At 46.1% G+C, this 57,671-nt stretch carries 49 protein-coding genes, 3 tRNA genes and 1 pseudogene; 18 read left to right on the top strand and 35 right to left on the bottom strand.

From position 1 onward, the window contains the following. Positions 1–212 precede the first annotated feature (212 nt). Entirely contained in the window at positions 213–2,201 is a 1,989-nt protein-coding gene (locus H3S82_RS00015) for a M23 family metallopeptidase (protein ID WP_198237069.1), read from the top strand. A 427-nt stretch (positions 2,202–2,628) separates the two neighbouring features. Here H3S82_RS00015 and H3S82_RS00020 read toward each other — a convergent pair whose 3' ends face one another. Together H3S82_RS00020 and H3S82_RS00025 are read right to left on the bottom strand one after the other, a co-directional pair. Continuing rightward, positions 2,629–3,186, bottom strand: a complete 558-nt coding sequence (locus H3S82_RS00020) for an RNA polymerase sigma factor (RefSeq protein ID WP_077972883.1) — start codon at positions 3,184–3,186, stop codon at positions 2,629–2,631. An 18-nt stretch (positions 3,187–3,204) separates the two neighbouring features. Further along, positions 3,205–3,393, bottom strand: coding sequence for a NepR family anti-sigma factor (locus tag H3S82_RS00025; protein ID WP_198225696.1), 189 nt, complete (start codon positions 3,391–3,393; stop codon positions 3,205–3,207). Between the two features lie 183 nt (positions 3,394–3,576). Here H3S82_RS00025 and H3S82_RS00030 point away from each other — a divergent pair, with 183 nt between their 5' ends. The 4 genes from H3S82_RS00030 to H3S82_RS00045 all read left to right on the top strand — a co-directional run bounded on the left by H3S82_RS00030 (position 3,577) and on the right by H3S82_RS00045 (position 6,704). Further along, complete coding sequence (locus H3S82_RS00030) at positions 3,577–4,371, top strand: response regulator (RefSeq protein ID WP_198233548.1); 795 nt, start codon at positions 3,577–3,579, stop codon at positions 4,369–4,371. A 44-nt stretch (positions 4,372–4,415) separates the two neighbouring features. Continuing rightward, complete coding sequence (locus tag H3S82_RS00035; protein ID WP_198237070.1) at positions 4,416–5,429, top strand: PAS domain-containing sensor histidine kinase; 1,014 nt, start codon at positions 4,416–4,418, stop codon at positions 5,427–5,429. A gap of 210 nt (positions 5,430–5,639) precedes the next feature. Continuing rightward, on the top strand, positions 5,640–5,999 hold the full coding sequence (locus tag H3S82_RS00040) for a hypothetical protein (protein ID WP_198233283.1): 360 nt from the start codon (positions 5,640–5,642) through the stop codon (positions 5,997–5,999). Between the two features lie 156 nt (positions 6,000–6,155). Further along, positions 6,156–6,704 (top strand): hypothetical protein, encoded by a 549-nt coding sequence (locus H3S82_RS00045; RefSeq protein ID WP_198233284.1) that lies wholly within the window; start codon positions 6,156–6,158, stop codon positions 6,702–6,704. A gap of 63 nt (positions 6,705–6,767) precedes the next feature. On the opposite strand, the gene clpB is transcribed toward H3S82_RS00045, so the two are convergent. The 11 genes from clpB to H3S82_RS00100 all read right to left on the bottom strand — a co-directional run bounded on the left by clpB (position 6,768) and on the right by H3S82_RS00100 (position 16,040). Beyond that, on the bottom strand, positions 6,768–9,452 hold the full coding sequence (gene clpB / locus H3S82_RS00050; RefSeq protein WP_198233285.1) for an ATP-dependent chaperone ClpB: 2,685 nt from the start codon (positions 9,450–9,452) through the stop codon (positions 6,768–6,770). A gap of 202 nt (positions 9,453–9,654) precedes the next feature. Further along, positions 9,655–10,446, bottom strand: a complete 792-nt coding sequence (locus H3S82_RS00055; protein WP_198233286.1) for a glutamate racemase — start codon at positions 10,444–10,446, stop codon at positions 9,655–9,657. Next, on the bottom strand, positions 10,443–10,655 hold the full coding sequence (gene yacG / locus H3S82_RS00060; protein WP_198233287.1) for a DNA gyrase inhibitor YacG: 213 nt from the start codon (positions 10,653–10,655) through the stop codon (positions 10,443–10,445). Before yacG ends, H3S82_RS00055 begins: the two co-directional genes overlap by 4 nt. A 1-nt stretch (position 10,656) precedes the next feature. Then, positions 10,657–11,316 carry a Maf family nucleotide pyrophosphatase gene (locus H3S82_RS00065; RefSeq protein ID WP_198233288.1) on the bottom strand — a complete coding sequence of 220 codons (660 nt, stop codon included), beginning with the start codon at positions 11,314–11,316 and terminating at the stop codon, positions 10,657–10,659. A 2-nt stretch (positions 11,317–11,318) separates the two neighbouring features. Further along, positions 11,319–11,537: a translation initiation factor IF-1 gene (gene infA / locus H3S82_RS00070; protein WP_075869273.1), complete on the bottom strand. Its 219-nt coding sequence runs from the start codon at positions 11,535–11,537 to the stop codon at positions 11,319–11,321. Positions 11,538–11,716: 179 nt separating this feature from the next. After that, positions 11,717–12,163, bottom strand: a complete 447-nt coding sequence (locus H3S82_RS00075; RefSeq protein ID WP_198225689.1) for a low molecular weight phosphatase family protein — start codon at positions 12,161–12,163, stop codon at positions 11,717–11,719. Between the two features lie 2 nt (positions 12,164–12,165). Next, on the bottom strand, positions 12,166–12,636 hold the full coding sequence (locus tag H3S82_RS00080; RefSeq protein ID WP_077972906.1) for a UPF0262 family protein: 471 nt from the start codon (positions 12,634–12,636) through the stop codon (positions 12,166–12,168). A gap of 19 nt (positions 12,637–12,655) precedes the next feature. After that, positions 12,656–13,948, bottom strand: coding sequence for a histidinol dehydrogenase (gene hisD, locus H3S82_RS00085; RefSeq protein ID WP_077972908.1), 1,293 nt, complete (start codon positions 13,946–13,948; stop codon positions 12,656–12,658). Between the two features lie 20 nt (positions 13,949–13,968). Beyond that, positions 13,969–14,412 carry a DUF2948 family protein gene (locus H3S82_RS00090; RefSeq protein ID WP_198233289.1) on the bottom strand — a complete coding sequence of 148 codons (444 nt, stop codon included), beginning with the start codon at positions 14,410–14,412 and terminating at the stop codon, positions 13,969–13,971. Positions 14,413–14,469: 57 nt separating this feature from the next. Then, positions 14,470–15,759 (bottom strand): UDP-N-acetylglucosamine 1-carboxyvinyltransferase, encoded by a 1,290-nt coding sequence (gene murA, locus H3S82_RS00095; RefSeq protein WP_078040107.1) that lies wholly within the window; start codon positions 15,757–15,759, stop codon positions 14,470–14,472. A 119-nt stretch (positions 15,760–15,878) separates the two neighbouring features. Beyond that, a complete protein-coding gene (locus H3S82_RS00100; protein ID WP_188317732.1) occupies positions 15,879–16,040 on the bottom strand; it encodes a hypothetical protein in 162 nt (53 codons plus the stop codon). A 169-nt stretch (positions 16,041–16,209) separates the two neighbouring features. Between H3S82_RS00100 and H3S82_RS00105 the strand changes: the two genes are divergently transcribed. Together H3S82_RS00105 and H3S82_RS00110 are read left to right on the top strand one after the other, a co-directional pair. Beyond that, positions 16,210–16,284 (top strand) — tRNA-Thr (locus H3S82_RS00105). Between the two features lie 466 nt (positions 16,285–16,750). Beyond that, positions 16,751–18,052: a L,D-transpeptidase gene (locus H3S82_RS00110; RefSeq protein WP_198233290.1), complete on the top strand. Its 1,302-nt coding sequence runs from the start codon at positions 16,751–16,753 to the stop codon at positions 18,050–18,052. Between the two features lie 53 nt (positions 18,053–18,105). Here H3S82_RS00110 and H3S82_RS00115 read toward each other — a convergent pair whose 3' ends face one another. Then, positions 18,106–20,103 (bottom strand): hypothetical protein, encoded by a 1,998-nt coding sequence (locus H3S82_RS00115; RefSeq protein ID WP_198233291.1) that lies wholly within the window; start codon positions 20,101–20,103, stop codon positions 18,106–18,108. An 86-nt stretch (positions 20,104–20,189) separates the two neighbouring features. Between H3S82_RS00115 and H3S82_RS00120 the strand changes: the two genes are divergently transcribed. Further along, positions 20,190–20,915 (top strand): NAD-dependent deacylase, encoded by a 726-nt coding sequence (locus H3S82_RS00120; protein WP_198233292.1) that lies wholly within the window; start codon positions 20,190–20,192, stop codon positions 20,913–20,915. Positions 20,916–21,227: 312 nt separating this feature from the next. Here the strand turns inward: H3S82_RS00120 and arsC are convergent, their stop codons facing one another. Further along, positions 21,228–21,599 carry an arsenate reductase (glutaredoxin) gene (arsC, locus tag H3S82_RS00125; RefSeq protein ID WP_198233293.1) on the bottom strand — a complete coding sequence of 124 codons (372 nt, stop codon included), beginning with the start codon at positions 21,597–21,599 and terminating at the stop codon, positions 21,228–21,230. 431 nt (positions 21,600–22,030) lie between these two features. Then, positions 22,031–22,116, bottom strand: a tRNA-Leu gene (locus tag H3S82_RS00130). 169 nt (positions 22,117–22,285) lie between these two features. Between H3S82_RS00130 and H3S82_RS00135 the strand changes: the two genes are divergently transcribed. From H3S82_RS00135 to H3S82_RS00150, 4 genes are all read left to right on the top strand, one after another. Beyond that, a complete protein-coding gene (locus H3S82_RS00135) occupies positions 22,286–22,873 on the top strand; it encodes a YqaA family protein (protein ID WP_198233294.1) in 588 nt (195 codons plus the stop codon). A 14-nt stretch (positions 22,874–22,887) separates the two neighbouring features. Continuing rightward, entirely contained in the window at positions 22,888–23,427 is a 540-nt protein-coding gene (locus H3S82_RS00140; RefSeq protein ID WP_343211492.1) for a disulfide bond formation protein B, read from the top strand. Then, entirely contained in the window at positions 23,414–24,292 is an 879-nt protein-coding gene (gluQRS, locus tag H3S82_RS00145) for a tRNA glutamyl-Q(34) synthetase GluQRS (RefSeq protein WP_198233304.1), read from the top strand. Before H3S82_RS00140 ends, gluQRS begins: the two co-directional genes overlap by 14 nt. 81 nt (positions 24,293–24,373) lie before the next feature. Next, on the top strand, positions 24,374–24,865 hold the full coding sequence (locus tag H3S82_RS00150; protein WP_077972934.1) for a GNAT family N-acetyltransferase: 492 nt from the start codon (positions 24,374–24,376) through the stop codon (positions 24,863–24,865). 4 nt (positions 24,866–24,869) lie between these two features. Here the strand turns inward: H3S82_RS00150 and H3S82_RS00155 are convergent, their stop codons facing one another. Continuing rightward, on the bottom strand, positions 24,870–25,574 hold the full coding sequence (locus tag H3S82_RS00155) for a GH25 family lysozyme (protein ID WP_198233295.1): 705 nt from the start codon (positions 25,572–25,574) through the stop codon (positions 24,870–24,872). Positions 25,575–26,337: 763 nt separating this feature from the next. Between H3S82_RS00155 and mbfA the strand changes: the two genes are divergently transcribed. Then, complete coding sequence (mbfA, locus tag H3S82_RS00160) at positions 26,338–27,324, top strand: iron exporter MbfA (RefSeq protein WP_077972940.1); 987 nt, start codon at positions 26,338–26,340, stop codon at positions 27,322–27,324. 85 nt (positions 27,325–27,409) lie between these two features. Next, complete coding sequence (gene dut / locus H3S82_RS00165; RefSeq protein ID WP_198233296.1) at positions 27,410–27,880, top strand: dUTP diphosphatase; 471 nt, start codon at positions 27,410–27,412, stop codon at positions 27,878–27,880. A gap of 215 nt (positions 27,881–28,095) precedes the next feature. Here dut and H3S82_RS00170 read toward each other — a convergent pair whose 3' ends face one another. The 4 genes from H3S82_RS00170 to fdnG (H3S82_RS00185) all read right to left on the bottom strand — a co-directional run bounded on the left by H3S82_RS00170 (position 28,096) and on the right by fdnG (H3S82_RS00185) (position 36,497). Continuing rightward, entirely contained in the window at positions 28,096–28,776 is a 681-nt protein-coding gene (locus H3S82_RS00170) for a formate dehydrogenase subunit gamma (protein WP_198233297.1), read from the bottom strand. Further along, positions 28,766–29,710, bottom strand: a complete 945-nt coding sequence (fdxH, locus tag H3S82_RS00175) for a formate dehydrogenase subunit beta (RefSeq protein WP_198233298.1) — start codon at positions 29,708–29,710, stop codon at positions 28,766–28,768. Before fdxH ends, H3S82_RS00170 begins: the two co-directional genes overlap by 11 nt. After that, complete coding sequence (gene fdnG / locus H3S82_RS00180; RefSeq protein ID WP_198233299.1) at positions 29,710–32,805, bottom strand: formate dehydrogenase-N subunit alpha; 3,096 nt, start codon at positions 32,803–32,805, stop codon at positions 29,710–29,712. The genes fdxH and fdnG (H3S82_RS00180) overlap by 1 nt, the downstream gene beginning before the upstream one ends. A 593-nt stretch (positions 32,806–33,398) precedes the next feature. Further along, complete coding sequence (gene fdnG, locus H3S82_RS00185; protein ID WP_198233300.1) at positions 33,399–36,497, bottom strand: formate dehydrogenase-N subunit alpha; 3,099 nt, start codon at positions 36,495–36,497, stop codon at positions 33,399–33,401. Positions 36,498–36,844: 347 nt separating this feature from the next. On the opposite strand from fdnG (H3S82_RS00185), the gene selD reads away from it, so the two are divergent. Beyond that, positions 36,845–37,888, top strand: coding sequence for a selenide, water dikinase SelD (gene selD, locus H3S82_RS00190; protein WP_198233301.1), 1,044 nt, complete (start codon positions 36,845–36,847; stop codon positions 37,886–37,888). A gap of 375 nt (positions 37,889–38,263) precedes the next feature. Continuing rightward, the gene (locus H3S82_RS00195) at positions 38,264–38,932 is read left to right on the top strand and encodes a DUF4167 domain-containing protein (RefSeq protein ID WP_198237071.1); all 669 of its coding nucleotides are present in this window, start codon (positions 38,264–38,266) and stop codon (positions 38,930–38,932) included. A 375-nt stretch (positions 38,933–39,307) separates the two neighbouring features. Here H3S82_RS00195 and H3S82_RS00200 read toward each other — a convergent pair. The 7 genes from H3S82_RS00200 to H3S82_RS00230 form a co-directional block, all read right to left on the bottom strand. Next, positions 39,308–39,403 (bottom strand) — tRNA-Sec (locus H3S82_RS00200). 37 nt (positions 39,404–39,440) lie between these two features. Next, positions 39,441–41,369: a selenocysteine-specific translation elongation factor gene (selB, locus tag H3S82_RS00205; RefSeq protein ID WP_198237072.1), complete on the bottom strand. Its 1,929-nt coding sequence runs from the start codon at positions 41,367–41,369 to the stop codon at positions 39,441–39,443. Next, the gene (gene selA, locus H3S82_RS00210) at positions 41,366–42,748 is read right to left on the bottom strand and encodes an L-seryl-tRNA(Sec) selenium transferase (protein ID WP_198233372.1); all 1,383 of its coding nucleotides are present in this window, start codon (positions 42,746–42,748) and stop codon (positions 41,366–41,368) included. The genes selB and selA overlap by 4 nt, the downstream gene beginning before the upstream one ends. Further along, the gene (gene fdhE, locus H3S82_RS00215) at positions 42,748–43,662 is read right to left on the bottom strand and encodes a formate dehydrogenase accessory protein FdhE (protein ID WP_198233373.1); all 915 of its coding nucleotides are present in this window, start codon (positions 43,660–43,662) and stop codon (positions 42,748–42,750) included. Before fdhE ends, selA begins: the two co-directional genes overlap by 1 nt. Positions 43,663–43,927: 265 nt before the next feature. Beyond that, positions 43,928–44,359 (bottom strand): TonB system transport protein ExbD, encoded by a 432-nt coding sequence (gene exbD / locus H3S82_RS00220; RefSeq protein ID WP_077972960.1) that lies wholly within the window; start codon positions 44,357–44,359, stop codon positions 43,928–43,930. Positions 44,360–44,365: 6 nt separating this feature from the next. Next, positions 44,366–45,400, bottom strand: coding sequence for a tonB-system energizer ExbB (gene exbB, locus H3S82_RS00225; RefSeq protein ID WP_198233374.1), 1,035 nt, complete (start codon positions 45,398–45,400; stop codon positions 44,366–44,368). Between the two features lie 129 nt (positions 45,401–45,529). Next, positions 45,530–46,810 (bottom strand): glycerate kinase, encoded by a 1,281-nt coding sequence (locus H3S82_RS00230; RefSeq protein ID WP_198233375.1) that lies wholly within the window; start codon positions 46,808–46,810, stop codon positions 45,530–45,532. A 179-nt stretch (positions 46,811–46,989) separates the two neighbouring features. Between H3S82_RS00230 and H3S82_RS00235 the strand changes: the two genes are divergently transcribed. Continuing rightward, complete coding sequence (locus tag H3S82_RS00235; protein ID WP_198225670.1) at positions 46,990–47,301, top strand: YqjD family protein; 312 nt, start codon at positions 46,990–46,992, stop codon at positions 47,299–47,301. Between the two features lie 3 nt (positions 47,302–47,304). Beyond that, on the top strand, positions 47,305–47,742 hold the full coding sequence (locus tag H3S82_RS00240; RefSeq protein WP_198233376.1) for a phage holin family protein: 438 nt from the start codon (positions 47,305–47,307) through the stop codon (positions 47,740–47,742). Between the two features lie 79 nt (positions 47,743–47,821). Here the strand turns inward: H3S82_RS00240 and H3S82_RS00245 are convergent, their stop codons facing one another. The 7 genes and pseudogenes from H3S82_RS00245 to tolB all read right to left on the bottom strand — a co-directional run. Continuing rightward, entirely contained in the window at positions 47,822–48,553 is a 732-nt protein-coding gene (locus H3S82_RS00245; RefSeq protein ID WP_198233377.1) for an outer membrane protein, read from the bottom strand. 214 nt (positions 48,554–48,767) lie between these two features. Further along, a complete protein-coding gene (gene glmM / locus H3S82_RS00250) occupies positions 48,768–50,120 on the bottom strand; it encodes a phosphoglucosamine mutase (protein ID WP_198233378.1) in 1,353 nt (450 codons plus the stop codon). A 265-nt stretch (positions 50,121–50,385) separates the two neighbouring features. After that, a complete protein-coding gene (ftsH, locus tag H3S82_RS00255) occupies positions 50,386–52,551 on the bottom strand; it encodes an ATP-dependent zinc metalloprotease FtsH (protein WP_198237073.1) in 2,166 nt (721 codons plus the stop codon). Positions 52,552–52,671: 120 nt separating this feature from the next. After that, a complete protein-coding gene (gene tilS / locus H3S82_RS00260; RefSeq protein ID WP_198233382.1) occupies positions 52,672–54,021 on the bottom strand; it encodes a tRNA lysidine(34) synthetase TilS in 1,350 nt (449 codons plus the stop codon). Beyond that, complete coding sequence (ybgF, locus tag H3S82_RS00265; protein ID WP_198233383.1) at positions 54,012–55,061, bottom strand: tol-pal system protein YbgF; 1,050 nt, start codon at positions 55,059–55,061, stop codon at positions 54,012–54,014. Before ybgF ends, tilS begins: the two co-directional genes overlap by 10 nt. Positions 55,062–55,176: 115 nt before the next feature. Then, entirely contained in the window at positions 55,177–55,668 is a 492-nt protein-coding gene (gene pal, locus H3S82_RS00270; protein ID WP_075869304.1) for a peptidoglycan-associated lipoprotein Pal, read from the bottom strand. A gap of 370 nt (positions 55,669–56,038) precedes the next feature. Continuing rightward, positions 56,039–57,274, bottom strand: a pseudogene (tolB, locus tag H3S82_RS00275) (Tol-Pal system beta propeller repeat protein TolB); the annotation flags it as partial. Positions 57,275–57,671 lie beyond the last annotated feature (397 nt).

Here is a 57,671-nt window from a genome sequence, read left to right on the forward strand (position 1 = left end):
TCACCACCGTTTTTTTATAATGATTATGTTTTTATGATAAACATGGAGATGCATATAATGGTTGAAGCGCATCATCGGCGTACTTTTCTTTTGATGCCCTCTATGGCAGACTCTCGCTCTATGAAAGAATTCGGAACTCATCTCGAAAAATAACAATTCATTCGAAAGGTGGATATTGCCCATTTCGGTCGTGCAAACCATTTGCTAATTTTATGATAGAAGATCGTCGCTTCAATAATGATCCGGGAGAAGAACCTGCGCTTGTCGCTGACGGGCGTCGGCAGCCGGATCGTCGTCAGATTTCTATCCGCTGGCTTGCGGGAACGATTTTGACCGGCGTTACTTCATGTACATTGATGGGTGTCGCTTTATTTGTTGCTCTGGACGGGCGCGAGCAACTGGCAACACCGCCTGAATTGATGACACAGAGTGAACTTCCGACACTTGAAGCAGAAGAATCCGACGAAAGAAAAGTCGATCGAATAGCCCAGATTGTACCGAGAAAAAATTTCGACGATAGGCAGCATTTCGATCTTTCAATCATGCAAAAGCAAGGTGAAAAAGAGGTCATCCGGACTCAACCTTTCGAACTTGTGCGTATGGCTCTTGCCGAAGATCGGCCGAATAATTTGAAATATCCGCCCTTCAACGCATTGACAATTTTTTCTGACCAAACTGTCAAACAAGGCGATAAGCCGGAAAATAACTTACAGATCTACGGTACAAAAGTAGAAACGGAAATTACACTCCATAGCATCGAGTTTGATGTGAACACCGCTACTTTTGATGATTCGGATCAATTGACTGCTGATCAGGCCGAACAGAATATTCGAGCAGCCGGTTTTGTTCTTGGTGATAATATTACGCGCGTTGCCGCACTTCATTATCTTGACCCTGCGCAATTGGGGCATTTCGGTTCGATCAAATTTTCCGAAATGCCGGATGTTAAAATTATTCAGGAGAATGTCAGCATCTCTCCACGCATAGCGCCGAACGACAATTCTGAAGAATATGCCGAAGATATTATTCCATTCAGAAAAACCCAAACCATTATCAATGCTTTGAATGATGCCAATTATGGAGGGGAAGATGCTGATAAGATAGCTGCTGCGCTTTCTCAATTCAACGGATCCGATACGCTCCGCGCCGGCAACGTTTTGCGTATTGGAATAGAAACCAACGCGTCCGGTGATGACCATCTGGTAAGAGCCAGCATTTATCACGGTATGCATCATATCCTTTCAATTTCTCTCAATGACCAGAAGCAATTTGTGAGAAGCAACGAACCGGAGATGACACCGTTACTCAAAACCGCTTTCGAAGGCGGGGTGCCGCTCACACATATCAATGCTTCGAATCTGCCGACAATCTATGATGCAATTTACCGTTCGGTGTTGAGTTACGACATGCCTCTCACCACAGCACGTCAACTCATTCGCGTCATGGCCAACGATGTTGATCTGGAAGATCGCGTTTCACCCAATGATACACTTGAAGTATTTTACGCCGCTCCGGAAAAAAGTTCGGAAGACACATCCGAACCGGAAATCCGTTTCATCAGCGCTACACTGGGTGGCACAACAAGAAAATATTATCGTTTCCGCTCCAATGATGGAACAATTGATTATTATGATTCGGAAGGTCGTAGTTCAAAGCAGTTTCTTTTGCGCAAACCCGTGCCCAATGCCATTTTCCGTTCACCGTTCGGCCCAAGAAGGCATCCGGTTCTGGGCTATGTCAGGATGCATACCGGTGTTGATTGGAGCGCACCGAGAGGATCACCGATTGTTGCGGCAGGAGATGGCGTCGTCACAAAAGCAGGTCCGGTTCGTGGCTATGGGAATCAGACCGAAATTCGACATGCCAACGGTTACGTAACGTCTTATGCACACCAGAACAGTTTTGCCCCTGGCATTAAAGCGGGAGCGAAGGTTCATCAGGGTCAGATTATCGGCTATGTCGGTTCGAGCGGCCTTGCAACGGGTCCGCATTGCCACTTCGAAGTTTCAGTGAACAATACGAAAGTCGATCCGATGCGCATTCGCCTTCCGGATGCAAAATCCTTGCATGGAAAAGATCTTGAAGCGTTCAAACGCGACCGCAACAAACTTGAAGCATTGATCAACGGGCAAGACGATCAAAAACTTGCTGCGACCACGGGCACAGACGAGAAAAATCGGACATCCCGTTCCGATATCTGATGCGATTAATCATTTCGCTGAAAAATTGATTCTATTTAAAAACAGTCTTCATTATCAACATAACAATGTTGCGGTTGACCAAATGGAAAAAGCACATAGCCTTTTGAGAGCCTGACATAAAAAGGCATCTCGCATATAAAGGCCAGATGGACCGGATAGAAAAAGAGCACCGGTCCGATCTGTTTACAGATTTTCTTATGCGGCGCTGAATCGGGAAGCCCCTGCTTCAGGTCTATCAATGCAATAATGATGGTCGCACAACGACCGGAAGAAACTTGATATTGCGATTTGCAATAATTCGAAACCAACCTTCATAAATTGCTGAGTCATGAAGCTGTTAGATAACATGTTACATAATGCTGAATGACCGGATAAAGAGCTAGCATACTTTGGCGGTTGATAAGTTTGAATACCGCATTTGCAAATTTCAGGAATTGGTAAAAGAACGCATTGTCGACGATGCCGAATCAGCATCCGGACCATAGTCGGATTGTCCGTTGACGCCTAAAAGTTCTTGCAAACGGGTTCTGGCGCGACTGACACGACTTTTAATCGTACCAACAGCACAACTACAAATCTCGGCAGTATCTTCATAAGAAAAACCTGATGCTCCGACCAGAATGATAGCTTCCTTCTGGTCTGCGGGAAGTTGGTCGAGCGCTTTTCTGAAATCCTGCAAGTCGAGTGATCCGTATTGGGCAGGATGTACAGCCAGATTTTCGGTGAAAACGCCTTCACTATCCTGCACTTCACGCCCTTTTTTGCGCATCTGGCTAAAAAACTCGTTCCTCAGAATCGTAAACAACCAGGCTTTCATATTTGTGCCGATCTCGAAGCTGTCCTGCTTCGCCCATGCTTTCATGATTGTATCTTGTACAAGATCATCCGCTCTGTCATGTTGCCCGCTCAACGAAACGGCAAAGGCACGCAAAGCCGGCAGGTTTGACAAAAGTTCACGTTTGAAATCTGGGTTATGTGCGTTCATGGGTGTGACTTTCCCATTTCAACTCTGGCTTTCTTGTTCGGCTTTATCGAGCTTTTCAAGAAGATCGAGAAATTTTTCCGGTATTTCTTCTTCCTGAATTGCTGTATAGAATTGCCGTAACTTCACCGCTATTTCACTATTGGATCCAAGCAGATCATCTTCCGGTCCGGAAACCTCGGAACCGTTTTTTTCCTTGCTGTCATCCATCTTAAGTCCCTTAAAAATGACGCCATCCGTTAATTAACAATCGTGTAAATAATTACACTTACCTTTAAGAATATAGAACTGACTAAAAAGTTCCAAGGGGCTGGAACTTTTTTATTATTCATGAATTAATATTTTACATAACCTGTCTAAGGTTACACTTTCAGGGGCAGAAGGAGTTCATATATGACTTTATCAACACGCATTGCACCACATTTACCTTATTTGAGACGATTTGCACGTGCTGTTACCGGTTCTCAGACGTCGGGCGATGCTTATGTTGCAGCTATGCTCGAAGCACTTATTGCCGACACATCAATTTTCCCCGAGGCGACATCCGACCGTATCAGCGTCTATCGGCTGTTTTGCGAATTGTTCGATCAAACAACCCCGAACGTTGCAGAGCCTTTACCTCAATTCGGTGTGGAACAAAAAGCCAATGCAAAACTTTCCTACCTTACTCCGAGGGCCCGTCAGGCATTTCTCCTCATTGCTGTCGAAGGGTTCAGTGACAAAGAAGTTATGGAGATCATGAATGTTGACCAGCAGCAATTCAGAGCATTGCTGAACGAGGCTTCACGTGATATTTCCGAGCAAGTTGCCACACGCATTCTTATTATCGAGGACGAGCCGTTAATTGCGATGGATATCGAGCAGCTTGTCGAATCGCTCGGTCATCAGGTTGTTGGCATCGCACGGACGCGCGACGAAGCTGTTTCATTGTTCAAAAAAGAAAAACCGGGTATGGTTCTTGCCGATATTCAACTTGCTGATAACAGTTCCGGCATAGATGCTGTGAATGATATTCTTGAAACTGATGAGGTTCCGGTCATTTTCATCACCGCATTCCCCGAACGTTTGTTGACAGGTGAACGGCCCGAACCGACATTTCTTGTAACCAAGCCGTTTAATCCGGATATGGTGAAAGCTTTGATTTCCCAAGCGCTTTTCTTTCAGGAAAATGCATCCAGAAAATCTTAACAGGTTTTCGTGAAAGAAATAAATCAGAAGGTTTTTAATTTCTTATGATATCGGCTCCCCATTCTTCACCTGCTGTTGAAAAATTGCATGTGAGTGCCTTGACGCAGGCTATCCATGGAGCCGATATTTTTGTTCTTTATCAGACCCCCGACATGGTTTATCGCTGGGCAGAAAACTTGCCGGAAATTATCGCCGAAAAGTGGTTTGCCGGTTGTCGCGACAGCGATTTTTTATCCGAAAAACTTTCCGAAAATATGAGGGATATCAAATTGCAGGTTTTGGAAACCGGCAAAATGCACACGTTGGAAGCCCGATTTGAAAACAGCAACAATCGTATTTTCTGGTTCAAGTTTTCAATTGATTGCCACCGTGACGAACGGGGAGAAATTGTCGGTTTGGTAACAACCGGCGTCAATGTAACCGAATTGCGTCGGCGTGAACAGGTCCTTAAGGCTTTACTCAGGGAAGTAAGTCATCGTTCAAAAAATCTTCTTGCCATTATTCAAAGCGTGGCCGGTCAAACCGCTCGTTATACCGATTCCTTGCAAACTTTTTTAAGGAAATTTCAGGGACGCATACAATCATTATCCCATTCACAAGATCTTGTGACTGATTCCGATTGGCGTGGGGCCCATTTTCGTGAATTGTTTTTAAGCCAGACATCAAATTATCTGGAAAAAGAACATCGGCGTTTTACGATTGATGGTGATGACCCCTATCTTTTTCCTGGTGCGGCATTGCATATCGGTTTGGCATTTCATGAGCTCATCATCAATTCCCTCTCTTATGGAGCGCTTTCCAAACCGGATGGTGTGATCCATGTAACAAGCCGGATTGAAAAAGATGAGGGCAAGCCATCACAATTGTGCATTTCCTGGTATGAAGTTTTTTCGCCCGGACACACACTCGACAATGATCGGAGAGCCTGCTTTGGCAGTGCAGTCCTTGAAAAGATTGTTCCGGTTTCTGTGAACGGCACGGCAAGTCTCGAATTTACCAATGACGGCGTGGTTTATCACCTTACACTCCCCGATACCTATTTCGATTTTTACGCCTGAACTTTTTCTTTTTGCGATAAGCGTTCGGGTTTTTTAGCTTTGAGTAAAACTTATCGCGATCAGGAATGAAGTAAAAAACAAATCCTTTATTCAGCTATTTTTTGTGGCATATGTTTTATTCCGGAACAAAAAACCGGCGATCTCGTTATCAAAGTATAAAAGAAATAAATTCATCCGCTCAATATTAAAATGTTCCTGAAGGGGTCAATCATGAATTCCGTCATCGCTGTGATGTTGCTTGTTTCCTGCACAGATGGTTTTTCTGCATGCAATGCCGCTGATGATATGGTCAAGGTTTATCCCACCCATGAAGCCTGCGAGGCAGCCTTGATACCGGCAGTCAATCGCATCGGACAGTCCAACGAAGTGGTGTTCGGTCAATGTATCAAAGCAGATCCCGACTTCATTAACGGGGATTTGAGCATTTATTGGCGGGTTGACCAGAATGGCGATTTCATTGTCGAACTTACCAATGAAGATAGCGAAGAAGAAGAATTGACTGTACCGCTACAGAAGATTGAAAAGCCGGTTGCCGGTGCAACACAAATCAATACAAAACCCGCAGCATAAAGTTATTTTCTTTACATTATTCTTGGCCATTAATCTTGGCACTTGTCGGGATTTTCTGATTAAAAGATTATTCACCAAAGCTTAAAATATTTATTTTCCATTGAAACATTGCTGTGAAACTCGTAAATGCGGGGCACTATTAATGGAGAATGTTCGATGCGCGACGATTATCAATCCGGTTATGAAGATATGGATTATCAGGATCCCTATAATCAGCAACCCATGCAGCCACAAGCGCCGCTGGATCCCGCAGTTGAAAAAGTAAGACGGAAGCTGATGAGGCTGATGATCGTTTCTATTGGAATAACAATCGTTCTCATTCTGATTATTCTGGCCGCCGTTATCTATAAGGTTACATCTTCGCCGTCCGATAAAGCACCGGCAAGCACTACGAAAACCGAAACAAGCCCGGTACCCGGTGATAGCGCCGATCTATCAAATCAAGCGGTTAATGCAAAAACACCGGCTCCTGCTGTTCCGGAATTTATCAAACGTTCCATTGCTCTTCCTCAAGGAACACGCATTCTCTCACAGAGCCTCTCGAACGACATGATTGCGCTTGAAACATTGACGCCGGAAGGCAATACAGAGCTTGTTATTTACGATTATCGCCAAGGCCATCTTGTTGCCGGTATTACAGTTGATACCTCACCGGTTGCAAAACAGCCTGTTGAAGAACCGGCTAACGCATCGCCCGCCCAATAAGCTTAATTAAAAAATTGCAATAAAAAGGCCGCTTGAAAGCGGCCTTTTCATGAGCTTGAAATATTATTTTTTGGATTTATTCGGCTTTGTATCCGACTTTTTTTCATCTGCCTTTTCCTCGGCAGTTTCGGTACCCTTTTCCTCGACTTTCGATTCATCGACAGGATGAGTAGGCGTCGGTGTAAAGATCAAGCGATCGGAACCGCGTGAAATATTGACTGTCGAACCATCAAGAATATCGCCAATGAGCAGCCTTTCAGCGAGCGGATCCTGAACTTCTCTCTGGATAACCCGTTTAAGAGGCCGTGCACCATATGCAGGGTCATACCCCTTATCGGCAAGAAATTCGCGAGCACTATCATCAATAACAAGTTTGATCTTCCGGTCTGACAACAATGATTGCAAACGTTGCAACTGGATGTCGACAATGGCGCCCATCTCTTTCCGGTGCAACCTGTGGAACAGGATGATTTCATCAACACGGTTGAGAAATTCCGGTCTGAATGCAGCTTTAACCACTGCCATAACATCATCACGGGCTTTCTCGGCTTCATCATTATCGTCAAGAGCTGTCAAATATTCGGCACCGAGATTCGATGTCATGATAATAAGCGTATTGCGGAAGTCGACAGTGCGCCCCTGACCATCGGTCAAGCGTCCGTCATCAAGAACCTGCAAAAGAACATTGAAAACATCCGGATGGGCTTTTTCAATTTCATCAAACAAGATGACCTGATATGGCCGACGACGAACCGCTTCTGTCAAAGCACCGCCTTCTTCATAACCGACATATCCCGGAGGAGCGCCGATCAAACGGGCAACCGAATGCTTTTCCATATATTCCGACATGTCGATACGAACCATTGCGGTCTCGTCCTGAAACAGGAACTTTGCCAGAGCCTTGGTGAGCTCGGTTTTACCAACACCTGTTGGCCCTAGGAAAATGAACGAACCGATCGGCCTGTTCGGGTCTTGTAAGCCCGCACGTGCACGACGTACCGCGCGGGAAACAGCCTGAATTGCTTCGCCTTGTCCGACAACACGTTTGGCAAGCTCGTCTTCCATTCTCAGAAGTTTCTCACGTTCGCCTTCCAGCATGCTATCAACCGGAATACCGGTCCAGCGCGATACCACTTGCGCAATGTGATCAGGTGTGACGGTTTCTTCCAGAATCGAACCGTGGTTTTCCTGACTTTCAGCCTCTTCCAATTGTTTAGCCAATTGCGGAATGATGCTGTAGGAAAGTTCACCAGCTTTCTGATATTCACCGTTACGTTGAGCAATAGCCAAATTATTGCGTGCTGCTTCCAATTGTTTCTTCAACTCGGCAGCATGACCCAATTTCTGTTTTTCAGATTGCCATTTTGCAGTGATTTCATGCGATTGTTCTTCAAGCTCGACCAATTCGTCTTCGAGTTTTTCCAAACGATCTTTCGAAGCAGGATCGGTTTCGGCTTTCAAAGCTTCACGCTCGATCTTCAACTGCATGACACGACGATCAATTTCGTCAAGTTCTTCCGGCTTGGAATCAACCTGCATACGCAACCGTGAAGCTGCTTCATCAATAAGGTCAATTGCTTTATCGGGCAAAAACCGGTCAGTAATATAACGATTCGACAAAGTTGCAGCCGCAACAAGGGCCGAATCGGAAATCCGGACTTTATGGTGTTGCTCGTATTTTTCCTTAATACCACGCAGAATCGAAATGGTATCTTCGACACTGGGTTCATCAACAAAAACCGGTTGGAAACGACGGGCAAGAGCCGCATCCTTTTCAACATATTTGCGATATTCTTCAAGCGTTGTTGCACCGACACAGTGAAGTTCACCACGGGCAAGAGCCGGTTTCAACAAATTGGACGCATCCATTGCGCCATCCGATTTACCGGCACCAACCAAAGTGTGCATTTCATCAATAAACAGGATGATCTCGCCGTTTGCTGCCTGAACTTCTGTCAAAACAGCTTTCAAACGCTCTTCAAACTCGCCACGATATTTTGCACCGGCAATCAATGCTCCCATATCAAGGGCAAGAAGCGATTTGTCACGCAAAGTTTCAGGAACATCGCCGTTCACAATACGCAATGCCAGCCCTTCAACAATAGCCGTTTTACCAACGCCCGGTTCACCGATCAGAACCGGATTATTTTTGGTGCGCCGCGACAATACCTGAATTGTCCGGCGGATTTCTTCATCACGGCCGATAACAGGATCAAGTTTCCCCTCGCGCGCATCTTTCGTCAAATCACGCGCATATTTCTTCAATGCGTCATACTGTGCTTCGGCATTGGCCGAATCAGCTGTGCGTCCTTTTCTCATTTCATTGATCGCCTTGTTTAACGCTGTTGGCGTAACCCCGCTTTTGGAAAGAATTTCTGCTGTTTTGGCTTTCGGTTCCATCAACAAAGCTTGCAAAAGGCGCTCGACAGTCACAAAGCTGTCTCCTGCTTTTTCGGCCAATTCTTCTGCTTTGGTAAAAACCTTGGCCATAGCTTCCGACATATAAAGCTGGCCATTGCCACCACTTACTTTTGGCAATGCCGAAAGTGCCGTTGCCAACGCCTCTTTTGCCGCTTTTACGTTGCCGCCAGCCTTCTCTATCAATGAAGAGCAAAGGCCCTCATTGTCATCCAATAGCACTTTTAACAAATGCTCGGGAACGAACTGCTGATTGTCCGATGACAAGGCAAAGTTTTGTGCAGACTGTAAGAACCCCTGCACGCGCTCGGTATATTTTTCTAAATTCATTCTCGTCTCCTTTTCCCATAATCCATAAATGGCATTATGGGCTTGAAGTGACAGGCTCCCGTTAAGGCAAGCCGTACTCGATACCTGATATGGTATTGACGATGAAATTCCACAAGATCAAAAATAATCAAGGCATTAAACAAAATCCATTGTTTAAAAAAACAATAAAATTAAGCCTTGGAAATCAACAAAGACAGGATTTCTATTCGTCTGCAATCACGTCGAGTGGAATTGTAATATCGAGTTTACGCAGCATTTTTTTGAAGTCTTGTAACCTGTATTCGGCACTTTCGGTTACCAGACCTTGAATAAGGCCGCTTCCTGAATATTTTTTTTCAAGTTTTCCGATAATGCTTTCGGCGGGATCAAGAAAACAGCATTGTGGCGCTGCTTTTTCAAAGAAGTTTTTAAGCCAAGGCAGATGGGTACTTGAAAGCGTACATGTGTCAACCGAAGGATGTTCTGTAAGCAAATCTTCCATGAAACGGTTGACTTCGGCTTGCGTTTTTTCCGGATCAAACAAGAAAGTCCCGCTTTCGACCAGTTCAACCATCGGCGAGGCATTGACGAGAGCGACATTTTCCGGCTTTTTGCTGTGATTTTTGACGAATGCCTTCCCCATCTCGCTTTTCACCATTGAGGCTACCCCCATAATTGCCACGTGACCACTCCGACTTTTTCTTTCCGCTTCTTCAAGCGGCGGAAATACGCCATAAAGCGGCACGGGCGAACTGTCTTTGACGCGGTCAAACACCATAATGGACGGAGCGTTGGAGGCGATAATGATGGCCGAGGGGTCATAGCGCATCAATCGTTTGAATGTCAGTTTGATGATATCGGTAAGCTCGTCAGCCGTTTTTTTCCCATATGGGAAATGGGCCCGATCGGCAAAATAGATAATATCGCGTTGCGGCTGTTTTCTATGTAACAGGTCCACAATAGCATAAGAGCCGATACCGGCGTCGAAAATGGCAACGGGCTTTACGAGTTTCATTCTTGCTCATCCGCATTGTTAAAGGGTTTACCTGGCAAGATATATGAACCTTTTAGCCAACGATTGAGATCAATTGCACGACAACGGTCGGAGCAAAATGGATAAGCTTCGCGGGTTGAAGGCTTGCCACATTCAGGGCATGGCCTTGGTGAACGCAACGGATATACTTTAGCGGTTGATCGGGATTGGTCTTTAACTGATGTTGCCATTTCAGACCTCATCTTTCTGCCAATGTTCAAATACGGGATAATTCTGTGTCGTCAACAATTCCACAGTTTCAGCGAGCGGCAAGCCTACAATCCCGCTATAGGAACCGCTAATTTGCAAGGCAAAACAACCGGCCCGTCCCTGAATGGCGTAACCTCCTGCTTTTCCCTGCCATTCGCCCGACAAGAGATATGCTTCGATAACCTCGCGCCCCAATCGTTCAAAACGTACACGGCTTTCAACAAGCTTATGATGACTCTTTCCCTTGGCGTTAATGAGACAGACACCGGTATAAACTTTATGCGTCCGGCCAGACAAAAGTCGCAAACATTCACGTGCTTCATCTTCATCGGCGGGTTTGGGCAGAATTTTACGCCCGACGGCAACGACAGTATCGGCTGCAAGAACAAGCGCATGCTCGAATTCCGGCATAACACAAACGAGTTCTGCACCTCTTTGGGCTTTTTCCTTTGCCAAACGTCTTGCGAGAAAACGCGGATGTTCGAGACGCCTTGGCGTTTCATCAATATCGGCAGGATGCAAATGATCGGGATAAACACCAATCTGCCGGAGCAATGCCAAGCGTCTTGGCGAAGCTGAAGCAAGAACAAGCTTGGTTTTCACCAATGGGTCTTCTTCCGGCGTAACAGAATTTGTCGTCATAATTATTTATAACGGTAGGTGATCCTACCCTTGGTCAGGTCATAGGGTGTCATTTCCACCATAACCTTGTCTCCAGCGAGAACTCTGATGCGGTTTTTACGCATACGCCCTGCTGTATGAGCGATAATTTCGTGATCATTGTCGAGCTTTACGCGAAACATCGCATTGGGTAAAAGCTCCGTAATCACGCCGGAAAATTCCAATACTTCTTCTTTGGCCATAAATTACCTGTTTCTAGACTGTTTATTTTGATCAAAATTTGACAAACGGCAGGTGCCGCCCGTCCAGTTGGGGGGAACCTACCCTATTCTCGGCCATTTGTGAACATCTGAATCAAAAGAGCGCAATAGTTTATGCGGTTTTTAAGCGAAACTTTATGCTGTTTTTAAGCGAATGGGCATCATTTATTAGCAAAGCGCGCCATTATCCGCTTTTTCAGGTTTTCCCTGATATCCCGATAGGCATCAAGAATTTGTTCGCGCGAACCCGTTGCAAGTGCCGGATCGGGCGTTGGCCAATATTCGACATCGACCGAAAACCCGCGCATCTGTTCGAGCACTGCATGATGAGCTTGCGGCGTAAGGGTGATGGCAAGATCGAAATACCCATCCGACAATTCTTCCAGCCCGCGCGGATTGTGCCCTTCCATGGAAAGCCCGTCTTCGGCAATAACCGCGGCTGCAAAGGGGTCACGATTGCCTTTGACGACACCGGCGGATGCAACATAAATATCCGGAAACATTTTGCGTGTCAGCGCCTCGGCTATTGGCGAGCGTATCGAATTTTGCCCGCAAACAAAAAGCACTGATGAAGGGCGTCTTGATGTTGATTTATGATTTTCAGCCATCTTCACCCTTTCCAGTATAGAACACAAAGAAGAGTGAAAAGCCGCCGCGCCGTTTTGAAATCCATATCTATTTTTCCGCGTAAGCGATCTTGCAGAGTGGTCGAACCTTCATTGTGCAGACCGCGACGGCCCATATCGATGGCTTCGATTTTTGTAGGCGTTGCAGACCGGATAGCCTCGTAATAACTGTCACAAATCAGATAATAATCTTTAACAATGCGCCGAAACGGCCCAAGCGAAAGTATATGGGTGGTTACCCATTCGCCATTTTCACGGGAAATATCGAAGACCAGACGCCTGTCAACAAGTGACAATTTCAGTTTATAGGGACCGGTTCCGGTGTCTCCCACGGGCATAAAACTATTTTCCTCTATGAGATCGAAAATAGCAACTGCACGCTCATGCTCGACCTCGGGCGTCGAGCGCCCGATGGTTTCATCAAGTTCGACATCAATGAGCCGCGCCTTCTCCACACTCCCCCTCCCTTTTAAACTAGAGATTCAATCTTATGGCAACAGACCTTCCATGGGCTTCCAGTCCTTCCGCATTGGCAAGTTCTATCGCCGATGGTCCAAGCTTGCGCAATTCGTCTGCACCAAGTTTTAAAATCGAGCTGCGTTTCATATAATCAAGTACCGAAAGACCGGATGAAAATCTTGCCGAACGGGCAGTTGGCAAAACGTGGTTGGAACCACCAACATAATCACCAATCACTTCCGGTGTATAACGCCCGACAAATATGGCTCCGGCATTGCGTATCAAGGGTAAAAAGCGTTCAGGGTCTTCCACCGCCAGTTCGAGGTGTTCCGGCGCAACACGATTGGCAAGTGGAAAGGCTTGTTCGAGATCATTGACAAGAATGACCGCGCCAAAGTCCTGCCAGCTCGAAGAAGCAGTTTTACCGCGTTTCAATGTTGTCAATTGTGTTTGAACCGCCTTCATAACCTCGTTTGCAAAAGCTTCGTCATCTGTCATGAGAATGGATTGGGCGGCTGTATCATGTTCGGCTTGAGCGAGAAGATCAGCGGCAATCCAGTCAGCATCATTAAGCTTATCGGCAATGACCAGAACTTCCGACGGTCCGGCAATCATATCAATGCCGACTTTGCCGAAAACCTGCCTTTTGGCTGCCGCAACAAAAGCATTACCGGGGCCGACAATTTTTGCCACCGGCTTTATGGTTTTTGTACCATAGGCAAGGGCTGCCACCGCTTGCGCCCCGCCAACGCGATAAATCTCGCTCACACCGCCAAGTTTGGCTGCCGCAAGAACCAGCGGATTGAGATGTCCATCCGGTGTCGGAACCACCATAACAATACGCTCGACGCCCGCAACTTTGGCCGGAACAGCATTCATCAGCACCGAGCTCGGGTAACTTGCCGTACCACCCGGTACATAAAGCCCGACCGATTGGACAGCCGTCCAGCGCCAACCGAGTTCGACACCCAGCGGATCGACAAAGCGCTCATCCTTTGGCAGTTGTTTCTGGTGGTAGACAACAATACGATCATGGGCAAGCTTCAAAGCATCAAGCGTTTTTGGCGAAACGTGCTTCATCGCTTCATCAATTTCACTCTCGCTAATTTTCAAACCTTTTTCTTTAAGGTCCACACGATCGAATTTTGCCGATAAGTCGATCAAAGCCTGATCACCCTCATCGCGAACCGTTTTGATAATGTCGCGCACAGTGTCATCAACACTCTGGGAAACTTCACGCTTTGAATCGAGAAATTTACGAAACTCGTTTTCGAAATTTGCCGATGATTGACGAAGAATTTGAACCATTCTTTTTCCTGTCGAAAAAATTATCTGTGATGCGGGTTGGCCTTGGCCTGCCAGACAGGACCAAGGTCGGTCAATTGCGCTTCAATACATTCCACTTCAAGGCGGATAGCCGCTTCACCGGAAAAAATCAGCGTCACAATACCGGCGGGAGGAACTGTCGGCTGGAATTGCATCGTCAAAAGAGACAAGACATTGTCTTTTTTTTCACGATCAAAACCACGTGTTTTAACACTTAGAACCCGATCGAAGCGGAGAGCCGTACGATGCCGTTCACCGGTTTTTGCACGCGAAAACAATCCCCCCTTCATCTGTTCTTCCCAAGCAAAACGGTTAAGTGCCGCTATAAAACGCTTCTCACCACAGCGCCAGTCGAGATCGGCAACTTTAACGACAGCATCTTGTAAATGCGCCGACAAGATCTCCAGATCCTCGTCATCCATGGCTATCAATTTCAAAAGCGGCATCTTACCACTCCATTCTCTTTCAATAATATCCTGTTTGCGACAGGAAAGATATTGTCATTATCCGCTTATACGTTCAATCTGTGCACCACAATTTGAAAGCTTCTCTTCAAGCCGCTCGAAACCGCGGTCGAGGTGATAAACACGATTGACAGTTGTTTCTCCTTCTGCCGCAAGCCCCGCTATAACGAGAGAAACCGAGGCACGCAAATCGGTTGCCATAACCTGTGCGCCCAATAGCCGCTCGACACCTTCAACTGTAGCCGTTTGGCCAACTAGCGAAATATGGGCACCAAGGCGGGCAAGTTCCTGAACATGCATGAAACGGTTTTCAAAAATTGTTTCGGTGATGTGCGAAACACCTTTTGCCCTTGTCATCAGCCCCATAAATTGCGCCTGCAAATCTGTCGGAAAACCCGGAAATGGTTGTGTTTCAATATCGGTCGGAACAATATCGAGACCGTTTCTTGCAACCCGGATCCCCTCTTCACTTTCTTTTATTTCCAATCCGGTTTTGGAAAGTGTATCGAGAACAGAACGCAAGTAATCGGGGCGTGCGTCTTTCAGCAGGACATCACCCCCTGTCATGGCAACCGCCATGGCATAGGTGCCTGCTTCAATACGATCGGAAATAACCTTGACGCGTGCGCCCGAAAGCCCCTCGACGCCCTCAATATAAATTGTGGGTGTACCGGCACCCTTTATTTTTGCCCCCATGGCATTGAGACATTCGGCAAGATTGACAACTTCCGGCTCGCAAGCAGCATTGTGTAAAACAGTATCACCTCTTGCCAGACATGCTGCCATTAACATGGTGTGCGTACCACCGACCGTCACTTTCGGAAAAGTAAATTCGGCGCCTCGCAGCCCTTTTGGAGCTTTGGCATGGACATAACCATTTTCGATATTGATTTCTGTGCCCAATGCCTCAAGCCCTTGAAGAATAAAATCAACAGGACGGGTGCCGATTGCACAGCCACCGGGAAGTGAAACGCAAGCTTCTCCCATGCGGGCAACTAAGGGTGCGATAACCCAGAAACTCGCCCGCATTTTTGACACAAGCTCATAGGGTGCACGTGTTGTAACAATTTGGCGGGCTGTAAAATGCACCGTTCGGGAATAGGCGCCATCCTGATGTTGGCGGCGGCCATTCACCGAATAGTCGACACCGTGATTGCCGAGAATCCTGATAAGTTGTTCGACATCGGCCAAGTGGGGTACATTATCAAGTGTTAATGTATCATCGGTAAGCAAAGAGGCAATCATCAACGGTAATGCTGCATTTTTTGCACCTGAAATAGGAATAACCCCGTTCAAACGATTCCCGCCAATAATTTTTATACGATCCATCCGTTAAGACCTTTCTTTGTTTTGCGATTGGTAGCAATCGTCCGGTTTATCCATTCGCCCTGTAAGGACAAAAGGTGGCACAAACAGGACTTAAAATTAAAAAATTAAGAAAAACCGGATTATTTTGCCGGTACACCTTGCGGATGTTCTGCCTCGTCGTGGCCTGTCTTTTCGCGCATTTCTTCGCGCTCACGCGCTTGTTGTTTGCGCCGGACAAGATTGGCGCGCAATTGTTGCGCCAAACGTTTTTGGCGACGTTCCTCAGCGATTGAATCTGCCATCCTTCAAACCTGTTGAATATTCTAAAAAAACGGTTCTGGTCATAACACCATGTTAAAAAAATTGCCAGCCAAAGAATATTGCCTTGATTTTTCTTATGAGAAACGTGAATGTCCGCTTGCCTATTTCTTTACAATGTGGCAGAACGCCGCCCGAAAACTATTTTTCTTAGCTGCGGTAGCTCAGTGGTAGAGCACTCCCTTGGTAAGGGAGAGGTCGAGAGTTCAATCCTCTCTCGCAGCACCAGAATCCATTTCCACTCGCAATCCGTGATATTCACTGCCAAAACCAGCCAAATAAACGGTAGGCCGATTGCATCAGTACTTTCAAAAATCAATACGGCAACCGGAACTTACGCGAAAACCGGCTCGTTCTGTTGTTCTCTATTCTCGTTCTGTTGTTCCCCATTCATTGCCAATAATCGCCACAATTAATGATCATAAAAGACAATAAAGATGAAGAAGACAAGCAATGGAACCTCGAAGCGGGGTCACTCTCCAATTCTGACGAATTGCAAGACATTTGTGATTTTATAAGTTTTTGATCACCTGATTATCGCCCAAAAGCTTGGTCTTGTCAGAAACGGCTTTTGTTGAAATAATTTAACGGAAGAGAGAATGGAACATGCCTTTTTCCTGCCGTCAAATTGGTCTAGAGATGGCACTTTCTCTATTCAACCGAATTTTGCCAATATAAGTTCGTACGGTTCGTAATGTTTCATATTTCTTCAGTTTCCAATTTGACAATTGCCCTTGTTATGGCATCGCTCCCTTCTGTTTATGCAAACGGAACGAGCACAACACAAAGTGACGAACCAATCGAACTGGCACAACTTTATGACCCCTCCGATTTGCCGCGTCATCGCCAGCAATTGCGCGTTTATCGCGATCAATATGGTCGGCGCATCTATGTCGATGAAAATGGACAGGTTGTTCGTGTGGAAGAGCCGGAAAACTATCCCCAAGGTGTGACGCCGCCACCCTATGGAACGAACAATCAGGGGCCGATAGAAGGTGGCGTGCCTTATGATCAGGATGTACCTGAAGCACCCGATGCCAAGCCTTATCGTGGTGGTGGCGAGGCTAATCAACCTTCTTATAGAAAAACCACTCCCCGTTATCAGGCTGGCGAAATGCCGAGCGAACATACCCCCGCGATCAATGTTCCGAAAGGTCGTGAAACAGTTGCTGCTGTTCAGATTTTGATGGACCGACTGGGCTCCTCACCAGGAGCAATAGATGGTTTGGCCGGTAGCAATTTCGATAAAGCTGCCGCTGCCGCAAGTGAAATCAGTGGCCGTTTTATTGATCCCAATGACAAACAACGTCTGGATTCGGCTCTACAATCAACCGGCGGTCCTGCCTTTACGCAATATACTATTACCGAAAGCGATTTGAACCGCCAATATGTCTCTTCTATTCCTGCCGATTATGCTATGAAAGCACAGATGCCTGCCATGGCCTATACATCGGTTAGAGAAATGTTGGCAGAGCGTTTTCATATTGATGAGACATTCTTGCAGGAACTCAATCCGCAAGCCCATTTCTCCCGTGCCGGCGAAACAATCAAGGTTCCCAATCTGGTTTTGCCCAAACGCGAAAGTGTCGACCGGATTGTTGCCGACAAGGCCCGCAAACAGGTGCGCGGCTATAATGCGGAAGGCAGGCTTGTTGTTGCTTATCCGGCAACAATCGGCTCGTCTGACAACCCGTCTCCATCGGGCACGGTACAAGTCGAGCGCATCGCATTTAATCCGAACTATACTTATAACCCGAAGGTCAATTTCAAACAGGGAAGCAATAATGAAATATTGACTATTCCCCCCGGCCCCAACGGACCTGTCGGAACGGTCTGGATAGCTCTTTCAAAACCGACCTATGGTATTCACGGCACACCCGATCCTTCACGAATCGGAAAAACGTCAAGCCATGGTTGTATCCGTCTGACAAATTGGGATGCCGAAGAATTGGCAAAATTGGTAAAGCCCGGTGTGGTTGTCCACTTTACCGATTAATGTTTTGATCATTGATCAGTTGATCGGAAATTTGAAAAAAATAAAGAGCGGTTTTATATCCGGTTAAACGGCCAGAAATTGAAAAACCGCTTTTTTGCCAAAGCATGAATTCCTGATTGAATATCTGCCAAAGCATCATCGCATCGTTTAAGTGCTTTTTTATCATCATCGGCAAGCGCCACGACACGGAGTTCGTTGACCAGTCCGGCTGCTTTTTCCAGTAATGGTTTTGCCGCCTTTTTTGGCACTTTTTGTGCCCAGTCTTTGAGCATCAACGCATAGCTGCGCTTGATATTCGAGAGCTTGTTCGGCTTGTTTTTCAACGCTGGCGAGAGGAGCAGCTTTTCATAAATTGCTCGTGATTTGGCAAAAGCTTCAACCACATTGCCGAATGACCCCAAACGCCACAAAACAAGTGCGTGATGGGAATGGGCTTCCAATTGTTCATCCACATTATCGAAAGGTTCATTCCCTATGCTGATAAATGCTGTTTCAATGGCGCTATTGGCCGCTTTGAGCAAATCGACAGGAGTTGTCGAATCTTTGCGCCTTGCCATGGAATAGAGAACATGAGCCAAATTGCTATAAAGCCGAAAAAGCTCGTTTTTATCCCTATCGGGATCAAGCTTGGCAATTGCCAAGCGGAAGTCCAGTTCGGACTGTTTGAGCCATATCAAACCTTGATGACCTTTTTCGTCTTCACCAAGACGGGCACGGGCAAGAGCACGCCATTGCAAAATCCGGTTAAAGAGTTTGGCGTTTTGCTGGCCTTTTATCGTTTCCAGAACTTCATTATAAAGTTTTACAGCTTCCCGTAACAGTTCACCGCGCCTTTCCGGTACTTCTATATTGGACGCCGCCTGAAGGGCCGCGCCCAATTCGATAAAATAGGAAAGCCAATCTAGCGGACGAGCCAATTTTATTTCTTTGCCAATAGCGTTACGCAAGGCAGCAATTGCTTCATATCTTTTTTCTAGTTCCTGAGAGGGAACGGATGCAAAATTGGCAAGCTGGGTCAGATCTTTTCCCAAATTGCCATAGGTCATTGCCAGTCCCAGCGTTTCACTCTTATCTTTGAGAAGATCAATATTGGAACGATAAAGTGCGACCGATTTTTCGAGAAGTTCAATAGCACTGTCCCGATCTTTCTGCTGGGCGAAAAGCGCAAGAGCCAATGCCGTCTCGTTTTGAAGACGACTCAATGCGTGTACACTCCCGTCGTCTTTAAATGTCGCACTGGAATTTTCGAAAGCTTTCAATGCTTTTTCCATAAGCCCGAGATTGGCTGGCGTGTCCATTGTTGCCCTTTGCATCAAGGCACGACCCATCTCGAAATAAACATAGGAAATATCTTGCGGTTGGTCATCCTCATCAAAGTAGTTCAGCGCCGTTTCAAAACGTTCAATAGCAAGGTCGAGATCATCCCTTGCTTTTTCGACCGGTTCGATTTGTGCCAATTGGGCGGCAACCAGCGCACTCGCCGAAACGGCTAGCGACCAATAATGGAAATTTTCTTTTGCGCGTAAAATAGCAATGGCTTCATCAAATGCTTGCAATGCCAATTTCAGTCGTTCTTCACGCGGTCTTGAAAAATCAATATCCGAAAGTGCGCGGTAGACATGGCCTTTCTCCGTTAAGATAAGCGCCCGATCAAACGCACCCTTCTTTTTTGGCAGCGCTCTACAGACTTCATCAAGTAAAGAAAGTCCGCGTTTAAGCCGTAAAATAGCAATTTCCCCCTCTTCGCGCAGCGCATAATTGCGTAAACACCGCACATAAGAAACAATAATCCCGCCCCAACGACTAAAATTACGTTTGCGGGTGAAAACCTGTAAAGCTTTTTCGAAGCCCGATGCTGCCTCGTTATAGTGGGAAAGCGCATCATCATCACTGTCTTCGGCATCTGCAAGTGCCAACAAGGCTTCGGAAAGTTCTATATGCGCTTCTGCCCATGCGGTATTGTTATCGGCACGCTTTTTAAGAGACAATGCCAAATCTGCATCCTCAACCTTCTGGCGAAGTGTTTTTTTGCTGTCACTATCCAAGGCCAAGTGAACGATTCCTTTTATAAATTTAATCTTTGTAACATACGCGTTTCTGGTAAAAGAGAAATAACCTTGTCACGAGTGAGTAACAAATGAATATAACTCCAAATATTGTCATTTTAACAGGTGCAGGCATATCGGCTGAATCGGGGCTCGAAACCTTTCGTGGTAGCGATGGTACATGGAATAAATATAAAGTTGAAGACGTAGCAACACCCGAAGGTTTTGCACGCTCGCCGGATCTCGTCAATAATTTCTATAACAAGCGCCGTCATGATGCTGCAAATGCACGCCCCAACAAGGCTCACCTTGCTCTTGCAAAACTGGAAAAGAATTTTCCGCACTCTTTTCTCCTCGTGACACAGAATGTCGACGATTTACATGAACGGGCGGGATCAAAAAATGTTCTACATATGCATGGCACTCTCAACCATGTTCTATGTCTTTCTTGTCATGAAAGAGCCGAATGGAAAGGCGATGTAACGGCGGAAAGCATCTGTCCGCATTGTCATGCGAAAGCGAGTCTCAGACCCGATATCGTCTGGTTCGGTGAAATTCCTTTTTATATGGAAAAAATCGAAAAGGCATTGTCTCAAGCCGATATTTTTGCGGCTATCGGCACATCCGGCCTCGTCTATCCGGCAGCCGGTTTTGTTGGCCTTGCACGACAAGCCGGTGCAGAATGTTTCGAAATTAACCTTGCTACCAATCCGGCCACTTATGAATTATTCGACGAGGTTATTTCCGGACCTGCAACAAAAACAGTTCCGGATTTTGTAGACAATCTCATCGCGAAATACAGTCAAGTGACAGATTGAAGAAAGCTGAATTAGCTGAAACATGCCCGCTCTTCTCTGAGATCCGGATGTTTTGTTCAAAAGAAATGTCTTCAATTCGACAGTTTTCCAATCTGTCATCCTGTTTGCATGAAACACGCAAAATCTGTTTTTCAATCCAAGCCTACCCGATCGGTAAAGTCCAGAATTGAATAACTTTAACCTCATGGAAGGAAATTCATCACCTGATTTCAATCCAATCCCGTTTGAAAGGACAATATTACATCACGAAAAACAAAAGCCTCCGCTCACGGCTTTCTTGTCCGCAACACAAAGATGAAAAGACCGAAAACTTCATCCTTCCGGTAAAATCAGCAGATTTGTCACTGTTTCAGCAGGCCTACAAAGTTGAACACCTTTCGGGCAAACAACAATCGGCCGATTGATGAGTTCCGGATGATCATGCATTTTTTTGGCGATGACATCGTCGGGCAATGATTCATCATCCAGGCCTAACTTTTTATAGGCCGGTTCTTTTGTCCGCAAAAAATCCCGTATGGAAACATTGGCACGGTTGGCTAGCCAAAGAAGCATTTCCGGTGTCGGTGGTGTTTTCAGATATTCGATAATATGGGGTTCATAACCCATAGCCCGCACAAGACCGACCACGCTTCGCGAAGTTGCACAACGCGGGTTATGATAAATAATAACATCGGTATTTTGCATGAATTGGCCCTTTATTGCCGTAATTGTCGGGAAAAACTTGGTTGGTGCGAGAGGACGAGAGTGGTTAAGAATATTCTATCTGCCCTCTTTCCAATAAACTGTTTTGAATTCCCGTTTTGTTGTTTTTGACGTTCGCAATAAACTTTGTCGAACAGTTTTATAGTCCTTGTCAATAGAACGCGTGACTGATGATTTTCACACACTATCAAAATAAATTCGCCAAAAGCGCTCCACCATTGCCGCCAATTAAAAATGTTTCCGCAACATTCACGCACATTTTCCGTCCGGAGTTACTTTATGAAGGAAGGGGCAAACAAAATAATTTCGTTGTTGCAATGGGCTCACCGAATAAAAACAATTGACCGACACAAGCGACAGGAAACAAAAATACAAAGCTCGAAACAAAAATAGAAAGAAAGGTTGAGCTTGATTGGTGCGGGTGGTCGGAATCGAACCGACACTCCTTTTGGGAACCAGATTTTGAGTCTGGCGCGTCTACCAGTTCCACCACACCCGCATCGATGAAGTGAGGACACAAACCATGTGTCACGGATTTGTTGGTTATATTAAGAACCGAGGTCTCGTCAACTGCCTTACACACAATTATCTTAAAAAATTTTGTTCAAGCTACTGGATTAACGCTTTAACCATCTTTAGAGATAGCTTGATTGACGAGGAATAACGAAATGCTCAAAAAGCTCGGAGAGTGGACTTTATCTCTGGCAGGCCGCAGATCAGCCGAATACTGGCTGGCCTTTATCGCTTTTGTAGAGAGTTCTGTTTTCCTTATTCCGGCAGATGTCCTGTTCATCCCGATGTCACTTATCAATAAAGAAAAAACCTATCGCTATGCATTTATTGCATCACTTTTTTCTGTTCTCGGCGGAATATTGGGATGGCTTATCGGCCATTTTGCATATGAAGCGATAGCAAAACCGGTATTGGAATTTTACGGAAAATTCGAGACTTTCGAGGCGTTGCGCAGCAATACCAGTATGGAAATCATCCTGTTATTGCTGATCACATCAGGCATATCCCATCTTCCGCCCATCAAGGTTGTTACGATTCTTGCCGGTGTTGTCGGTATGAACATCTGGGTTTTCATAATTTCAGCAATCGTCGCACGCGGCGCACGATTCTATTTTCTGGCCTGGCTCATTAAAAAATATGGTGCAACCATGCTGGACTATATCTTGCCAAGATTAAAATGGATTATCACCATTGCTTGCACCGTTCTGATAATTGGCTATATTTTATATAAAATACTGGTCTAAGGGGATTTGTTTTGATTGGTTTTGCTTCGCCCATTTATCTGTCCGGACGGCTTCAAACAATTCTTTCCTGTTTGATACTGGCCTTGATGGTGATTGCTATTGGAACCGCACTCGGTTTCGAACATATAGGCGGCTATATGCCTTGTAAACTTTGCCTTGAAGAACGTATTCCCTATTATACCGGTATACCTTTAATGATCATAACTTTGGCTTTGTCGCTCACAGGAAAACCGGGATTTCTTATCCGTTTGCTGTTTTTGATTACCGCTTTTCTTATGATTTATAATCTCGGTCTATCAATCTATCATGCCGGTGCGGAATATAAATTCTGGCCAGGTCCAACAGATTGTTCGGCGGCCGCTACAGCCATTACTTCCGATGCAAATGATCTACTGGCAAATCTGAACAAAAAACGACCACCTTCCTGTGATACTGCGGCCGGTTATTTTCTAGGGCTTTCATTTGCCGGTTGGAATGCTGTATCGAGCCTTTTTCTAGCCTTTCTTGCTCTTGTCGGCACTTTTTGTGCATACAAAAAAAATGGTGAACACTAAGCCCGTCCGGTTACGTTTCGCACCTAGCCCTAACGGCTATCTCCATCTCGGGCACGCCTATTCGGCGCTGGTCAACAAACATATCGCTCGAATATTAAAGGGCGAACTTGTTTTGCGCATGGAAAACATCGATAGAACACGCTGCAAAACTTACTATGAAAATGCGATTGTGGAAGACCTATCATGGCTAGGGGTCGATTTCCGAAAACCTTTCCGGCGACAATCGGAACATTTTTCAGACTATCAAAAAGCACTTGATGAACTTGAAAAACTCGGTCTTGTCTATCCCGCATTTTTGACCCGTGGAGAGGTAAAAGAAATCATTGCCGAAGCCGAGCGAAAGGGCAAAAATTGGCCGCGTGACCCCGATGGCACACCGCTTTATCCGACGGATGAACGTTCGCTTTCAAAGTCAAAAGCACGCGAAATGATTGCCGAAGGTGTGCCTTATTCATGGCGGCTTAACATGGATCTTGCATTGCGTTTTTCAGGTAACGATCTCTACTGGTACGAATTTCATGGCAATCAGACAAAGAAAATAATTGCTCACCCCGAACTTTGGGGCGATGTCATTATCGCACGTAAAGACATGCCGACAAGCTATCATCTATCGGTCGTTGTTGATGATGCTCTTCAGCACATCACCCATGTTGTCAGAGGCAATGATCTGTTCCAGGCCACTTCGGTTCACCGGCTCTTGCAGACGATTCTCGGTTATGAACCACCGCTTTATTACCACCATCCGCTCGTTCTCGGTCATGATGGACACAAATTGTCAAAATCCAACAAGGACACAAGTTTGCGGTCGCTCAGAGAGAAAGGATTGACGGCGAACGATATTTTTGCCCTTTTGCCGAAAATTTGACCATTGCTATCATGCGCCCTCTTTCCACGCTTTTAAAAAGCGACTAGGGTTTCCAATCATAATATTCGATGGGTTTTTAAAATGATTACCATTAGACCGGCTGAAGAACGTGATCTTAAAGCCATCACTGATATTTATAACGATGCGGTAGAGAATACGCTCGCTATCTGGAATGAAAAAACCGTCGATATTGATAATCGTCGGGAATGGTTGAAAACACGAAATGCTGCCGGATATCCGGTATTGGTTGCTGTGGATGATGGCAAAACAGTAGGCTATGCAAGCTACGGACCGTTCAGACCTTTCGAAGGCTACCGCTATTCGGCTGAAATATCCATTTATATTGAAAAGACCGAACGCGGAAAAGGAATTGGCAAAAAACTTCTGGCGGCTTTAATCACACATGCCGAACAAAACCATATCCATGTTCTTATTGCCGGTATTGAAGCGGGTAACAAAGCTTCTATCGCCATCCATAAAGCATTCGGCTTCACAATAACCGGACACATGCCGGAAGTTGGTACAAAAGCCGGACAGTGGCTCAACCTTGTATTGATGCAACGGATTCTTTGACACGTTACCAGCCGGTCTGGAACGTTTCAAACAAATCTCTTGTACCATTGAAGATATCAAGATCGATAAAAAATTCTTGGCCCCTATACCCTTGAAGACGACCCACGGGATTATATTGCCAGAAGGCCCATTGGTGTTTGTCCGGCAAATCCGGTCGGCTAAAAATCGAACGGTACCACAACAGATAACCGGAAAACCGGCCGGCGATATAATTTTTATAGTTTTCTTCATCTGTATAAATAATTGGCTTTGAACCATAATAGCTTTCGACATGTTGAAGAAGATTGCCAAGTCTCTCTAAAATGACTTGTCGGTCAGGGCTTTTCGTTTGATCGATTTCGACATCTATTGCCGGAGGTAACATGTTTTTATATTCGGGCACCGAACTGATAAAGTTTTCTGCCTGCAACACACCGTCTGTTTCAGGCCTGAAAAAATGATAAGCACCAACTCTCAAACCGGCCTCTAATGCATGGTCCCAATTTTTCTTGAATTGAGGATCCTTGAAATCACCACCTTCTGTCGCTTTGATATAGGCAAAACTGATATTCTGGCTTTTTATTTTATGCCAATCGATTTCGCCTTGATGATGCGATACATCAATCCCGCGAACCGGATAGTTATCAAGTGATAACCGCGCCAAGAAAAAGTAGAAAACCGCAATCAATGCAAAGACAAAAAGCAAAAAAACAAGAATGCGCTTGCCCATGTGATTTTTCCTGAAGAGCAAATATCCGACGCTGTCAAACACCAATTTTAATATGGTTAAATTATAGTTTTTATCTGCTTTTGACAAAAACGATTTTCATATAAATTTTATAGCTCTTTCGCGTCGTCTATCGATTGTGGCAATTGGTAAAACCGTTCGGGGTAATTTGTTTCCAGTGGTGAAAAATCACAAAAATAAGAAGCTGATAAATCAATATCACCATGTTCAATTCAATCTGTTCAATAAAGCCTGTTTTGTTCAGGCAAACATAAAAGCCGATCGCCAATTTAAAAAACATATTTCAACATGATTGTTTGGAAAATGCATTTTCCCGATGACCGTTCTTTCCAAAAAACACGGTGCGAAATTTCTGGTCACACCGGAAAAACAGAAATTTAATTTTTCTTTTTTCAAAAATCAAAGGATGACATTCATCGCTATTTTTGTAACAACCGAACGGGGGAAATTTTGGGTCGAAAAATCGGAAATCAATGAATGGAAACAGCGTTTAGCTTACTATGCCGGTGACACATAAAAAATACGGCATCCGCAATCAACGGGAGCTTATACATAGCCGGTTGTCGCGAATAACCGGTTTGTTCAGGCTTTACCTGATCTCATTGTCGTAAATTTTCGTTGCAACCGAGCTGAGAAGTCACATTTACGGAAATTAACCATTCACAATCGAGTGCATGCAATATTTTCCGGTTGAATTTCCGTCCAACTCAACTAATTTAGAATAATTCTAATTTATAGGTCTCCAATGTTTTCAAAACTCTTTGCATCATCCTATCGGAAACCGTTTTCTTCGCTTAGCGAAAAGGAAATTCTCGCTCTTGCCATTTCTTCGGAAGAAGATGACGAGCGCATTTATCTTAACTATGCTGATGGTTTACGTGACGAGTTTCCGGCAACTGCCAAAATTTTTGAAAAAATGGCAGATGAGGAACATAGCCACCGCGACAGGCTGATAAAGATTTTTGAAAAACGCTTTGGCAAAATGATTCCGCTTATCCGGCGCGAACATGTGAGCGGCTTTTATGATCGGAAACCGGATTGGTTAGTTCGCCCGCTCGGCATTGATAAAGTGCGTGATTCGGTTGCACAAATGGAAGACCAATCGGCGCGCTTTTATGAACAAGCTGCCGACCATGCCAAGGATGCGGAAATCCGCAAACTCTTGGGCGATCTTGCTCTTGAAGAAAAACACCATGAAGATGTGGCAATCGAGCTTGAAAAAAAATACGCGCCGAAATCTGTTGCCGATGAAGAGCGCGCAAAAGAACGCAAGCAAACGCTTCTCACATGGATACAACCGGGTCTTGCCGGTTTGATGGATGGTTCCGTTTCAACTTTGGCGCCGATTTTTGCGGCTGCCTTTGCAACTGGTGACACAAGACAGACTTTTCTGGTCGGTTTATCGGCGTCACTCGGCGCCGGTATATCAATGGGCTTTACCGAAGCCGCCCATGATGACGGAAAGCTATCCGGCCGCGGCTCGCCAATCAAACGCGGCATTGCCAATGGTGTTATGACCTCTCTCGGCGGTCTCGGCCACGCGCTTCCGTTTCTCATACCCGATTTCCATATTGCGATTGCCATTGCATTTGCTGTTGTGTTCGTTGAATTATGGGCAATTGCATGGATCCAGAACAAGTTCATGGAAACGCCGTTCTGGCGTGCTGCATTACAGGTTGTCGTTGGCGGAGCGCTGGTTTTTGCCACCGGTATTCTTATCGGTAGCGCTTGAAAACGATGGCTCTAAGGTAACTTGTAACTTCTCGTCATCCCCTTTAAAAGGATTGGCAGTGATTATATCGTCCTGAAGGCTTTTCATGTCGCAAAGAGATGCTTCCGTTAAACTTGCTATCCGTCGTCTCCCTCATTCGGAAGGACTGAAATTGCCTGCTTATGAAACTGCCGGATCAGCGGGAATGGACTTGAGAGCGGCATTGGAAGAGGGAAAAGAACTCATCCTTTCCCCCGGTGAACGTGTCCTCGTCCCTACCGGTTTGATATTCGAATTACCGGAAGGTTACGAAGCGCAAATTCGTCCGCGTTCCGGTCTGGCCTTCAAAAATGGCGTTACATGCCTGAATACGCCTGGCACAATCGACAGTGATTATCGCGGAGAAATAAAAGTTTTACTCATCAATCTCGGTCAAGAACCATTCACAATTACGCGCGGCATGAGAATTGCGCAAACTGTCATTTCTCCGGCGCCTCAAATCGCCATCGTGGAAACCACAACAACTTCGGATACAATTCGTGGAACCAAAGGGTTCGGTTCAACCGGACACAACTAGACAATCAACACCCAAAGAAATTTTTTAAGATAATAATTGTGAAGAAAGGTGCAATCGGCTGATTCGCTTTAGCTCATGAGCTCCTTTTGATCACACTTTTGCCATTGCTGATATTGCGTTTGCATCATCAACGGATAAACGACACATTAAAATAAAACCGCAATGTTTTTCCCCAAAACATTGCGGTTAAATTTATTGAAGCCTTAAAATAAAGCTTAGCGGTCTTTAATGCGGTTTGCACGCAAAAGCGCAATATACCATTTGCGATGGTGAGCCCATGCAAAGCCACCAGAAATCTTTCCCTTGATCATTGCACCGATTGAACCGGCAACCCAATAACCGGCATAGACGTGGAAAATCCATACCGCGATAATGCAGGCGGCAACCAGTGAATGGGTGAGTAGTGCATAACGCTGCCATTCGATAGGAACAAAAGGCGCGAAATAGGCTTGCCAAACCATAAAGCCTGTCACAATCAATATGATAAGACCAATCGACATTGACCAGAAAATACATTTTTGACCAAAATTATATTTTCCGATCATAGGCAGTCTTTCTTCATCGCCTTCCAGAACATCCTTGATATCGACAATCCATTTCAAATCCGAATTTTCCCAGATATTGAGGCGCCAGAAGCGGAAGAAAAGTCCGGCAAAACTGATAACCATAACAACACCGATATAAGGGTGAATGGTACGCACAACTTGCCCGCCACCAATAAGGTTTGAAAGCGGGAAAAGTGGTGGCCAATACATCATCAGACCGGTCAATGCCAGAAGAATCATCGAAATAGCGCCAATCCAGTGATTGATGCGTGCGCCTTTTGTATAGCGGTCGACCATAACCGGATGACCTTCATGGACATAATCGTATTTTTCATAAAGCTTATGCGTCATGTTCGACATCCTTCAAGGTTTTCTCGGCACGTTCTTCATCGTGCTTGGTTACTCTTGTACGTCCGATAAAGATACCATGTGCAGCCGCCCCAAGGATAGCTGCAGCAATAGCACCAAGTCCGAAATATTTGGAAATACCCTTCCACGTTTTCACAATCGGTGAAATATGCGGGTCTTCCGGCAGGTTTGCATAAATGCTTGGTTGATCGGCATGGTGAAGAACATACATGACGTGCGTTCCGCCAACGCCTTGTGGGTCATAGAGACCGGCGTTCTTGTAACCACGGGATTTAAGATCGGCAATGCGTTCCTTGGCGTGTTCTTTAAGCTCGGCTTTTGTCCCGAACATAATCGCTTCGGTCGGGCAGGTTTTCGCACAAGCAGGCTTTTGCCCGACAGCAACACGGTCAGAGCACAAAGTGCATTTATAGGCTTTGTGTGTTACTTGCGAAACCCGAGGAATATTGAACGGACAGCCTTTTATGCAATAACCGCAACCGATGCATTTATCGTGAATAAAATCCACAATACCGTTTGAATATTGCACAATAGCGCCCGGTGACGGACAAGCAGCAAGACATCCCGGTTCCGAACAATGCATACAACCATCCTTGCGGATGAGCCATTCCAGTGCATCGGTTTCCGGATTAACCCATTCCGTAAACCGCATAATTGTAAAAGCGTCCGGAGAAAGATCCCTCGGATTATCATAAACACCAACATTGTCACCAATTTCGGGATTTAACTCATTCCATTCAGAGCAGGCCGACTGGCACGCTTTGCAACCGATGCAGCGTGAAACATCAATCAGCTTGGCTATTTCTTCCAATTTTCGCTTCGGTTTCGGCATTGGTGAAGCAGAAATCCGGATATAGTCCTCCGGACCAATCTGCGGTTCTATTTTATCCTGTGTTGGAGGATTGATATTTATCATTATGCCGCCTTTCCATCTGCATCAACTGGTGCTTTCGATTTTTCCATATTCACCAGAAATGCCTTATATTCAGGTGTCTCAGAATTGGCGTCGCCAACAACAGGCGTGAGCGTATTAGGCCCAAACCCCTTTTTGGTAGCACCGACAAAGCCCCAATGAACCGGTATACCGATAACGTTAACCGGCTTACCATCACAGATAAGAGGATGGAGACGTTTTGTCACCACTGCTTTTGCAAAAATTTGTCCGCGTTTGTTCCAGACTCTGACCCAATCACCTTTTACAACGCCTTTTTCAGCAGCCAGTTCTTCCGAAATCTCGACAAAGAATTGCGGCTGCAAAGCAGCGTTGATCCGGTTATTCTTTGTCCAGTATCCGAAATGTTCGGTCAAACGATAAGACGTTGCCGCATAGGGAAACTCGTCACTTGTTCCCAATTGTGCAAAATCACCATCAAAAATACGAGCCGCCGGATTGCCGCGAATATCAGGAGCAATCGGGTTAACGATCGGCGATTCGAATGGTTCATAGTGAACCGGGAACGGACCATCACGAAGTCCGGCAAGCGTAAAGAGCCGGCCAGTACCTTCCGCATTCATGATAAATGGACCGACATCGTGTGGTTTAGCCGCTAGCGGAATATCCGGAACATCAAATCCCGTCCATTTCTCGCCATTCCATTCGATAACCTTGCGTTCCGGATCCCAAGCCTTACCGTCAAAATCGGCTGATGCACGATTATAGAGAATGCGGCGATTTGCAGGCCAAGCGAATGTCCACTTCGGATAAAGTCCGGCACCATCATAGTCGGTGTTATCACGCCGTGCCATCATGTTTCCGTCTTCGGTAAAGCTGCCCGAATATACCCAACAGGCGGCGGCCGTTGTACCATCTGCTCTCAAAGAAGCAAAACCTGGAACCTGTTTTCCTTTTTCAAGGATCTTTCTGGTCGGGTCTTTCGGATCATAAAGATCTTCGACAGTATAACCATTCAATTCTTTGGTCAGTTCTTCAGGTTCTGGTTCATTTTCATCCTTATACGGCCAATGGAGATTGACGATAGGATCAGGATACACACCACCTTCTTTTTCATAAAGCTTCTTCAGCCTTAACCAAAGTTGTGCCATGATCCATGTGTCGTGCTTTGCGTCACCCGGCGGATTTTGCCCTGCCCAGTGCCATTGCAACCAGCGACCGGAATTGACAATTGCGCCTTCATCTTCGGCAAAGCAGCTTGTCGGAAGCTGGAATACCTCGGTTTCAATCTTACTTGGATCAACATCATTGAAATCACCATGGTTTTCCCAGAAACGTGCCGTCTCTGTTTCCAATGGATCCATCACAACAAGATATTTCAATTTGCCGAGGCCACGTGTGATTTTATTTCGGTTAGGTAATGATAGCACAAGATTGAACCCTTGGCAGAAATAGCCGGTCATCTTGTTGTGATCCATCATGTCGACAGCTTTAAGAATATCGTAATTGGCGATATCAAGCTTCGGCAGATAATCATAGGCGAAGTCGTTTTCTTTTGTTGCGGCTTTGCCCCACATTGCCTTCATGAACGAAATGAAGAACTTGTCATAATTCTGCCAGTAGCTGACCTGATTCGGCCGCGTTGGTGTGAACTTGCGTTTCGCGAGATAGGTCTTGAGATCTGTCTCGTTTTCCATCGGAATATTCATATAGCCCGGAATGAGGTTGGACATCAGTCCGACATCTGTAAGGCCTTGAATATTGGAGTGGCCACGAAGGGCATTCACACCGCCACCACGTACACCGATATCACCAAGAATAAGCTGCAACATGCACATTGTGCGAATGTTTTGTGCACCTTTCGAATGCTCTGTCCAGCCAAGAGCATACATGGATGTCATCGCCTTTTTCGGGCTTGAACATGCGGCAATCATCTCGCAGATTTTGAGGAACTTATCCTTTGGAGTGCCGCAAATTCTTTCAACCATTTCAGGTGTGTAAACCGAAACATGTTTTTTAAGAAGCTGCCAGACCGAACGCGGATGGGTAAGTGTTTCATCGAATTTTGCATAACCATCCTCACCCATTTCGTAAGTCCATGTCGAATGGTCATAGTCACGTTTGGCTTCATCATATCCGCTAAACAGACCATCTTTGAAACCAAAACCTTCATTGACGATCAAACCGGCATTGGTGAAATGTTTGACATATTCATACTGAACTTTGTCATGTGTTATGCAGTAGTTGATGACACCGGACAAAAAGGCAATATCGGTTCCCTGACGGATAGGCGCATAAAAATCCGCTACAGAGGCAGTTCGGGTAAAGCGCGGATCAACGACGATCAGCTTTGCACCGCGATGCTCTTTAGCATAAGTAACCCATTTGAAGCCACAAGGATGTGCTTCGGCCGCATTACCACCCATAACAATGATAAGATCGGTTGCACGAATATCAGTCCATAGATTGGTCATTGCCCCCCGACCAAATGTCGGGGCAAGGCTTGCCACAGTAGAGCCGTGGCAAACACGCGCCTGATTGTCGAAAACCAGCATGCCGCTGGAGCGTACCACCTTATAGGTAGCCAAAGCGCTTTCATTGGTTGTGGCAGAAGCTGCAAGAAACCCTGTTGTTAACCAGCGATTGACTGTCTGGCCTTTTTCGTTTTTCTGGACAAAATTGGCGTCACGATCATCTTTCATGTAGCGGGCAATTTTATCAAGTGCCTCGTCCCATGTGATTTCTTCAAAGTGATCGGAACCGGGGCGACGAACTTTCGGTTTTGTCAAACGGTTTTTTGAATGGATTGTATCAAGAAGGGCTGCACCTTTCGGGCACAGAGTACCACGATTGGTCGGGTGATCAACATCGCCTTCAACATGGATTATTTTTGCAGTGCCATCCTTCATTGATCCTTTCGAATAAAGGATAATGCCACAAGCAACCGAACAATAAGTACAGGTCTGTCGCGTTTGAAAGGTTGAAGCAAGCTTGAAAGGTCTAATTTCGGCAATAACAACCGCTTCTGCAACACCGAACCCTAGTGCATTTAATGCGGTTGCGCCTAAACCTGCACTTGCACCCTTTAAGAAAGCACGTCGTGTAACCTCGATATTCATAGAGCTGTCCTCTAATTTTTTACGGCCATACCGATATAAAATTGACTGTAAGTCAACGTCCGTTTGAAAGCAACCAACCATGCTTTTTGGAAATTTCCAGTACACACCTCATGGTAGCAAAAAACGAAACCCGCCGACGTAATGTTAATTAATTTCAATCGTTTGGTGATATGTATCCGCCAAAAAAATTATGCAATCCTATAAGAACAGATGCAAAGAGGTTTTCGATCACAAGTATATGATCGACACACAAATTCGATATATGATAAATTTATTGTTTAAGAGAGATTGATTGATCCGAGATGGGCTTAAACGCCCTGTTCATTCCGGTTTATTATTTATCAGTCGCAGCATTCTCCAATTATTTTTGTAACTATCGTCTCTGCAAACTGACCGTTTTAGTTCTCCTCGAAAAGCAACTGCAACTTGGTCGACATCGCGGGAATATTTAATAAATTTCTCCCTCGGTGATAAAGCGCCGATACATACAACATTTTTTGTCTTCTATTGAAAAATTTTCAAGAGATCCGGATAGTCTATCCGGGTCTCTTCAGTTTTAAAATTGGCAATTTGAAGCCTGAAACATGCGTCAATCAAACTTCCGGTTTTCCATTCTCATCGACTGGCGCTTTCGATTTTTCCATATTCACCAGAAATGCCTTGAATTCAGGCGTCTGGGAGTTGGCATCACCAACAAATGGTGTGAGCGAATTTGGACCGAAGCCTTTCTTCGCCTCACCGATAAAGCCCCAATGCAGTGGAATGCCGATAACATGAACCGGCTTGCCGTCACAAATGATCGGACGGATACGTTTGGTAACCAGCGCTTTGGCAAAAACCTGCCCGCGTTTGTTCCAAACTCTTACCCAATCACCTTTCACAACACCTTTCTCTGCTGCCAGTTCTTCCGAAATTTCAACAAAGAATTGCGGCTGCAAAGCAGCGTTAATCCGGTTGTTTTTCGTCCAGTAGTGGAAGTGCTCGGTCAAACGATAAGAGGTTGCCGCATATGGGAATTCATCACTTGTTCCCAATTGTGCAAGATCTTCATCAAAGATACGAGCGGCCGGATTACCACGGACATTCGGAGCAATCGGGTTGACGATCGGCGATTCGAACGGTTCGTAGTGAACCGGGAACGGTCCATCACGAAGTCCGGCAAGTGTAAAGAGCCGGCCAGTGCCTTCCGCATTCATGATAAACGGACCAACAGCGTGCGGATCGGATGCGGGCGGAATATCCGGAACATCAAATCCCGTCCATTTCTCGCCATTCCATTCGATAACTTTACGCTCCGGATCCCAAGCCTTACCGTCAAAATCGGCAGATGCACGATTATAAAGAATACGACGGTTTGCAGGCCATGCGAATGTCCACTTCGGATAAAGTCCGGCACCATCATAGTCGGTGTTATCACGCCGTGCCATCATGTTTCCGTCCTCGGTAAAGCTGCCCGAATAAATCCAGCAGCCCGAAGCGGTACTTCCATCGGCCTTCAACGAAGCAAAGCCTGGAACCTGTTTGCCTTTTTCAAGGATCTTCTTGGTCGGGTCTTTCGGATCATAAAGATCTTCAACAGCATAACCGTTCATTTCCTTGGCAAGTTCTGCCGGTTGAGGTTCGCTTGCGTCCTTATATGGCCAATGCAAATTGACGATAGGATCGGGGAACACACCGCCTTCTTTTTCATAAAGCTTTTTCAGCCTTAACCAAAGTTGTGCCATGATCCAAGTATCGTGCTTTGCGTCACCAGGCGGATTTTGCCCCGCCCAGTGCCACTGCAACCAGCGACCGGAATTGACAACAGCTCCTTCATCTTCGGCAAAGCAGCTTGTCGGCAATTGGAAAACTTCCGTTTTGATTTCGGATGTATTGACATCATTGAAATCACCATGGTTTTCCCAGAAACGTGCCGTCTCTGTTTCCAACGGATCCATCACGACAAGGAATTTCAATTTGCTCAAGCCGCGCTCGACCTTTTTACGGTTCGGGAAAGCAAGAACAGGATTGAACCCTTGGCAGAAATAGCCGTTCATCTGATTATGATCCATCATGTCGACAGCTTTAAGAATATCATAATTGGCGATATCAAGCTTCGGCAGATAATCATAGGCGAAGTCGTTTTCTTTTGTTGCGGCCTTGCCCCACATTGCCTTCATGAACGAGATGAAGAACTTGTCATAGTTCTGCCAGTAGCTAACCTGATTCGGCCGCGTTGGTGTGAACTTGCGTTTTGAGAGATAGGTCTTGAGATCTGTCTCGTTTTCCATCGGAATATTCATATAGCCCGGAATGAGGTTGGACATCAGTCCGACATCTGTAAGGCCTTGAATATTGGAGTGGCCACGAAGGGCATTCACACCGCCACCACGTACACCGATATCACCAAGAATAAGCTGCAACATGCACATTGTGCGAATGTTCTGCGCACCCTTGGAGTGTTGTGTCCAACCGAGAGCATACATGGATGTCATCGCCTTTGTCGGGCTTGAACATTCTGCAATCATCTCGCAGATTTTGAGGAACTTATCCTTCGGTGTTCCGCAAATTCTTTCAACCATTTCAGGCGTGTAAACCGAAACATGTTTTTTAAGAAGCTGCCAGACCGAACGCGGATGCGTCAAAGTCTCGTCATTCTTGGCATAACCGTTCTCGTCCATTTCATAGGACCAGGTCGAGCGGTCATAATCACGTTTGGCTTCATCATATCCGGTAAACAGACCATCTTTGAAACCGAAACCTTTATTGACGATCAAACCGGCATTGGTGAAATGTTTGACATATTCATACTGAACTTTGTCATGTGTTATGCAGTAGTTGATGACACCGGACAAAAAGGCAATATCGGTTCCCTGACGGATCGGTGCATAAAAATCGGCAACCGAAGCCGAACGGGTAAAGCGTGGATCAACAACGATCAGCTTTGCACCGCGATGCTCTTTTGCATAAGTAACCCACTTGAAGCCACAAGGATGTGCTTCGGCAGCGTTACCACCCATAATGATGACGAGATCCGTCGACCGGATATCCGTCCATGGATTTGTCATCGCGCCACGACCAAATGTTGGGCCCAGACTGGACACCGTGGGGCCGTGTCAAACGCGTGCTTGGTTATCGAATGCCAGCATACCGCATGAACGTACGACCTTATAAGTCGCAAATGCGGTTTCGTTTGTGGCTGCAGAAGCAGCAAGAAATCCTGTTGTTAACCACCGATTGACTGTCTGGCCTTTCTCATTTTTCTGAACAAAATTGGCGTCGCGATCATCTTTCATGTAGCGGGCGATTTTATCAAGTGCCTCGTCCCATGTGATTTCTTCAAAATGATCGGAACCGGGGCGACGAACCTTCGGTTTTGTCAAACGGTTCTTTGAATGGATTGTATCAAGAAGGGCTGCACCTTTCGGGCACAGAGTACCATGATTGGTCGGGTGATCAACATCACCCTCGACGTGGACAACTTTCGCTGTGCCATCTTTCATTGATCCTTTTGAATAAAGGATAATACCACAAGCAACCGAACAATAAGTACAGGTCTGTCGGGTCTGGGTTGTTGAAGCTAACCTGAAAGGCTTTATCGCTGAAACAACTGTTGCTTCAGCCTCATTAAAACCAAGCGCACCCAATGCTGTTGCACCGACACCCGCACCAGCACCCTTTAAAAAGGCGCGACGCGAAATCTCTATATTCATACGGGCATTCCTCTTGTATTTTTTGATCATCCCACAAGCTCACAATTGTAAATCAACAATTGTTTCAAAGCAACCAATCAAGCTTCAAACAAGTCTGCTTGATGCCCTGTTGTTACAAAAGCGGATTCTATTGATCGGGGAAGATCATTCGCAGCTTTTTCATATGGATCCTGAAAGACAATAATGCAATCGCTTTCCCGATGGCGTTGACGTTTTTGTGAACACAGGCGATTGATCGTGATGAAGATGAGCTACATTGCACGCATGTTTGACAAATGCTAATATTGTCAAACTGTCGGATATCTTTGATACCCACACAAAATTGAATATTTAAAAAGGAAACTTCGATGACACCCTTCCGTTTGACAAGTCTTGCTCACGGTGGGGGTTGCGGTTGTAAACTGGCACCCTCCGTTTTGCAGAAAATGCTGAAAAACCAGCCGGAATATGGACCATTTGAACATCTATTGGTGGGAACCGAAACAAGTGATGACGCTGCCATTTACGAACTTGACGATGGCACTTGTGTCATCGCTACGACAGACTTTTTCATGCCGATGGTGGATGACCCTGTCACATTTGGCCAAATTGCTGCGACAAATGCTATTTCCGACGTTTATGCTATGGGCGGAAAGCCGATTATGTCGCTGGCAATTCTCGGAATGCCGGTTGACAAAATTGATCCGGCAATTGTCGGAGAGATTTTAAAAGGTGGACGGCAAAAAGCCGCAGAAGCCGGCATTGCTGTCGCCGGTGGTCATTCGATCGACAATCCCGAACCGGTCTATGGTTTGGCCGTTATCGGCATTTGCAAAAAAGACGAGATCAAATTGAATGCCCGTGCCCATGTAGGCGACAAACTGGTACTCATGAAAGGTATCGGCGTTGGCGTTTATTCGCATGCATTCAAAACCGGAAAACTTTCCGATGAGGCCTATCAGGAAATGATAGCGTCAATGACGCTTCTCAATAAAATTGGCACCGAACTTGGAAGGAATCCCGATGTTCACGCCTTAACCGATGTGACCGGTTTTGGAATTTTGGGACACAGTCTCGAAATGGCACAAGGTTCCAATGTCGAGATTGCTATAAATTATTCGAAAATTCCATTTCTCAAGCAAGCCGAAGCACTTGCCAAAGATGGATGCTTTACCGGTGCTTCGCGCCGTAATTGGGACAGCTATGGCGAACATATTGTATTGCCGCAAAATTATCCCGATTATAAACGCTTTCTGTTGACCGATCCGCAAACATCCGGCGGGTTGTTCGCTTCCGTCTCACCTGAAAAAGCCGACTCTGTCGTCGCTTATGCGAAAAGCCAGGGTTATCCGCTTTCGACTATTGTCGGTGAAGTACGTTCTGGTACTCCACAAGTTGTTATTGAAGAGTGATTCGAACAATTTTTAGTTGTTTCGGGTGGGCAAGAAATCAAATCTTACCTGCCCGAATAAACACGTACATAACCATATAGCCAATTTTTACGAGATATTATGGCTTTTCGTTCCAATAAGATGTCGAATTTTGAAAAAAGTGCTTGGCAATTGGGATGAACAACGCTAGTTTCCACTATATCAGATAAATCGTCATGGAACATAGCTGTTGGAGTCGTTTCCATAGGCTTTTTGAGATTTTCAAAAAATTGATTTGAGCTTGATGGCTTGTCAACAAGCATAATCAAAAACGGGTATTGGCGCTAAAGCCATTATATTCTTGTCTGAAAATCGACTGAATACAAATAGATAAAACATATTCTTAAAGAGATCATTATGAGGCCACAACAAAATAGGCGCATCCGTGGACGCAACAATAATAATAACAACAGACGCGGTCCAAATCCTCTTTCACGCAATTATGAAAGCAACGGTCCGGATGTAAAAATTCGTGGTAATGCACAACATATAGCAGATAAATACACAGCTTTGGCACGGGATGCCCAGGCTGCCGGTGACAGGGTGATGGCAGAAAACTACCTCCAACATGCCGAACACTATGTCCGTATCATTCTGGCAGCACAAGCACAAATGCCGCAACCGATCCAGCGTGAAGAACTGATTGATGACGATGAAGAGGATGAGAACACACCGGTCGTTTCTTTGGAATTGAATGAAGAGCATGAAGCGGCTGGAAGCGGCCCGCAACCGGAAATTCAAGGGGTACCGGCCGAAGTCGCTCTTGCCGAGGATACGGGCGAAGTCGGAAAAGTTGTTGAACTCAAGAAACCCCGTCGTGCACCACGTCGTCGGAGCACTCCGGTAGGCCGTTCCGATGCCGGTGAAAGGGAAGCCGAAGAGCAAGCTAAAGAAAAAGCGGAAGCCCCTGAAGAAGCCGTTGAAAAGGCAGAAAAGCCTGCTGAAACTGAAGAGATTGTTGAAAAGAAGCCGCGTCGCAGACGCACAACAAAACCGAAAGTGGTCAAGGCTGAAGAAGAAGCCTGATTTTCTGCTTGATAGTCATCAAAAAAGACGGGTTATGACCCGTCTTTTTTTGTTTTCCCGCCTCTTTGTTTATTGCGTACTTTTGTGGTTGTTATCTGTTTTTGTTCATTGATAGCGAAGCAATTTTCCCGATTAAAAGTTTCCGGAACTTCCAAGACGCATATCTTTCCGATTTCAAAAAACTATCGTGATGCATTCTTCCTTGCAGAAGACAAACTTGGCTGAACGCGCCTCTAAAGCTCGTTGCTTTTCTTTTTTCCGACACACAATGGCTTATGTCTTCCCGACACGTGATGGTCACGGCAATAAAAACAACTCGGAAACAGTAATGATAAGCAATGTGCTTCAACCGAACATAATTCAATTGAAAATAATTGGCGGAAGAGCATGGGAGTCGAACCCATAAAAGACCGTCTCACGGCCCCTTACGGCTTTGAAGGCCGCATCCATCACCGGATGAAAAGCCCTTCCGAATGTCTTATGCGGCTTTTAGGCAAAAACTGCAAGTCTAACTATCGGCAAACAGGTCAAGCCGATGCGGATTTAGTCTCCTGATATCGCCTTTTCTGATTGTCACGCCATGGCGGTCAAAAAATTCCAGCAGAAAAATTGAAACCTTGCGACCATTATTCAACCGGTCACGCAAATCGGCCGCGACAAATTCGTGCTTTTCTTTTTTTTCAGCAATGTCCCGCATAATCATAATAATTTCTGCCAGCACTTCACGCGGGAAAAAATAGTCTTGTGCCACTTCATAGACACGCCCCATTCGTGCGCATGATTTGAGGATTTGCCGCATATGATTTTCGTCAATTCCAAGTTCTTGCGCAAAATCACGCGTGCGTGGGGGGCGGAAACGTTCTTCCCCCTTCAAAACTTTGTAGACACGTTGCCAGATTGCTTCATCTTCAGGCGATAATTTGGCTTCATGACCGGCAAGGCCAACCCAGGCGCCGCGAATCTTCAACCGGCCTTTATCAATTTCGTTTTGTAACAGATCACGAAAATAAGGAGCACGAATTTCGCGGGCAACGTCACGACGCAGCTTTTCAAGCCCGACACCAAAAAGATCAGGCTCGTTTTTATGAAATTCGACAAGATAATCGACAATTGCCTTTTGCAAGCGCTGTTCTTGTTGTTGTTCCATAACAAACCGGTCTTGCCCATGTTCAAGAACAACAAAATTTCCGCTCGAAAGAAGTTTGGCCGCCTCGACTTCCGACAGATTACGCGCACGACAAAAATAAAGCCAGTCAATGCCATAAGGTGGTAATGCCAGAATTGCCGACAAAGCCTGAAGGTTATCTTCTTTTTCCATAGCGGCAAGAAATTTGAACCGCTCCGGCGCGCGGCGGTGCCTTTCCGGTGCTAGCGGATCAAGAATAATGCCGCCACCAATTGTACGGCTTGCCGATGTATCACGAATGACAAAGCGGTCGCCGCTTGCGGCAATAATAGCTTTATCGGAAATAATCTGAACATAAGCGGTTTCACCGGCTTTCATGGTGTCTTGCGACAAAAATACAAGACGGGCATTGGTTTCCAAAGAGCCATGGTGCAAGTGAACAGGAAACCATTGTTTCAAAGGCTTTGGTTCGGAGGTGAGAATTGTGAGACGAACATCGAACCTTTGACTTGGCTTATCAAGAAACGGGTCAATGACCATCATGCCCCGTTTGACGGTTTCCTTGTTGATTGCGTCACCAACAATATTGAGTGCCGCTCTGTCGCCCGTTCTTGCTTTATTCGAAACCTCATCCTGTACATGGATAGACCGTAACCGAGCTTGCAGGTGATCGGGCGCAATCACCATAAGATCATTGGTCGATGCTTCACCGGAAAGCACGGTTCCGGTCACCACTGTGCCGGCTCCGGAAAGCACAAAACAGCGGTCGATTGCATGGCGGAACCGCCCATGGGAAACACGTTTTTTCAAATGCAGGGCAGCGTTTTCTATCTCTTCCCGAAGGGCTTCTATTCCCTCACCCGTCAATGACGACACAGGAAAAATCGGCGCATTTTCCAGAAATGAACCTTTCAGAAATTGGTGTAATTCCGCTTGCAATGCATCAACACGCTCTTTATCGACAAGGTCGATGCGGGTGATGACAACAACCCCGTGCTTTAACCCCATAAGCTTCAATATTTCGAAATGTTCGCGCGTTTGCGGCATAATGCCGTCATCGGCTGCCACGACCAGCATGACATAGTCAATGCTACCGGCCCCTGTCAGCATGGTATGGATGAGTTTTTCGTGTCCCGGAACATCCACAAAACCGATACGCTCGCCATTTTTTAAAGTCTGATAGGCAAAACCCAGCTCAATCGTGATACCACGTTGTTTTTCCTGCGGCAGACGATCTGTATCAATGCCTGTCAGTGCTCTGACGAGAGCCGTTTTTCCATGGTCAATATGACCGGCAGTACCAATAATCATGATAGTTTTTCGAGATTGTTAACAAAACCGTTTGTATCATCCAGACAACGCAAATCAAAAACCAGCCGGTTGGCATGCATGCGTCCGATAACGGGCTTTGGCAATTGGCGCAAACGATAAGCCAATTCTGTCAATGAAACGGCCGGATCAACGGGGCTTATCGATATGCCATAGCTTGGCAAAGTTTCCATCGGCATTGCGCCCGAGCCGACCTGACTATTACAGGCACAAATTTCAACATGAAAAGCCGGTTGAAAAAAGTCGCTTATTTTTGCGCATAAATCGGCTGCCTGATGGGCAATATCACTTTGGTTGCGCGAAAGATAACGCAAGGTCGGAATTGTTGCGTTCCTCTTTTCTTCATTCCGATAGGCGCGCAAAACCGCTTCCAGAGCGGCAAGGCGTACCTTGTCGACACGAAGCGAACGTTTCATGGGGTTTTTATTGACCCGCGCAATCAATTCCTGCTTGCCGATAATAAAACCGGCTTGGACACCGCCCAATAATTTATCGCCGGAAAAAGTGACAATATCCGCTCCCGCTTTGATGACATCCTGAACAGTCGGCTCATAAGGAAGCCCGAAAGTCACGAGATTGACGAGCGTTCCCGAACCAAGATCTTCCATAAAAGGTACTCTTTTCGTTGCAGCCAATGCCGCGAGTTCTTTTGTTGTGACTGACGAAGAAAATCCTTCAATACGATAGTTCGATGTGTGCACTTTCAATAAAAGTGCGGTCTCTTCATTGATTGCTTTTTCATAATCGGCAAGATGGGTGCGATTGGTTGTTCCGACTTCCACCAGTTTGCAACCGGCACTTTCCATAATATCGGGCATACGGAAAGCACCGCCGATTTCGATAAGTTCGCCACGCGAAATAATGCTTTCACCCTGTTTTCCCGCAAGCGTATTCAACACCAGAAGAACGGCTGCCGCATTATTGTTGACAAGGGTTGCATCTTCCGCACCGGTAAGCTCGCAAATCAATTCGCGTAAATGGTCGTCGCGCTCTCCTCGCTCGCCACTTTCAAGATCATATTCCAGCGAAACCGCGTTGCGCATAGCATTAACGGCATTCTCAATTGCAACTTCCGGCAGTTGTGCACGTCCGAAATTGGTGTGCAATATCGTGCCGGTGAGGTTGAACACGGCACGCATGGTCGATTGGGAATCCACCTCCAGTCGTTCGAGCGCCATCATTGCCAACACATCACTCGTTCGCGGGGTGCGTCCGGCTTTGATGAGAATGCGCTCGTCGGCAAGGGCTGCCCTGATAGCATCAACCGTTGCACTATGCCCGAATTTGGCCGCCGCTTCTTTTGCCGCTTGTTCGGCAAGAATTGCGTTGACCGGAGGTAGGAGAGAAAAATCTGAGACCATCAATAACCCGCCAGAAATGGATTGAATGCACCTCTTTTAAATGTACCATCCTCTTTCATCAAAAGATCAAGTGCCAGTGAGCCTATATCATCGGCAAACACATCAAAATGGCTATCTTTTTGATGATTCATCTGTTTGCAATAGCGTTTGCAAGTATCACATGTCTCTGCAAGAATGGTTCCCGGCCCCCCGTCGATCTCGCGGAAACTGATTCCCTTGGTCTCTTCGCAAAATGTACATTTGATGCGGACATAACGCCACAGAGACCCACAATAAAGGCATGAACAGAACCGGATACCTTCCGAAGATGGCCAACCGACAATCATCGAAGCCGAATGGGTGCCACCGCAACAGGGGCAAAGATTGCCTTCGATAGGCTGCAATTTTTTGGGGTCAAGTTTTGCAGCAGCCAGTGTCAATGCAATTTGCAAGGCGCCTGTTACATAAATATGCTGAGCCAGATTTTCCTGCGGCAATTTATGAGCAATAATATCGGAAGCCCAGTTTTGCCATTTTGCCTTGTTGGCTCTTGTATCCTCCAGAGCAACAAGACTTGAACTCTTCAGCTTTCTGTTGCCGAGAACCTTGAAAAAACTATTGGCAATTTCTTCAAAAACAGGGGCGGATATAATAGCCTGCCGGTCGATCGGCGGCATTGTAAATTTTTGCGCCTGATCCTGATCGGCTATCGGAATATCGCTTGCCGCAAATTCGTTACAGACGAATTGCTGGGCTCCGGTAAATTCTACCAAGAAATCTATATAGTCTTTAACCGGACTTGTGGGAGCAAGTTCTTCAAAACGTTTGCTCCGTTCCTCGAATAACGTATTGATATCGGGAAGCCGGACGAAAGGAGGCGTGCGCATATGACCAACTTCGGTCATATCCCCTTCGAATTTTTTATTACGCGGCATATTTGATTGAACTCCATTTTAAACTCGGTCAATTTTATAACCGGAAAAGGGAACTTGTCCAACCAACTCTGCTTAAAAGTCGCTCCACGTATTTAAAAAATCTTTCTATTGGGCGTTTTATTTCTCTGTAGTTTTTCTTCTATTTTGATGGATGCTATTTTATGGAGACGCACTTGTTGAATGAGCCCAAGCTTTTTGACTGCTTAAACAACCAAATCATTTTTTAATTACGTCAAGCAGTCACACTATCTGGCCAGCAATGACACTATTTGGCAGCCGGAGCTTTTTCCAAACCGACAAGGCCTATTTTTGTGTAGCCTGCCGCGCGCAATTCATTAAGTAGCGCAATAATGCCGCTATATTCCACGCCTGCATCACCACGAATAAAGATTTTTTCTTCATGATTGTTTGACGTGAGCCGATCAAGAGTTGTCTTGAGATCTTCCAGTGACGCTTTCTCTTCTCCCACATAAAGTGATTTATCCTGCTGTAATGTTACATAGACAGGTTTATCGGGCTTTGGTTGCGCGGGTGTCGAAGATGTCGGCAGTTGTACTGGAATATCGCTCGTTGCCAAAGGTGCGGCAACCATAAAAATGATGAGCAAAACCAGAATAACATCAATGAACGGTGTTACATTGATTTCATGGCTGACATCAAGTTCTTCATTGTCAAGATCTGCAAGCTTGGTAGCCATTCTGTCCTACTCCGCTGCGATCGACAAATTAGGCCGCTTTGCTGCTTCGACCTTGACTTTACGAAAATCGAGATCACGACTGACAAGACGTTCGATTCCGGCAGAGACATCGATGAGTTGTTGACGATAGCCGGTAATCAAACGGGCAAAGACATTGTAGATGATGACGGCCGGTACGGCTGCAACAAGTCCGATAGCTGTTGCAAGAAGTGCTTCTGCAATACCCGGAGCAACAACGGCAAGATTGGTTGTTTGCGCTTGAGAAATACCGATGAACGAGTTCATAATGCCCCATACAGTTCCAAAAAGCCCGACAAATGGACCAATGGCACCAATTGTTGCCAGAATACCCGTTCCGAACGCCACATGACGACCGGAAGCAGAAATAAGGCGTGAAAGGACAGAGCTCAATCTTTCTTTCAAGCCTTCTGTGCCGACACTGTCAACGACTGCAATGGAAGCTTGTACTTCATCTTGTGCAGCCTGAACCAGAACAGGACAAACACCCTTTTGTTTTTTTACAGTCAAAGCAAGTTCGGAAAGATTCTGGGCACGGTAAACTTCGAGCAGCGTTGCTTTCGCACGACGTTTTACAATAGAAACTTCCGTGAGCTTCACAATAAAGATAACCCATGTCAAAACCGATGCAAGCGCAAGGCCGACCATAACAACTTTGACCACCCAGTCCGCGTTCAGGAACATTCCTATCGGCGATAAGTCATGCGGGATAGAGGCCATAAACTGGTCAGCAGCCTGATTAGCCGTGTCGGCAGCAGCTTTGGCTGTGTTTGCAGTCTCCGAGGCGGCCGATTCCAAAGCCTGTTTGCCTGCTTTCAAAGTATTTTCACCAGCCTGAACAGCGTTTTCACCAGCCTGAACAGCGTTTTCGCCGGTTTGTAAGGCTTTCTCGCCAGCTTGTTCGCCAGCTTGCAACACCTCATTCCCGATCGGTTGCGGTGTCTCGGTCTGTGCCGATGCATAGCCGCCAGCCAAGCATAGAAATGCTGTAGCAGCTACAAGCCTTGTCAAATATCTCATCATCGCTCTCGTTCCTGAACTTCAATTCGATGGCGATTAATTAACAAAATTTAATATGATAAATCAAGTCATGTTTAAACAAATATTGAACTTATTTTCCGGGAGTAAAGAAATTCTACCGCCAACGCTGTTTTAACGGATAAGGATAGCGCGGAAATCATTGACATTGGTTCCCGTCGGGCCGGTTACAAGCAGGTCATCAAGTATATCGAATGCAGTCCATGCATCGTGGCGGACAAGAAAAGTCGCGGGGTCGAGGCCCTGCTGTTTGAGACGCGAACAACTATTTCCGTCACAAAATGCACCGGCATTATCTTCGCTACCGTCGCGACCATCCGTATCCGCCGCAAGTGCAGTAATAGAGCTCTCCCCCTCGATGGCTATTGAAAATGACAGCAGAAATTCACTGTTTCTTCCGCCCTTTCCGTGTTCTCCTCCAATCGTCACACTTGTTTCACCGCCCGAAAGCAGGACAACAGGTTTTTCAAAGGGACGGTTTTTCAAGGCAATTTCGCGAGCTATAGCAGCATGCATCAAGGCGATATCTCTGGCTTCGCCCTCAATTGAATCCGAAAGGATGACAGCGTTCCATCCCCGTTTCCGGGCATGAGCAGAGGCGGCTTCCAGAGATGTCGCCGCCGATGCAACAATATAGGCGGCATTTTTTTCAAAAGCGGTATTATCAGGAGTCGGAGCCTTGGCAAGCTCGCTATTTAAAACTTCAACGGCTTTTTGAGGTAAAGCAATATGGTATTGGCTTACAAATTTTAACGCATCCTCTCGTGTTGACCAATCGGCAATTGTAGGGCCCGACGCAACTTGCGAGGCAATGTCTCCGGGAATATCCGACACAATGAAACTGACGACGCGGGCGGGCGCTGCATAATAGGCAAGCCGCCCCCCTTTGATTTGTGACAAATGCTTTCTGATCGTATTCATCGCACCGATGGGTGCACCGCTTTTTAACAATGCTTCATTGATCGCGATTTCGTCTTCAAGTGACAAAGGCTCAAGCGGCAAAGGTAACAAGGCCGAGCCGCCACCACAGATAAGAGCAATGACAAGATCGTCGGGGGATAATCCTTGAACAAGTTTGACAAGCTTTTTTGCAGCCTTCAGCCCGTTTTCATCCGGCAAAGGGTGGGAAGCTTCCAGAACTTCAATCGAACGAAGCTCCACACGACAACCGTAGCAGGTCACAACCGCACCTTCGAGCTTGCCATAACCGGCCTTGGCCCATAGTTTTTCAAGTGCCAAAGCCATTTGCGCCGAGCCTTTTCCGGCTCCCACAACAATTGTCCTGCCCTTCGGCTTTTTCGGCAAAAACTGTTCCATCAAATGTTCCGGATTGGCAGCCATAACCGCACAATCAAAGAGTTCTTTTAAAAAATTGCGATCCGTGGATTTTATCAATCGTTCTCCTCCCGAAAAACTATCGTTCGTTTTGTTGCTTCGGATTTTTGATTATAGTTTATTACTAAAAGAGTTTTTAGAAAAAAGTGGAAAAACTGAACGCAATGACTATGTAATTAAAGTACATCGACGAAAATTATTCGTACGATCATTCATTCGCAAAAGCAGGAGAGACCGTTATGCCAAAAGAAAATGCAACGCCAACCGAAAAAAATCTTCAGGAACAATTCGAACAGTTGAAGAAAGAAGTGTCCAATATCCATTCAACACTCAATGATTTGGGTTCCGAAAAACTGACGGCTGCAAAAGGCAAAGCAGAAAAACTTTATGCTTCTGCCAAAGAAAATGGTGAAGAGGCCATTTCCCAGGCAAAAGAAAAAATTGATGATGTGCAAAGCCAGTTATGCAATTGCATTCGCGAGAAGCCGGTTGCAAGCCTGGTTGCGGCAGCAGGTGTCGGCTTTGTTCTTGCCCTGTTGATGCGGCGTTAAGATATGTGGCGGCTTATCGCGCCGCTCATGAGCGGTTTGGCAAATGGCAGCGTAAAGACGGCAGTCAAATCAACGCGCAATCAGGCAATTTGTTATTTTCTGATTGGTTTATCGCTGTTTTTCGCAGTGATATTCTTATGCGTTATAGCATTTATTGCGCTGAGCTGGATTGTCTCGCCCATCTTATCGGCAACAATTATTTTTGCCTTTTGGCTTGTTGTCGCGCTCGTGGTTCTTTTTATCGGCCGCATCATTTCGGCAAAGAGACGTAAAATCTATCAGCAACAGATGGACGATGAACGTTTCAATCTGGTCGCTGCTTCTCTGGTTGCCGCTGTTCCGGCCATTTTGAAAAATAAAAAAACGCTTGCGCTTGCGGTTCCTCTCATCGGACTTGCGGCTTTGATGTTCTGGAACAAAGACAAGAACTCCAGGTCCTGAGGGGCATGAAGGAATGATCTCATCAAAAAAACCGGTTGCAAAACAGCCGGTTTTTTTATTTCATTATTTTTAGCAAATTCTATTTAAACGCGTATCTTATTCCGACTTTGACATCATGCGATGTCAAATGATCTAGCTTGAGCGTAGCTTCTTTTGAAAAATCACCGGTTTTTGCGTCTCCCAGATCACTGTAACTATATCCGATATCAAGAATAACATTTCGCGATAGTTTAACACCAACGCCCGCATGAATGGCCCAAGCAATATCCCAATTCGTTTTTGACGAGGCCTCATAGTGATCGCTACCAGCATCAACTTCAAAATCGTTCATGCGATTGGCACTCGCGCCAATTCCTGCACCGATATAGGGCGTGACATTGTGATAGGTTACAAGGTCCGCATAAGCATTGGCCATCAGCACAATTGACGAGGCATTGCCTTCATATTTTCGTATGTTTGAAAAATTTTGATCACGTGCGCTCATTTTATTTTTTGCACGATATTCGACTGTTCCATCAAGACGGACAATATCATTCATACGATAGCCCAAACCCACTCCGCCAAGAAAAGCGTCATCCATGTCACTTTTATTTTTCCAGTGATAATCGCTATCCAAACCAAAAGTCGGAAATTTATCGAGGTGATCAGCATCTGCCATACTGACCCCGACATAGCCTTTCAGATAAAAAGGAACTGTTTCGGACGCAATAGCAACTTCCGGCACCTTGTCCAGATCAATATCCCCGGCGAATGCAGGGATTGAACCAAGAACCGATATCGCCCCTCCAATAAGTGCAACGCAAAATTTCATGTAAAGCCTCTAAACAAGGCATTGAAGCCTCTCTCATCTTAAGAAGCTTTTTAAACATGATTGGTTAAGACGTTCTTAACCATAAATTTTAACTATCTATTTTCCATAACCAAAAAGCTATTCAAAACCGGAACAGGCATAAAAAAAAGCAGTCCGACAAAGACTGCTTTTAAAAAAACTCATAAATTTAATATGGGAAAGCAAAAACTTCCGGTCAAACAGCGTCTCTTACTTTTTTAAGCGCATCGACGATCTCGTCAACCAGTTTGCCAATAAGATGTTCATCATCCCCTTCCGCCATAACGCGGATAAGTGGTTCGGTTCCCGACGGGCGAATGACCAGTCGACCGTTTTTCCCCAAACGTTTTTCGGCATTTTTGATAACATCTTTGACGTGCGCATCTTCAAGCGGTTTGCCTTCGGAAAAGCGAACGTTCTTCAAGACTTGTGGTACCGGCTCGAAGCGATGACACAATTCGCTCATCGGTTTTTGTGATTCTTTTGCACAACCCAATATTTGCAGCGATGTCACCAGACCATCACCGGTCGTCCCGTAATCGGATAGCACAATGTGACCCGATTGTTCACCACCGACATTGAAACCATGCTGGCGCATATATTCGACAACATACCGGTCACCAACCTTGGTTCTTGCCATGGTCAGTCCTTTTTGGGCGAGAAACCGTTCAAGCCCGAGATTGGACATGACTGTCGCAACAATACCGCCACCCCGTAAAAGACCATTTTCCAGCCAACGTTCGGCGACAACCGCCATCAACTGGTCACCATCGATAATGGCACCTGTCTCATCAACCATCACCACGCGGTCGCCATCGCCATCAAGTGCAATTCCCGCATCTGCCCTCACCTCATGAACCTTCCGCATCAAAGCAATCGGGTGGGTCGAACCGCATTCTTCATTGATATTTGTGCCTGTCGGCTTGTCGCTTAGTGTCACAACTTCCGCACCAAGTTCCCACAGAGCAAGTGGCGCTGCTTTATAAGCCGCACCATTGGCACAATCGACAACAATCCGCATACCGTCGAGCCGGACATCGCGCGGCAATGTACGTTTGGCAAATTCGATATAACGATAAATATCACCTTCAACACGCTTTGCCCGACCGATTTGCGATTGGCCGGCAAGCTCGTTAGTCATATCGGTTTCAATGAGCTTTTCGATTTTCAACTCGATTTCGTCGGAAAGTTTGAAACCGTCCGGACCGAACAATTTTATACCATTATCGAAAAAAGGATTATGTGATGCCGAAATCATAACGCCGACATCAGCACGCAGCGAACGACAAAGCATTGCGACGGCAGGTGTCGGAATTGGCCCTAACAGAAACACTTCCATGCCACTTGCCGTAAAGCCTGCAACCATTGCATTTTCCAGCATATAACCTGACAGGCGTGTATCTTTACCGATAACAACGCGCCCCGGCCGACCTTGGCTGCGAAAAAGAATCCCCACCGCCATACCGACTTTCATAGCCACTTCTGCGGTCATCGGAAATGTATTGGCTTTTCCTCTTATTCCATCGGTACCGAAATATTTAAACGCCATTATATTTTCCTTTTTCGACAAAATTCCGGGTTCAATAAAATTCAAATTTCGTTAAATTCAAATTTCGTTAAAATTCTGGCGGCCATTCATACTACGATTTTCAATGTTCCAACTAACAATTTTTAACCAAAAAACCAACCATTGCCTCGATCAACAAAGGTCATAAAGGCCGGAATAATCAAGACACGGTTAACATAGCGGCACTTGAATAAAATAAAAGCGACTTGAGTTTATCAAGCCGCTTTGACGTTTTTTAAAATAAAGTTCAGGCCTTTTTATTATCCGGATTATCAGTGCCGGTTTCTGTTTCTGCCGATTTTTTTGTCGGCTTTTCAACTTTTTTTACCGGTTTTTCGGACTTTTCCGACTTTGACGTTTTTGTTGTCCCCGTTGTCTTTGTCGTCTTTGTCGTCTTTCTGATCCTTGCCGGCTTTTTCTCAACCGTAGCTTTTGCTGTTTCGGACTTGTCGGAAGATTCCTGCTTTTCATCGACTTTATCGGTCGAATGAGAAACCGCTTTTGCCCTTACGACAACCGACTTCGCATGATCGGCTTTGGATTTTTCAGGCGTTTTTCCGGCTTTCGGAACACTTGAAACATGCGGGGTCGGCGAATCCTTGCCCATATCGCGTGATGGCGGTTTGCCGTTGATGACTTCCTGAATTTCGGCTCCCGTAAGAGTCTCGTATTCAAGCAAACCTTCGGCAAGAGCAACCCATTGTTTCTTCTTCGACGTCAAGGTTTGTTTTGCTGTCTGATAGGCTTCGTCGATAAGACGACGAATTTCGGCATCAATAACCCTTGCTGTCTCTTCCGAAACCTGCTGGTTACGCCCGCCTCCCTGATACATATCTTCCTGACTTTCGCCATAAGTAACCTTGCCGAGTTCGTCGGAAAAGCCCCAGCGTGTGACCATCGCACGGGCAAGTTTTGTTGCCTGTTCGATGTCGGAGGAAGCACCGGAAGTGATGTTATCCCTGCCGAACTTCAATTCTTCGGCAACACGGCCACCCATCATGATTGCCAGCCGCGAAATCATGTAGCGGTAACTCATCGAATATTTGTCACCTTCCGGCAATTGCATAACCATACCGAGTGCACGACCACGCGGGACAATTGTTGCTTTGTGCACCGGATCGGCTGCCGGCATATTGATAGCGATAATGGCGTGTCCCGCTTCGTGAAAAGCTGTCAGCTCTTTTTCTGCCGGTGTCATGGCGGAATGGCGTTCGGCCCCCATCATGACCTTATCTTTGGCATCCTCGAATTCCTGCATGGTGACCAGGCGTTTGTCGCGCCGGGCTGCCATAAGTGCTGCTTCATTGACAAGGTTCATCAAATCGGCACCGGAAAATCCGGGTGTACCGCGCGCTACAATCTTCAAGTCGACATTCGGAGCCAAAGGCACATTGCGAACATGGACTTTAAGAATTTCCTCACGTCCTGCAACGTCCGGATTGGGAACAACCACCTGCCGGTCAAAACGACCCGGACGCAACAATGCCGGATCAAGAACATCGGGGCGGTTGGTTGCGGCAATCAGAATAATGCTTTCATTCGGCTCGAACCCGTCCATTTCGACAAGAAGCTGATTCAATGTCTGTTCACGTTCGTCGTTGCCACCGCCGAAACCGGCTCCACGATGACGACCGACGGCATCGATTTCATCAATGAAAATGATACATGGCGCATTCTTTTTCGCCTGCTCGAACATGTCTCGAACGCGACTGGCACCAACACCGACAAACATTTCGACAAAATCCGAACCGGAAATTGTGAAGAACGGCACATTGGCTTCACCGGCAACGGAACGGGCGAGCAATGTTTTACCGGTTCCGGGAGGGCCGACAAGCAAAACACCGCGTGGAATACGACCGCCAAGACGCTGGAACTTTTGTGGTTCACGCAAAAATTCGACAATTTCCTGTAAATCCTGTTTGGCTTCGTCGACGCCAGCGACATCCTTGAAAGTCACACGACCATGCGCTTCGGTGAGCAATTTTGCCTTGGATTTACCAAAGCCCATCGCTCCGCGTGCACCCCCTTGCATCTGACGCATAAAGAAAATCCACACGCCGATAAGAATGACAACCGGCAGAAGCGTGATGAGCAAATTCATAAATGTGCTATTGCCCGTGCTTTCCGGCTGGGCTCTGACATTGACGTTTTTGCTTTCAAGACGAGTGACAAGACCGGGATCATTGGGTGCAAAGGAAAGAACCGTTCTGTTATCGTTTGTGATGCCGGTCAAACGTTGACCTTGAATGGTAACAGTTTTGATTTCTTTATTATCGACCCGTTTCAGAAAATCTGAATACGTTATCTCTCCTGTGCCACCCTGCTGACTATTTCCGTTAAAAAACGAAAATAAAGTAATCAATAAGAGTGCGATGATCCCCCATATCAGGAAGGAACGATAATTTGGATTCATATTAGGTCCACTCAATCTATTTCGCTCTATTGGCTATTACGCTCTATTGGATAAATTTTATTGTAACATATGTGCTTGAAGTTGCCTTGCCAAGGCTGAACATGAGCTTTTCATAATGTTTCATCCAGCTTTTTGGTCATTTTCTTGCGATGTCGACAATGTCAGTTCAAAAAAACGGCTTAATATTTTAAAAAGCGGGTAATCATCAGAAGAGATCAGCCAACCGAACGGGCGCATGAATCTCTTGCAGGTGAGATTTTCGGCATGAACAAGTTTTCCCGTAAGAGCCGGAATATCAATTCCCGAACGGCTGAAAATTGCCAATGCTGTCTGTAGTGACAGGAAATGGATCGAACGGGGGTTAATATCTTCTTCCCGCGCTACAGACTTTATATCGCAAAGAGAGGGAACATTTACCCGCACAGCATTGTCCGACCGGTTATCAATTCGATAGCGACCATCCCAAATGATCGAAGATTGGGCAGCGGCGACACTTGCTGTCTGGTTTCTCGCCTCGCGCCACAATCTGATATTTTTACCGTTAAGCTCGATCACCGTTCCAAGCAACGTAAAATGATAAAGAGCCGTCCGTTTCTTCATGAGCTGGGTTTTCAGAAATTCAACCTGCGAATCGCTCGCGAGAACCTGCGCTCCCCCAATAATGGAAGCGAGAGCCCCCATGACAAAAGGAAACTCCGGGTCATTCAACTGCTCGTCCGTGACCGCGCTTATCGTACATAAGGCATGTTGCATTGTTATGTCGAGTTTACCGATGAGATCGGCTGCGGCTTTACTTTGTGTGCGCCTGAAAATTGCCGCTTCGTCAACTTTTTTTGCAATGGCATCAACATCCTCGTCTTTGAGGCGTTTGCGAATGCGTACCCGTTCATAATGCGGATTTTCATTTGTCGGGTCGTCAATCCAATCCTGTTTAATGGAGCGTAAATATTCACGCAACTCTTGCCGTTTCACTCCGAGGAGAGGCCGGATCAAGCGTATTTTGCGCATAAGAAGTGATTCACGCGGCATACAGGCAAGGCCGCGATGGCTACCGCGATGCAACCGCATTTCATAAGTTTCTGCCTGATCATTCAAAGTATGACCAGTCATAATGACACTCGCACCGACTTTTTCAGCAACAGAAAAGAGCAAACCATAACGTGCTATTCTCGCTTCATGGGACAAAGCTGTTTGAGGTTTCGCATCTGCCCAGCAAACCGTTTCGTGTCTCACGTTAAGACGCTCACACAGTTTTCCGACTTCTTCGGCCTCGGCCGCAGATTCGGGACGCAGACGATGATCGACTGTGACAGCGATGAGTTCGGGGGGTTTTGCAAGACCTTTCAAATAGTCACGCAGAAGAAACAGAAGAGACGTTGAGTCCCCGCCCCCTGAAACCGCAGCAATGACTATTTTACAGTTTTCGAAATCTGAAGGCTCAAAGAGTTTTTTGAAATCTATTATTGACACTTGTTGCGACTTTGCTCGTCCTTGACACGTTTCAAAACTGCCGGATCTACAGTTTTGTAACGTTTTGTCACTTCGGCAAAGGTTGCGCAAGCCACTTTCTGTTCATCAAGATGAGCCATGCTCATACCAAGTTTCAACAGATTTTCCGGTCCACGCGGTGAATCTTTGTAATTACGCTGCACATCAATATAGGCTTGTGCCGCTTCACGATAGCGCTTCTGGCCGAAAAGAGATTCGCCAAGCCAGAAACTTGCGTCCGCAATTTGCGGATCGGTGGAATAGCGCTCCTGAAAAGCACGAAAATCGGCTTCGGCTGAACGGTAATCACCGGCAAGGATATTTTTATAACCGATATCATAAAGCTCTTTTGCACTGGTTGTTTGTGGAACCGTGGGCAATGCTGTTGCGGTTTGTGTGCCCGACTGACCTTGAGCACCGGTGTCTATTGCATCCTTATTGACACTTCCATTAAGAACATTGCCATTCTTGTCAAATTCAATCGAGCCGAGATCTTTAGGCGCTTCTTGCGGATTTATTTTTTGTCCATTTTCGCTGTTTTGAGGGACACTGTTTCCCGTAGACCCTTCAACTGCGTTCCCGGTAACAGACTTGCCAGTAGTTTCTTTTGCTGCAGATGACTGGGATGACGATGGCAGTGACTGGGCTTGTTGCGGCGATGACGGTTGTTGGGTCGAACCAGAAGAGCTCGCCGAGCCTCCCTGCAATTGCCGCAATTGTTCCTGCATTTGCAGAACCATAAAGTTGAGCTCTTCTACTTTTCCTGTAAGTTCACGCACCTGTTGTTGAAGATCGGTAACGCGGCTATCGGGTTGCGGAGACATTTGTACGGTTTGGCTTTCAACTGTTTTTTTCTTGCCAAAAGGAAAAAGCCCGTTTGCAAATGACGATCCGCCTTGCTCTGACGACGCGCTATAACAAGGCACCAGCACCGACCACGATAAAGCCTGAGCGAGTATAACCGTTGTAGCCAAACGTTTTACCGAACATGCCAATAAATGCGGGGAAGAAAGAAAACCCATAGCTTTGTCCTTTTATGTTCGTATCAATTTTGGTTATCAACCAACTTCGGCGGAAGTTTGACAAAAAAAACGGCCCTTGACAGGGCCGTTTTTGACATTGGAATAAAAATGTAAATTAGCGTGCGTTGTTCAAGACTGTAACAGCGCGACGGTTCTGGTTCCAGCACTGCGGAGCATCACAAACAGCAACCGGACGTTCCTTACCATAGGAAATGGTCCGCATGCGGTTGGCGGCAACACCTTGTGAAATCAAATAATCGCGGGCGGCAACAGCACGACGCTGACCAAGAGCGATATTGTATTCGCGTGTACCACGTTCATCGGCATGACCTTCAACAGTGATGGTGTATTGCGGATAACGCTGCAACCATTGTGCCTGACGTGTCAATGTCTGCTGGGCATCGGCACGAATACTGGATGAATCAAGATCAAAGAATACGCGGTCACCAACGTTGACTGTAAAGTCCTGCGCTGATCCCGGTTTTGCGTTGTTCAGTCCCAGCGCATTCGGGTCATTCAGGCCGTGTTTGGCGCAGCCAGCGAGAGTTAGCGATAGGACAAATGCTATAGCAAGCGGATTGCGAGCAAGTTTTTGGAAACGGCCCATGTGCCGAGACTCCTTAAAAGTTAGCGGTTGATTTTCAAGGCTTTTAGCTTGATTTGCTTAAAAAGCTCTCAACACGCATGGTTAATGAATACTTACGCATCACTTTTTTATAAAAAATACAAATCCACCGGTTGCTCGCTGATTGAGGCGGAAAGACGGCAGATGTGATTTTCCTTAGCGCGAAATGAGTAAAAAGTCCAATAGCAAGTTGTTCAAGAAAGCCGGTAAATAAAAACACCGTTTCAATTCTTTGAAACGGTGTTCGGTATTTTGAAAAAACCTTCTTGTAGCAAGCCGGAAAAGTCAATTGATGCCATCAAGAAATTGAAAGCTTATGGCCTTTCAGCTTGATAAGGTTGATATAAAATTCCTAATCGAGCAATGGCGACCATGCCGGATCGGACGCACCATTCGGGGTTGGCAACACACGTTCATTGCGTCCGGTAATATCAATCGTATAGAGCTTTGGCTGCTGCCCCTGATTTTGCCGGAAGAACATGATAACGCGACCGTTCGGTGCCCATGTCGGACCTTCATTATGGAAACCGGAAGTCAACAAACGTTCACCCTGCCCGTCGGGCTTCATGACACCGATTGAAAATTGCCCCTGCGACTGCTTGGTGAAGGCAATGTAATCACCGCGAGGCGACCAGACCGGCGTTGAATAGCTGCCATCGCCGAACGAGATGCGGTGCTGGTTGCTGCCATCGGTATTCATGACATAGATTTGCGGTTTTCCTCCACGGTCGGACTCAAAAACGATCTGGGTTCCATCGGGTGAATAGGAAGCCGATGTATCGATCGCCGGCGTTGTCGTAAGCCGTGTTGTCGAACGCGAACGCAAATCCATTGTGTAAAGATTGGCACTGCCATTATCCTGCAACAGACTCATAATCACCTTTTGACCATCCGGTGAAAAACGCGGTGCAATGGTCATGTTCGGAAAAGTACCGACAAGTTCACGCTGACCGGTTTCGATTTGTTGCAAATAAACCTTCGGGACATTGTTACCGGCATAAGCCATATAGGTAATTTCCTGACGGCTTGGTGAAAAACGTGGCGTTAGAACGAGCTCGCGACCGTTCGAGATATAGGTAAGATTTGCCCCGTCCTGATCCATAATAGCAAGACGTTTGACACGTGCATTTGCTGCACCTGTTTCATCAACGAATACAATGCGCGTATCAAAATAACCTTTTTCACCGGTCATTTTCGTGTAAATGGCATCGGCTATAATATGGGCAACGCGACGCCAGGTTTGCGGTGTTGCATAGAACTGGCGGCCTTCAAGCTGTTTGCCACCATAAACATCCCAGAGACGGAATTCGACCCGTAAACGCCCGTCTGCTTCTTTTGTAACACGGCCGGTTACCAAACCTTGTGCGTTGATTTGTTGCCAATCGGGGAACCGCGGTTGTACATCCGGATTGGAAATACGTTCCAGAAATGACGATTTGTCAATCGGCTTGAAAAGCCCCGAGCGTTCAAGATCGGCGGTCACCACCGAAGAAATCTGTACACCCATCTGGTCACCGGCAATAAAATCGGTCACTGCGATGGGAATCGGGTTAAAATCGGCCGACGAGACAGTTCCTTTCAATTGCGCAAAAGAGGCTTGCCACCCTAGAAATGGCAAAACCATTGACAAAAAAACAAAAATATAAAGGCGCTTATTTTTCTTAATCATCGAAGAAACCATTTTCTTTCCGTTGCCTTAAAGCATTCCACTTTACGTCTTTTTTGTATCGGAATCGTAAAAATTCCGGATGTTTATTCCAATTGCATGAACAGCTTTTCAATCATGACTAAACTGTTTTGAAAAACCGTTTCCAAGCCCTTTCACATCAGATCCTTGCCGACCTATCCAATACCTTCTAACTATTTTCGAGCAACGTCTTGTTTTCTGCCGCTATCATCATTGCGATGAGATAATTTTGCCAAGCCGGAAACCGGATATGCAATCGAAAACAAGATGAACATCGAAAACTGTTTTCCGCCATTAT

It is taken from the genome of Bartonella sp. M0192 (assembly GCF_016102305.1).
In the GTDB taxonomy this organism is placed as follows: Bacteria; Pseudomonadota; Alphaproteobacteria; order Rhizobiales; family Rhizobiaceae; genus Bartonella; species Bartonella apihabitans.

Excerpts from the sequence above, each read along its gene's own strand:
- H3S82_RS00075 (WP_198225689.1), bottom strand. The coding sequence starts at position 12,163 with ATGGCTGAAAATCATAAATCAACATCAAGACGCCCTTCATCAGTGCTT.
- glmM (WP_198233378.1), bottom strand. The coding sequence starts at position 50,120 with ATGGCGTTTAAATATTTCGGTACCGATGGAATAAGAGGAAAAGCCAAT.
- mbfA (WP_077972940.1), top strand. The coding sequence starts at position 26,338 with ATGTTTTCAAAACTCTTTGCATCATCCTATCGGAAACCGTTTTCTTCG.
- fdnG (WP_198233299.1), bottom strand. The coding sequence starts at position 32,805 with ATGAATATCGAGGTTACACGACGTGCTTTCTTAAAGGGTGCAAGTGCA.
- murA (WP_078040107.1), bottom strand. The coding sequence starts at position 15,759 with ATGGATCGTATAAAAATTATTGGCGGGAATCGTTTGAACGGGGTTATT.
- selB (WP_198237072.1), bottom strand. The coding sequence starts at position 41,369 with ATGATTATTGGTACTGCCGGTCATATTGACCATGGAAAAACGGCTCTC.
- H3S82_RS00245 (WP_198233377.1), bottom strand. The coding sequence starts at position 48,553 with ATGAAATTTTGCGTTGCACTTATTGGAGGGGCGATATCGGTTCTTGGT.
- dut (WP_198233296.1), top strand. The coding sequence starts at position 27,410 with ATGTCGCAAAGAGATGCTTCCGTTAAACTTGCTATCCGTCGTCTCCCT.
- H3S82_RS00020 (WP_077972883.1), bottom strand. The coding sequence starts at position 3,186 with ATGAACGCACATAACCCAGATTTCAAACGTGAACTTTTGTCAAACCTG.
- H3S82_RS00240 (WP_198233376.1), top strand. The coding sequence starts at position 47,305 with ATGTGGCGGCTTATCGCGCCGCTCATGAGCGGTTTGGCAAATGGCAGC.
- H3S82_RS00195 (WP_198237071.1), top strand. The coding sequence starts at position 38,264 with ATGAGGCCACAACAAAATAGGCGCATCCGTGGACGCAACAATAATAAT.
- infA (WP_075869273.1), bottom strand. The coding sequence starts at position 11,537 with ATGGCCAAAGAAGAAGTATTGGAATTTTCCGGCGTGATTACGGAGCTT.
- ybgF (WP_198233383.1), bottom strand. The coding sequence starts at position 55,061 with ATGGGTTTTCTTTCTTCCCCGCATTTATTGGCATGTTCGGTAAAACGT.
- H3S82_RS00065 (WP_198233288.1), bottom strand. The coding sequence starts at position 11,316 with ATGACGACAAATTCTGTTACGCCGGAAGAAGACCCATTGGTGAAAACC.
- hisD (WP_077972908.1), bottom strand. The coding sequence starts at position 13,948 with ATGGTTCAAATTCTTCGTCAATCATCGGCAAATTTCGAAAACGAGTTT.
- exbB (WP_198233374.1), bottom strand. The coding sequence starts at position 45,400 with ATGATGAGATATTTGACAAGGCTTGTAGCTGCTACAGCATTTCTATGC.
- arsC (WP_198233293.1), bottom strand. The coding sequence starts at position 21,599 with ATGCAAAATACCGATGTTATTATTTATCATAACCCGCGTTGTGCAACT.
- H3S82_RS00100 (WP_188317732.1), bottom strand. The coding sequence starts at position 16,040 with ATGGCAGATTCAATCGCTGAGGAACGTCGCCAAAAACGTTTGGCGCAA.
- ftsH (WP_198237073.1), bottom strand. The coding sequence starts at position 52,551 with ATGAATCCAAATTATCGTTCCTTCCTGATATGGGGGATCATCGCACTC.
- H3S82_RS00015 (WP_198237069.1), top strand. The coding sequence starts at position 213 with ATGATAGAAGATCGTCGCTTCAATAATGATCCGGGAGAAGAACCTGCG.
- H3S82_RS00040 (WP_198233283.1), top strand. The coding sequence starts at position 5,640 with ATGAATTCCGTCATCGCTGTGATGTTGCTTGTTTCCTGCACAGATGGT.
- H3S82_RS00110 (WP_198233290.1), top strand. The coding sequence starts at position 16,751 with ATGTTTCATATTTCTTCAGTTTCCAATTTGACAATTGCCCTTGTTATG.
- gluQRS (WP_198233304.1), top strand. The coding sequence starts at position 23,414 with ATGGTGAACACTAAGCCCGTCCGGTTACGTTTCGCACCTAGCCCTAAC.
- H3S82_RS00035 (WP_198237070.1), top strand. The coding sequence starts at position 4,416 with ATGATATCGGCTCCCCATTCTTCACCTGCTGTTGAAAAATTGCATGTG.
- clpB (WP_198233285.1), bottom strand. The coding sequence starts at position 9,452 with ATGAATTTAGAAAAATATACCGAGCGCGTGCAGGGGTTCTTACAGTCT.
- H3S82_RS00235 (WP_198225670.1), top strand. The coding sequence starts at position 46,990 with ATGCCAAAAGAAAATGCAACGCCAACCGAAAAAAATCTTCAGGAACAA.
- H3S82_RS00030 (WP_198233548.1), top strand. The coding sequence starts at position 3,577 with ATGACTTTATCAACACGCATTGCACCACATTTACCTTATTTGAGACGA.
- H3S82_RS00155 (WP_198233295.1), bottom strand. The coding sequence starts at position 25,574 with ATGGGCAAGCGCATTCTTGTTTTTTTGCTTTTTGTCTTTGCATTGATT.
- selD (WP_198233301.1), top strand. The coding sequence starts at position 36,845 with ATGACACCCTTCCGTTTGACAAGTCTTGCTCACGGTGGGGGTTGCGGT.
- H3S82_RS00170 (WP_198233297.1), bottom strand. The coding sequence starts at position 28,776 with ATGACGCATAAGCTTTATGAAAAATACGATTATGTCCATGAAGGTCAT.
- pal (WP_075869304.1), bottom strand. The coding sequence starts at position 55,668 with ATGGGCCGTTTCCAAAAACTTGCTCGCAATCCGCTTGCTATAGCATTT.
- H3S82_RS00055 (WP_198233286.1), bottom strand. The coding sequence starts at position 10,446 with ATGAAACTCGTAAAGCCCGTTGCCATTTTCGACGCCGGTATCGGCTCT.
- H3S82_RS00090 (WP_198233289.1), bottom strand. The coding sequence starts at position 14,412 with ATGCCGCTTTTGAAATTGATAGCCATGGATGACGAGGATCTGGAGATC.
- yacG (WP_198233287.1), bottom strand. The coding sequence starts at position 10,655 with ATGGCAACATCAGTTAAAGACCAATCCCGATCAACCGCTAAAGTATAT.
- selA (WP_198233372.1), bottom strand. The coding sequence starts at position 42,748 with ATGGTCTCAGATTTTTCTCTCCTACCTCCGGTCAACGCAATTCTTGCC.
- fdhE (WP_198233373.1), bottom strand. The coding sequence starts at position 43,662 with ATGCCGCGTAATAAAAAATTCGAAGGGGATATGACCGAAGTTGGTCAT.
- H3S82_RS00025 (WP_198225696.1), bottom strand. The coding sequence starts at position 3,393 with ATGGATGACAGCAAGGAAAAAAACGGTTCCGAGGTTTCCGGACCGGAA.
- H3S82_RS00120 (WP_198233292.1), top strand. The coding sequence starts at position 20,190 with ATGAATATAACTCCAAATATTGTCATTTTAACAGGTGCAGGCATATCG.
- fdxH (WP_198233298.1), bottom strand. The coding sequence starts at position 29,710 with ATGATAAATATCAATCCTCCAACACAGGATAAAATAGAACCGCAGATT.
- H3S82_RS00045 (WP_198233284.1), top strand. The coding sequence starts at position 6,156 with ATGCGCGACGATTATCAATCCGGTTATGAAGATATGGATTATCAGGAT.
- H3S82_RS00150 (WP_077972934.1), top strand. The coding sequence starts at position 24,374 with ATGATTACCATTAGACCGGCTGAAGAACGTGATCTTAAAGCCATCACT.
- exbD (WP_077972960.1), bottom strand. The coding sequence starts at position 44,359 with ATGGCTACCAAGCTTGCAGATCTTGACAATGAAGAACTTGATGTCAGC.
- H3S82_RS00135 (WP_198233294.1), top strand. The coding sequence starts at position 22,286 with ATGCTCAAAAAGCTCGGAGAGTGGACTTTATCTCTGGCAGGCCGCAGA.